A 53,455-nucleotide genomic window follows, 5' to 3' on the forward strand; every position below is an offset into this window, starting at 1 on the left:
TTTAAGGCTTTTTTGTTCTGTCTTATTTCATTCTTATCTTAATAAAACAAGCTATTTCAAAAATATTTTCCATATATTTGTACCAAACTAGTTCTTCTCATTTTTTCATAGCTCACTTTACACTACCAAATATTATTTTTGATTTCTTGAGTTTCTTTTATTTCTTCAGGTTCATTTTTACTTGCCATTTCAATTAAGAATGATACATTATCATTCTTAAATTCATTTTACTTCTCAATCCTGCCATGAATATCCTCCTATTTTTCTATTTGTGACTTTTTTTACTTATTTAAAACGTACTTCTAACCCTAACTTATTTAACGCTTCTAATTATTTTCTTTTTATAATTTACTTCATTAAGTAAATCGTCTTCAAAATAATCTAATATTTTTTTAAGTTTTAAGATAATTTTATAGGGTGGAGTAATTTTTCCATTTTCATATGAAGATAATGTACTTCTACTTTTCCCTATATAGGTTGCTAATTTTTCTTGTTTTAAATTTCTTTCGATTCTTAGCATTGTTAATTTCAGCATTTTATATTTATCTTCCCTCCCACCCTTCTTACATTAGCTATATCCTTATACTTATTTAGAATGACTGCTTGTACATTTTTTCTCTTAGTTTTGTTTAATTAGTTAAACTAACTTTATTTAATTATATGTTACTTTAACTAACATGTTAATAGACTTATTGGTTTTTAAAAATGATCTCATTTTTTGTTATGAAAAACCATATAAAAGTATAAATTAATATGCTTTAGAGCATAGTAATAATAAAAATATTATTATAAATTTTATAATGAAAATCAAAAAAGAAAGAAGGACTTATATGACAACAGAAGCAAAAATACAAATAAGCTCCTCAGAGCTAGGCACATTATGGATGGGTTATATCTCATTATCTGCAAGAATAATGTTTTATAACATCTTTAAGAATAAAACTATTGATAAAGAAGCACGAAACATAATAACTGATGTGATGAATGAAGCACAAAATGTAAAAAAAGAATTTGAGAATATATTTAATAATGAAAAAGTGGTTATTCCACTTGGGTTTAATGAAAATGATATTATAATTGACGCACCACCGTTATTTGATGATATTTTAAATATAATGTATGTTCGTCAATTGATGAAATTTAATCTAGGTCATAATGCTGTATCATCAACTATATCTTATATGGAAAGTGTTACTGATGTATTTAAGTTAGATTATAATATTTCTATTAAATATTATAAGATTACTACAAAATATTTATTAAAAAAAGGTGTATTAGCAAGACCCCCTTATGTTACTATGCCAAAACAAGTAGAATTTATTAATGATAAAAGTTATATGAGTGGAATAAATTTTTTTACTGATAAACGTTCATTAAATACAACTGAGGTTGGTTATATTTATGAAGCCGTAGAAGATAACATTTTTGCCAATCAGATGTTGACAGGATTTGCACAAGTTGCAAAAGAAAGTGAAATAAAAAAATACTTTCTAGAAGGTAAAGAATTGACAAGAAAAATTATTGATAATTTAAGTTCTGTACTATCAAAAAGTGATATTCATCCTCCGAGTACATGGGCAGGGAAAGCTACTGATTCAAAGATATCACCATTTTCTGATAAAATGATGATGTATAAAACAAATTTAATGTCCAGTACATCATTAGGTTTCACTGCGTTAGGTGCAGCTTATAGTATGAGAAATGATTTACCTATTAAACTTGGACTTATTTCTAAGGATGTATTTGATTATGCAAGAAAAGGTTCGAAGATAATGATTAAATATAATTGGTTGGAACAACCTCCACAAATGGAAGATAGAAATAGCCTTACAAAATAAAAGACTAAATATTAGTATTTCTATTCGAAAATGATCGATTCTCATTACTTATTAAAAAAATTATTAGTTTTGAATCAAACAAAATATTTGTGTGTATTAACTTTTGATTTATATATTTGAATACACAATATTTTTCAACCTGTCCTTAAACAGAGCAAAAAAATAAAGACACTCGAACTGGTCTAATCAGTTGAGTATCTTTATTTACTATATGAAGGCTGTTCTTTTACTACTCTACTTTTTTAAACTTTTAATATCACTTTTTTCTATATTAAGTTCATAGCAAAGAATATAATCAGTTGTAACATTGTATAATTTAGCTGATTTTATAATGTTTTGAGTAGTTGGCACTATCTCACCAGACTCATATGGGTCACAGTTGTTCTATGTACATCTAAATATTTAGATATATTATCTTGAGTTAGCTCGTTACTTTTTCTCAATAATTTTAATCTTTCAGCAATTGTACATTTTTTGTTGTTAAAAAATTCTAATGAAATTAAATATATTTTCTTGAATTTTAGTAGGTATTTCTTTCCCTGAATTTTTAACATAGAATATAATTTCTTTATTTTTTTTTATATGCCCCCAAAGTTATTATACGCTCTTCACTATCTACACTGGCTTCTATAGCATTAGTTAAAAGAATATTAAAAACTTGTACAAATGAATTAATACTTCCTTTAATTATTTCATCATAGCTAATATCTATCTTCTCCACTAATGTACAATTTGATTTTTTAAATTCATAACTCATAAACAATTTGATTTTATTTATAACGTCTTCTATAGAAAATTTATCATCATCAATCTGTTCAAATTCCTTTACTTGACCTTTAACCGTAGAAATTACGTCGGACATATATATCGCACCAAATACTTAGTTGCTTAAAATATAGCTTTAATTCATTTGGTGTTTTTAAGTAATTACTCATTACAGGGAAACTAATAAAGCAAATAATTGAAGGTATAAGCAGTATAATATATATTGTTTTTTTATTCTTTTTAATTATATTTACATAAGATAATCCATACAACAACATAAAGTATGGGCCTATAAAATGAGCCATGTTAGACAGTAAAGCGCTTATATAAGTGATTAATATAAAAGTTTCTTGACCAGCACCTCTAGTTACTAGATATGTCTTTACAGGTCCTTCGCAAACTACAGCAGTTGTACCTAGTCCCGCAAGAAAGCATATTGCTGCCATGAATTTTGTTGATTCTGTTTTATAATCTTTTATAAGAATAATAATTGCTATTAAAAATAAACCTATACTTGGTAATATCATAATGCTACACTCTCTTATATATAAATTTTAAAACATCACTTTTAATTTTGTTTTTGGAAAGTACAATTCCTGAATGGCCACAACTATAAATATATCTTTTTGGTTTCTCCCAGTTTTCCCATAGGGTATCTGTATCCTTATCTATAACATATTTATCATACTTACCTGATACAAGAATTATTTTGTTAAGGTCTATTACTGGTTTTCTTAAGCTCGGATTAATAACTTCCCAACTTTTTTTTAATAAGCTATAATTAAAATTGTTTTTCAAAAAATCTTTTTTTATATACTTACCAGCCTCGGTTTCAAATATTGTATATGACAAATCATTAGCATAAAACAAAGATATTAGCACATCAATGTTTTCTTCAACTTCACTTAATAAATTAGTAGTTATTCCACCTAAACTCAAACCAATAATTATAATCTTCCCTTTTTTTTCAGTTTTAATATAATTTATTAAAGCCCTAATATCGCTTACAGCTTGTTGTTCAGACTTTAAAGTTCTGTTTACGTCTGCACTTACAAAATACTCACCACTATATAAAGATGTATCTGTAGCTCTTTCCATATGAAAAGGTAAAACATAATTATAAATATTATAACTTTTTTCAATAAAACTATCTAAAAACACTTTCCCTAATCTATCTAGATTATCTGCTCTCCAGCCATGTACAAAAATAACATTTATATTATTATCCGCAACTAAATTTTTTCTGTAATGAAATATAGCCTCTTTATTACTATGTCCATTTTCAACTTCGCTTAAAAATTTTATTTTGCCTATTTCATAGTTGTTTTCAATTTTATCTTTTTCATAATGAATTTCTGGTAAAGTCGGTTTTTTATAAAATTTCGGAAAATCACTGTTAAGAGTAGTGACGTCTTCTTCCACATAATTAAACTGATCTTTTTTACTGTACTTTTTATGGAGAGTATATAAACCATAACTGTCTGCTATATCTGATATTATTTTCATTGTGGTATTACCCTCCTTGTTATATATATAAGTCTCTTAAATAATGAATAATTCGCATTGTTCACAAAGTAATTAAATTAACTTATTAGCATTATTATAGACGCAAACCATTCTCCCAATCAATATTTTGAGATACAGCATCGCTGTCTTCTATTTATATTCAGATTCTCTTTCAAATCCGCCTTTTGGAGGATTAATTAAACAACAATATTTTATATAATCACTTATAGTCATATTAAGAGCTGCCGCCTTTTCTAAAAATACTTTTTTTTCAACCTCATTTAATCTAACCCTTACAATCTCTGTTTTCATATTAACAACTTCCTTTCAATTAGCATCTAGTTTTAAGAGCCTTGTAACTCTTATACTGGCTGTGATTTTCTTTGAGTGCAAATATACTACTGCATTCCATATATGGCAAAAAACGCACCCTATACTCCATTTGGTGTTATTATAGGTACTTCAATTCTTAATATTATATTTTCTTAAATTTCTTGATATAGTTGTAATTATAATTGCTCCAGCTTATTATACATTTATAGTGTACCACATTAGTAGCTACAATATCCATTTAATTTTATTTTTGTGATACTTTTTTAGTTATATAGTGAATTTAACCGTAGATTATTAGAATCAACATAAATAAATGCATGCACACACTTATTTCATATTCAATAATAAGAATACAGTATATATGTTAATATTGTTTATATTAGCAATTAATGGTACTATATTATAAATGATTTGTGTCGAACTTGTATTTTAATACGAAGGTTTAAGAACAATTAAGGAGGTAACTATGGATTGTATATTTTGTAAAATTGTAAAAGGTGAATTACCATCTAACTTAGTATTTGAGGATGATTTAATTATGTGTTTCTTAACTAATGAGCCAATAAATGAAGGTCATGTACTTATAATTCCTAAAAATCACTATTTAGATATTGATGAAATTCCAACTGAGGTAGTAACGTCTATGATGGTATTATCTAAAAGAATTGTTAAGGTAATTAAAGAAAAGTATTCTCCAGATGGTTATAGTATAATGCAAAATGGTGGAGAATTTAATGATATTGGACATTATCATATGCATGTTTTTCCAAGATATAAGGGAGATGGATTTGGGTGGACATTTAGTGATAAAAAACATGATTTTTCACAAGAGATTGCCAAGGAATTAAAAGAGATGCTTGATAAAGAAATTTAAGATTATTAATTTTTGCATCGTAATATTAATTAAGTGCGTCACATTGGTAAAAAACTGTGGAATAAAAATTATTTATAGAACACGCAGCCAAATATTAATTTATAGAAAAAAGAAACAAAGGAGAGTGTATTATGCTTGAATACAAATTTGATATCCAATTACTAATCGAAGGACATAATCTTTCGGAAGATGCAATCAACGAATATATTACAAACAATATTGAAGGTGACTGTTTGCTTGCTGTTGGGGACTTTGAAATGATTAAAATTCATTTTCACACAAACATACCATGGAAGGTTATTGAGTATTGTGCTTCTTTGGGAGAAATCTATGATATCGTCTTAGAAAACATGGAACGTCAAACAAATGGTCTTAAAGGTTAAACTTATGCCTTTCTTAATTTTTTAATTAATTTTAAATCTACGATTGGTTCAAAGTTGTAGATCAGTGTGCTGCTAACAATTGTCTATATAATAACATTATTAAACAGGAATTTATTTAGGGGGGGGATGCTATGGTGGATTCTATATATAAATGGAGCATAGCTACTATTATTATATTCTACACTACCCTTTTTAATTCCGCTTTAAGCCCCTACTGCATCATGTTTCAATAAACCAACTGCATCAGCATAACATAACCAAGTTTGTACGCTAGCAATAACTATTCTTGTTTCAACTGCTAATAATTCCACAAGGTTTAAAGAATTTATACTAACATAAAAAATATCAGGAACAAATTCCTGATATTTTCTATGTTATTTACTATATTAATTGGTACGCTAATTGCTATTTTTGCACCTCTTAAACAAACCCGATGGATATTAATAGGGTAGTCCTTTTTTTACTTTGCCCCTGGTTACACGGATGCTGATACTACCCCAAGTTCCAGATAGACCTACAGATCAGTACAGTATAGTCCTTAAACCCCTATATCACTTACTTTAGTAGCAGCTACTTTAACTGATGGTATTAATGGCCCAACCGCAGGAACAGTAGTATATAGTCCAGCTAATGCTCCAAATCCGCTAGTATTCACTGAGAACCAAAATTCGAGGTAATCATCGCTTATATTAATATCCACTGTATATGCTGCTGCAGCAATTGTACTTTGAGCTAAAGTAGTAATGCTGGTCCTGTTACTAGACCGAGGTACATCCGCACCATTTTTTCTTAGCCAGAAATCTAGTAATGATGTTGAACTTGCATTAATTTGACGTATGATTGCTGTAATTGTTATCAAATAAATCCCTGTTGTTGGAAATATTATTCTTCCGGAATTTGCAGCGGTATCATGAATGACTCCAAAGATTATTTCGTTTGTATTCATAGTTATTACTGTTGGGGTATTCGCAGCAGTAGCCGTATGGTCTGTTGAATCAGTAAATTCTGCATAAGGAACAGTGCCTAACCCAGCTGGACCAGTAGGACCATTAGCACCATTAGTACCGTTAGCACCAGTAGCACCATTAGTACCGTTAGTTCCGTTAGCACCAGTAGCACCGTTATCACCAGTAGGTCCAGTAACACCTTGGATACCTTGCGACCCCGTTTCACCTGTAGTTCCAGTTATACCTTGAATACCTTGAATACCTTGAATACCCTGGATACCTTGTGGACCAGTTGGCCCTTGAATACCCGGTAATCCAATTTCACCTTGAGCTCCCGTAGCTCCTATAGCTCCTGTTACTCCTACCCCGGTTGGTCCTACGTCACCCGTTGCTCCTACTGGCCCTTCTATCCCTGGAGCACCTGTTGCTCCTGTTGGCCCCGTAACTCCTATTCCTCCGATTATTAAAGGTGGTATACTATAACCACAATTAGCTCCGTTCACTTTATTTCACCTCAATTAAAATTTTTATTGGTTACATATCTTAGCTGTCAAATATTATCTCAGTAGTATTATATGAATTTATATTATATAGTTCTACAATTTATTTATCTTTTACAAAAAAATTCATTTATAGCAACAAATCTTTATATAATTTCCAATTTATGGGGTTGTATACACTAATCATCCAAAAGTCTGGTAGATAATTTAGTATCCTAATTAAGTCATAAATTCGTTTAGTCTGTTACTTAATAGATATATTTCAATTGTTTCCCTCTGCCCGATTAGATTGAAACTTCTTTCTCTGGCCCTCATTGCTTCTAATCCTTCTTTTACTATGTCGTTTTTGATAATCCAAAAGCATCTATTAGTAATAGTAATTAATCATTGGTATGTAAGTTATTATTTTTTTTGCCATATCCATATTTCTCCTTCTTGAGGATAATTTTAAACCTATATCTATTAAATATTTATTATATTTTGTTAGTAAGTTAATTGACCATTTTTTACAAATGGTACTATCGAGATTAGAAGGTGATAAAAGAACATTTAAATGCTCTTGGTCACAGCAATTGTAACATTTTCTTTGCTTATTCCTGATTATACTTTCACTCAAACTAGTACAACAAATTATACATTTTCTCATATCAATCATTTATTCTTACCATTAAATCGGTGGAAGTCTGTTATCATTAGATGCTTTCGCTGACTTTGGTTGCATATTACTATCTATATTTTGAGTATAAGTAGAAGTATGTTTCCATAAATCCGCAGGAGAACAGTCTAATGCAGTACATAATGCATCCATAGTATTAGCTTTTACTTGCTTAGGGTTGCCATTCAATAAAGCACTCATTGATGTCGATGATAAGCTATACCCTTATTTTTTTTTCATTAATCGAGCCAATTCTGAACCTGACCATATTTCTTTGTCAGCCATAACCTTTCTTAATCTCCATTCTAAAGCCATAATTATTTTCCTTTCTTTTCATCCGATTCATCGGCTAATAATTGTTGTTTCCATTTTTCTTGTGACATTCTAATCTTCTTTTCCATAAAATCAGAACTAGGTGTTGAATATGTAAAAGTAGTTGATATATTTGAATGGCCTAACAATGTTTTTAACGTTAATAAATCAACACCTCTTTCTTTCTGAATAGTTGCAAATACGTGCCGAAGGAAATCCAAACGTTTGGATTTCCTTCGGCACACTCATGCTACTATAATGTTAAAAGCCAATATACATCCTAAAATAGTAGCTGAAAGACTAGGGCATAGTGATATTAGAATGACACTTAGCACCTATAGCCATGTGTTGCCAGATATGCAGGAACAGGCTATTAATGACTTGAATAATAAACTTAATTTTTAAAAAAAGAAAGTACGGATTTTCATTTTAAAATGAATCCCGTACTTTTTCTCTATTTTGCTCCGTACTTTTTCAATATTGAGATTTCTAAACCCTTATGTTTCAATGGTCTGAGTGACAAGAGTTGAACTTGCGACCTCATGAACCCCATTCATGCGCGCTACCAACTGCGCTACACCCAGTTAACAACTTATTATAGCATGAAATTTTGTACTAATTCAATATTAAATTTAGCTTTGAGTTATAAGAAATTTTTCCTATAACTCAAAACTACTATATAATAAAAAATATTATTATAATATAATGCAAATCAAGCTTCCATTACCTTCATTTATGATTCTTTGTAACGTCTTTTGAATTTTTACTTGAACGTCATCAGGCATCTTAAATAATTTGTTTTGAAGACCCTCTTTAACTAATACTTCTAAAGATTTACCAAACATATTACTCTGCCATATTTGGGACTTATCACTTTCAAACTGTTCTAAAATTGAATTATAGAAATCTTCACTTTGCTTTTCTGTACCCATAATAGGAGATATTTCTGTGGTTATATCTGCTTTAATAAAGTGTAAAGACGGTGCTGAAGCCTTTAATTTGACACCATATCTACCACCATGCTGTATCATTTCAGGTTCTTCTAAAGTCATTTCTGAAAGTTGTGGTGCAACTAGACCATATCCTTTTTCCTTAACATCTCTAAGAGCATCAGAAATTTTATCGTATTCCACTTTTGCTAAAGAGAATTCTCCCATTAATGTTAATAAATCATTCTCACCCGTTATTTCACGATTACAAGTTTCACCTAGTATTTTGTAAAATAATTCGTGTTTAGGAACAATATTGACTCTAGCAGTACCTTCTCCCATATTCACTTCATCTAGTGTTGCAAAATCTAAAAAATCAACGTCTTTAAAGCTTAACAGAGATTTATTTATATCCCTAACTTTAAAAATATCCTTGCACATATCTTTTAAGAATTTCATAAAGCTAATTTTAACCCAATGCTTAGAACTTAAATTTTCAATCCATTCTGGCATATCTATGTTAATTTCTTTAACTGGGAATTCTTTAAGAATCCTTTGGAATACATCTGCTATATCACCTTCAGTCATATTTAGAACATCCATAGCTTGAACTGGAACATCATATTTTTCTTCTAACTCTCTTGCCATAGCTTCTGTTTCAGGCGCCTCTGCATTTTTAGAATTTAAAACCATAATAAAAGGTTTATTGATGGATTTAAGTTCATCAACTACTCTTTTTTCAGCATCTAAATATTCTTCTCTTTCTATTCCTGTGATAGAACCATCTGTAGTAATTAACAGTCCAATAGTCGAATGCTCATTTATTACCTTTTTTGTTCCAAGTTCTGCTGCCTCCTCAAATGGAATCTCATAATCATACCAAGGAGTTGTTACCATTTTAGGTGTCTCCCCGTCTTCATATCCCAATGCTCCTTTGACAATATATCCAACACAATCAACCATTCTAACTTTGAATTTAGTGCCGCCGTCAAAATCAATCTCAACTGCCTCGTTGGGTACAAATTTAGGTTCAGTGGTATGAATTGATTTACCTGAACCACTTTGAGGAAGTTCATCTTTTGCTCTTTCTTTTTTGTGAGGATTGTCTATTCTAGGAATTACCATAAGCTCCATAAATCTTTTTATAAATGTAGATTTTCCTGTTCTTACGGGGCCTACAACACCTACATAAATATCCCCTTGAGTTCTCTCCGCTATATCTTTGTATATATCGAAATTATCCAAGATATTCCCTCCCAATACTTATTACTAACATTATAATTATATTTTAGAGAACAATAAATTATTACTACAGTTTGAAAATATATAAAAGCCCTGATTTTTCATTAATTTCACAATGAAAAATCAGGACTTTCTTACTAAAACTCGTCTTTTCTATTTCTTGACATCAATTCGTGTACTCCATATTTAGGGTCTTTACCTTTAAATAGTACTTTGTAAAGCACATCTGTAATAGGCATAGAAATCTGCTGTTTCTCTTTAAGTGCATAGAAGGCTCTTGTAGCTTTTATACCCTCAACTACCATTCCTATTTCCTGGCAAGCCACATCCATTGGAGTACCCTTCCCAATTAAAATACCGGCTCTTCTATTTCTACTGTGCATACTAGTGCAAGTTACTATAAGATCACCCATACCCGTTAATCCGTAGAAGGTTTCAGTTTTACCTCCGAGTTTTGTTCCTATTTTTATGATTTCACTCATTCCTCTTGTCATAAGTGCAGCTTTAGCATTATCACCATAGCCTATACCATCTGACACACCAGCAGCTAGCGCAATAATATTTTTAACTGCTCCGCCTATCTCTACTCCAATAATGTCTTCATTAGTATAAACTCTAAATTTATTGGTCATAAATACATCCTGCACAATCCTTGCATACTCCATTTTTTTAGATGTAACTACTACTGTTGTTGGTATATCTAAGGCAACCTCTTCTGCATGACTAGGACCTGATAATATTACTATAGGGTTACTAGGGATCTCTTCTTCTATAACCTGTGAAATTCTTTTTGATGAACCCTCTTCAATGCCTTTTGCAATGCTAACCACAATCTGATTTTCTTTTATAAGTGGTGCTATTATCTTACTTAAGTCTCTTATTGCATGGGAGGGCACAGCCAATACAATTATGTCACTATCACTTATAACTTTTTCTATATCAATGAATGCTGTTACTCCTGCTGGAACAATAACGTTTGATAAATATTTAATGTTTTCTCTTTTAATGTTAATATCATCAATAACGCTAAGTTTTCTATCCCAAATGTTAACTTTCAGTCCTTTTTTTGCAAGCATTATTGATAATGCAGTGCCAAAGCTTCCGCCACCTAAAAAAGCAACTGTTGCCATTCTATTCCTTCCTTTCCCTGAATATAAGTTTTATACCTGTTCCCTTAAATTCAAAAGCAAGTCTCAATTGATTCTCTAGGTATCTTTCATAAGAGAAATGCAATAAATTTTCATTATTTACAAAGAATACAAATGTTGGTGGTTTAGACGCTACTTGAGTCACATAGAATATTTTTAATCTCTTGTTTGCTACTGTTGGAGGTTCTTTCATTAATACAGCTTTATTTACAACCTCGTTAAGTATACCTGTAGAAATTCTCTTTGAATAATTTTCAAAACATTCTTTTACTGTTGCAAGTACCTTATGTACTCTTTGACCTGTTTTAGCAGATATAAATAAATAAGGTGCGTATGCCATAAAGTTTAATCCTGCTTGTAATTTCTTTTTATACTCAAGCATTGTCTTGTCATCCTTTTCAATAAGATCCCATTTGTTCACTATTACTAAAATAGCTTTTTTCATCTCATGAGCATACCCTATAATTTTCTCATCTTGATCACTTAATTCCTCTTGTGCATCAAGTATAAGTATAACTACGTCAGCTCTTTCCACTGCTGCTAAGGATCTAATAACGCTATATCTTTCAATTCCTTCTTCTACTTTACTTTTTCTTCTTATTCCTGCAGTATCTATAAGAATAAATTTACCCTCTGTAGTTTCTAATTTACTATCAATTGCATCTCTTGTTGTACCTGCAATATTCGTTACTATGTTTCTTTCTTCTCCAAGCATTCTATTTATAAGCGATGATTTACCAACATTTGGTTTACCTACCACTGCAACTTGGATATATTCTTCATCTTCTGTACTTGAATAAACACTATCAAAATGAGATACTACTTCATCTAACATGTCTCCAAGTCCTAACCCTTGTGTTGCAGAAATAGCTTGAGGATTCCCTATACCTAAATTATAGAATTCAAAAGCATTAGCCTCTAGTGCAAGATGATCTATTTTATTTACTACAAGTACTATTGGTTTTTTACTTTGTCTAAGCATTTGAGCAACTTCCTTATCTGCTCCTGTAAGCCCTTGTTTACCATCTACAATAAATATAATAACATCTGCTGTTTCTATAGCTATTTGAGCCTGTCTTCTCATTTGAGCTAAGATAATATCTTGGCTTTCAACCTCGATACCACCAGTATCAATTATTGTGAAATTGTGTCTAAGCCAATCTGCATCAGCATATACCCTATCTCTTGTTACACCCGGTTTATCATCAACTATTGATATTCTTTTACCTGCTAACTTATTAAATAATGTAGATTTTCCTACATTAGGTCTTCCTACTATTGCTACTATTGGTTTTGCCATTATTTTTCCTCCTGACTATTTTCGTTTATAATATGGATTAAATCTTCTCCTGAATAATCACATATTAAAACTTTTGTACCTAAACTTTTTTCTAAATCACTTACTGTAATATCATCTAAGAATATTTGCTCCTCGTAGTTTCCAAGTTCATATCCTTTTTTCAGCACATTACTAGGGAGAATTAAATATTCTCCTAGCTTTTCATCCTTAAGTTGCATGATTATGTCTTTTCCTGTTAAAAGACCTACTACTGTAATAGTCTCTCCAAAAAAATTATTTACTATCTTTTTAACCTGGATATTGATTTTGTTATTTGTTTCCATAATCTTGCCTGCTACCTTTAGTATTTCTGCATAAGCTAAAGAGCCTGTTATAAATGTGAAGCTTCCAGTATTATTTAGTTTTAGATTTGATACATCTTCAGCAATAACACTTCTGAGTAACCTTATCATACCAATGCCATCCTCTAACTGATCATAACCATCATAGAAAGATTCTTCTGGAACATCAACTTGTGCTGTAACATAGAATTCATCAGACAACCGTACAAAAGGTGAGCCAACTTCACTAATATATTTTTCTTGTAATTTATTTACACCTTCAATTTCCTCTGCTGCAGTGTTTTTGTCATATAAGGTTAAGTTGAATAATCCTTCTCGATACTTGGTTATTCCAACTGGCACAACCGCTAAATTTTCTATGTTTGGATATAGCTTATATAAATCTTCAATTGTTTTTAATAGTTCAGGTCCATTATTAATCCCCGGACAAGAAACCACTTGACAATTAATTTTAATTCCAGCCTCAGCTAGCCTCTTTAACCTACCATAAACATCCCCAGCAAATTTATTGTTAAGCATTAGTTTTCTAAGCTCTGGATTCGTAGTATGCACTGAAACGTTAATAGGACTTATCTTATAACTTATTATCCTGTCAATGTCAGCTTCCTTCATATTAGTTAAGGTTACAAAGTTACCTTGAAAAAACGATAATCTCGAATCATCATCTTTAAAATACAGAGTCTCTCTCATACCTTCTGGCAATTGGTCAATAAAACAGAATATACATTTATTATGACAGCTCTTTGGCTTATCTAAAATGGGATCAACAAATTGGATTCCTAAGTCTTCATCATATTCTTTTTCAACCTCAATATCCCAAACTTCGCCGTCTGCCTTTTCAATCTCAACATTAATAAGTTCATCCGTAATTAAAAATTTGTAATCTATAATGTCAATTACAACATTGCCGTTTATACTAATTAATCTATCTCCTAATTCTAGTTCAATTTCTTCTGCAATACTTCCTGGAAGTATCTTAGCAATTTGGTTTTTCATTTTTACCTCCTATTTAACAATAACCCTTCATATGAAAAGTTTAATGAGGAATTAGAAATATTATATCAAAATTAAATCCACTCTATATATAGTGTTAAATATATATTATTTAATTTACAATAATCAATTAGCTCAATAATAAATTATAGCATTCCATTAAGTAATATTACATGAATTAGGTATTTAAGTCAACGTTATTACTATTTAAAAGAAGAAACAATGCATACATTAGCAAATTTTGCGTTTTTTCACGTATTTTACGTGTAAAGCTTAAAAATATCACATAATTTACTACAGAATAAAAATACCTCCTAAGAAGGAGGTACTAAAATGCTTCTATACAATATTTTCTTATGATCTTCTTACCGTCTTCACTTTTGAAATATTGGAAAAGATCCTTTAAACTATCTTTTTTCTCTTTAGAATAATACATTTGTGTTGAAAATCTTAGAGCATATAGTTTGTTTTTTAAATTTGAAGTAGTAATTTCAATACCATTTAATTTTAAAAATTTACTTTCTTTATTATACCACTGTCCTGGTATAAATCCTATAGCATTTTGATTCTTAGCAACAAAATTTTTCATTTCTTCAATACCGGATACATACTTCATACTACTACTCATTTGTTCTTTTACTGGAGTATCCATTATTTTCTTATCAAATTCTTGCTGAACTGAATTCAAAATATTTTTATAAGCTACTGGTACTATTAGTTTTGATGGTTCTTTTAATTTATCCCAGTTTATTATATTTCCAGTATATATTTTTTTTAACTCTTCAATGGCTATACTACTTAATTTATTATTAATGTTAACAATAATTCCTATACCATCATAAGCTAATATTTCTGTCTCTATTTCCTTATTCTCAGGCTGAACATATCCAATTAATATATCCACTTCAGACTTATATAGTTTACTAAAAGCACTTTCTCTGTCTAGATATTCCACAGTAACTACAGGATCATTATTTAGATTATAATCCCGAACTAAATCATTTACCATGGGGAAAACTGTGTCTTCGCAAACTATTTTTATGGCCTTAGGTTGTTTTTCTTTAGTTTCTGTATCTTTTTTACAACCAATATTTAGCATTAGTATGCTAATGCTAAATATTATCCCAAAAGTTTTTAAATTTTTATTCCTCATAATCACTACTCCACTACAATATTTTAATATAAACTCGCTTGTTTATATTAATTGTAGTTTCTGTATTTCATCTAAAAACTATTCGTTTAAATTAACTTTTTCTCCAGTAACTAAATAAATTGTCCATTCACATATGTTTGTTGTATGATCAGCAATTCTTTCTAACCACTTGCAAATAAATAGAAATTGAGCAGCTTGATTTACTGTGGCTTGATTTTTAAACATTAGCTGAAGAAGTTCATCAAATACTTCCTTATATATGTCATCTACTTGATCATCTCTTTTACAAACTTCATATGCCTTTTCAACATCTCCAGCCACATAAGCATCCAAGGAATCTTTTATCATAAGTATTACTATTTCAGCCATTCTAGGTATGTCAATCAGCTCTTTTATATATTTTTCATCTTTTAATCTTACTGTAATTTTAGCAACATCCACAGCATAATCAGCCATTCTCTCAAGGTCCGTTACTATTTTTGTAGTTGTGAAGATGTTTCTTAAATCTATTGCTAATGGTTGTTGCATAGCGATGAGTCTTATTGCTTTATCTTCTATTTCTCGCTCCATTGCATCAACTATGTCATCATCGATCATAATTTTTTCAGCTTTCTCAACATTTTGAGTAACTAAGGCATCTATACAGTCATGAATTTGCTTTTCCACAATGCTTCCCATTCTAATTAAATCATTATGAAGTTCTTCAAGATTTGCTTCGAATACTTTTCTTGCCATACTATCACCTTCCCTATTATATTTTAACCAAATCTTCCTGTAATATAATCCTCAGTTCTTTTATCTTGAGGTTTATAAAATATATTTTCTGTTTTACCATTCTCTACAATTTCTCCGTTTAGGAAAAATGCTGTATAATCAGAAATCCTACCTGCTTGTTGCATATTATGCGTTACAATTATAACTGTGTACTTTTTTTTCAGCACATCCATTAATTCTTCAATCTTCAAGGTTGAAATAGGATCTAAGGCTGAAGTAGGCTCATCCATTAGCAAGACCTCAGGTTGCACAGCCAAGGTTCTAGCTATACATAGACGTTGTTGCTGTCCACCTGATAATCCCAGTGCACTTTTTTTAAGCCTATCTTTCACTTCGTCCCAAAGTGCGGCGCCCCTTAAGCTGTCTTCTACAATTTCATCAAGTTGTTTTTTATTACTTAGGCCGTGAATTTTAGGGCCGTAAGCTACATTTTCGTATATTGACATAGGAAAAGGATTAGCCTTTTGAAATACCATACCTACTTTTTTCCTCAGATCTATAACATCATAATCCGGACTGTATATGTTTTTATTTTCATATAAAACTTCTCCATCTATTTTAACAGAGTCTATCAAATCATTCATTCTGTTGATAGTACGTAAAAATGTTGATTTACCACACCCTGATGGTCCAATAAGTGCAGTAACTGAATTTTTCTCCACACTTATATTTACATTTTTAAGTGCTTGAACATTTCCATAATATAAATTTAAATTCTTTGCTATAACTATTCCCATATTGCTCGCCTCCCTATTTACTCCCTGTATGAGCTTCATATACTTTTTTCCCGATTATTCTAGCAGTTAAATTAAATATAAGCACTGCTATTATTAAAACTGCTGAAGCTCCGTTTGCTATCTTCGCAGCATCAGGCACCATTCCTTCAGAATTGAGTTTCCATATATAGACAGACAGTGTCTCAGCCGGCCTAAACAAACTATAAGCTGAAGCTTTACTAGTCAAGCTCAAATTAGTAAAATTCAGAGTTGGCGCGCTCATACCTGCAGTATACAGTAAAGCTGCTGCTTCTCCAAATATTCTTCCTGCTGCGAGTATTACACCAGTTAGAATTTGAGGCATTGCAGAGGGTAATACAACTCTTTTAATAGTCTGCCACCTTGTAGCACCCAGGCCCAAACTTGCTTCTTTAACACTGAAAGATGCAGATTTAATAGCATTTTCACAAACCCTAGTCATACCTGGTAGATTTATTATAGTTATAGCTAATGCTCCAGCTATAAGAGAATATCCCCATTGTGCCATGTTAACAAAAACTAATAATCCAAATAAGCCAACAACTATGGAAGGTAATGAAGCCATAGTTTCAATACTCAATCTAATAATATTTAATATCTTGCCTTCTTTGGCATATTCAGCTAAATATATTCCAGCCCCTATCCCTAGAGGTACTGTAATTATAAGAGTTACTATAAGTAAATGTATTGAATTGTACAATTGACGTCCAATTCCTCCACCAGCTTCAAGAATTTTTGGTTCACCAAATAAAAACTTTAAATTCAAGGATTGCCTTCCATTATATATTATATATCCTACGAGGCCTACAAGCAAAAGAATTACTAAAGCAGAAATTATATATAAAGCAATAGTTGCTATTTTATCTTTAGCCTTAGAAGTCATTATATTTCACCTCTTTTTCCAATTTTTCTAATTATAAGTATAAATACAAATGATATTATTAGAAGCAATAGTGCCATAGACCATAAAGCATCATTCCATGGAGTGCCATCAATGGTGTTTGACATATCCATAGTTAATATGCTTGTTAATGTAGCTGTAGTTCCAAGTAACCCCTTAGGGAAAGTAACTGAGTTTCCTATAACCATTTGTACTGCCAGTGCTTCACCAAAGGCTCTTGAAACTCCAAGAACTATTCCTGTTAATATTCCACTTTTAGCTGCAGGAATAATTACTTTAATTATAGTTTGCCATCTAGTTGCTCCAAGTCCATAGGATGCTTCTATATAATCTTTTGGTATAGTTTTTATAGCATCTGATGATATACTTGTGATTGTAGGTAAAATCATTATGCTAATAACTAATACTCCTGCAAGTAAACTAAACCCAATTCCTCCAAAGAAAACCTTAATAATAGGCACTAATACACTTACACCTATCCAGCCATAAACAACGGAGGGTATTCCCACGAATAGCTCAATGGCAGGTTGAAGAACTTTTGTACCAATCTTTGGTGAAATTACATTCATAAATACTGCCAAGGCTACCCCTATTGGTGCACTTACTACCACCGCAAGGAAAGATACTACTGTTGACCCAAGAATAAATATCAAAGTTCCAAATTGAGGAGTTAAAGAATCTCCACCACCCTCTGGTTTCCAATTTTCAGAGAATAAAAAATGAAATATTGAGTATCCATGTTTTATAAAGGTATTTAAACCCTTAGTAGTTAGGAATAATATGATTGAAAAAGTAAGTATTACTATAACCGCACCACAAAATATTGCAAAACCACGTCCTAAATATTCATTTTTAAGTTTTAAAAATATTGATTTCGTATCATTTTTTTTCATATTCTTTTACCTCAAAAAAATTATTTTAATGAAAAATAAAGGCTGGTTTCAGACAACCTTTAAAGAACATTAATCTCTTTTAGCCTTCATATCCGTCATTGGAATATATCCTAATTTTGTTATTATTGCATTCATTTTGTCACTCATCATATAATCTAAGTATGCTTTTGTTACTCCTATAGGTTCACCTTTAGTATACATATGCTCATATGCCCAAACTTTATATTTGTCTGTACTTATGTTTTCTACAGTTGCAGCAATACCGTCAATTTTTAATACATTTAAGCCTTCTTTATTAGCTGGATCAGAGAAATAAGCTAATGCTAAATAACTAATTGCTCCATCGGTTTGTTTCACTATTTGTTTAACAGCTCCACTTGAATCTTGAGTTAAACCCGCTACTTCGTCTGCACCATCTAATCCATATTTTTTAAATGTTGCTCTAGTTCCTGAGGATGATGGTCTGTTTATAACTGTAACCACAATGTCAGCTCCTCCAACTTCTTTCCAGTTTTTTATCTTTCCTGTAAATATATCTATTAATTGCTCTTTAGTTAAAGATTGCACTTTAACTTTTGGGTTTGTTACTGCTGCAATTCCTGTAACACATACCTTATGATCTTTGAGTGAATCTTCATCAATACCTGCTTTATCTTTGGCATAAATATCTGAATTTCCTATTTCTGCACTACCTTCTATTACAAGTTTAAGTCCAGTACCACTTCCACCACCTTGAACATTTACGGTTGCTCCTGGGTTTTCATCTAGGAAACTTTGAGCCCCTACTTCGGCTAGTGGTTGAAGTGCAGTTGATCCTGCCGCTGTTATTGAACCTGATAGCTCCGCACTATTACCTGTTTTGCCTGCTCCATCTTTACTTGAACAACCAGTGAAAATTCCTGCTATCATTGCAATCGATAGTGAAATAACCATTAGTTTCAAGCTTTTTCTCTTCATTGATAATTCCCCCGTCCATTTATTTCAACTTCTTTATTTACTACTCATCATTATAATACTATACCCCGAAAGTTAACTTTGTATTATGTATAAGTTAAGTAAAGTTTAACTAATGTTAATTAAACTTTACAATGGATTACACTGTTATTTTTTGTAATTATAGGGAATTTCGATTGTAAATTTACTACCTTTTCCTAACTCACTTTCCACATATATTTTTCCATTTAATTGAAGTACTATATGTTTAACAATAGCAAGGCCAAGGCCTGTGCCTCCGTTTGATCTAGAACGAGCCTTATCAACTCTATAGAACCTCTCAAAAATACGCGAAATTTGTTTTTTAGCTATTCCAACTCCAGTATCCTCAACCCATAAGATAAATTTATCATCGCTGTCCTGCATTCCAATACAAACACTGTCACCTGTTTCTGAATAATTTATTGCATTACCTACTAAGTTAATTAACATTTGTTTAAACTTATCAGCATCACCCAGAAATGGTTTTATATTCTGCTGCTCAATGGATAGCTGGATTCCTTTTACATCTGCTGTATTCTTCATTAAATTATAAACATCTCTTACAATTTCATTAACATCAATTAGTTCTTCTTTAAGTTCTTTTTGTTGTTCTATATGTGAAAGAGTTAAAATATCTGTAATTAATCTAGTTAATCTATCAGCTTCTTCATTAATTATATTTAAAAATTTTTCCTTTGTGTCAACATCATCAACATATTTCAAAGTTTCTGCAAACCCTTTAATAGATGTTAGCGGTGTTTTAAGTTCATGAGAGACATTAGCAACAAATTGTGTTCTCATTTGCTCTAATTTTTTTACCTCAGTAATGTCTTGAACTACAGCAACAGTACCAATATGTTCGCTTCTATTAATTATATCTGCAGTTTTTATTCTCAGTTGTCTTTCCTTTGGCCAAACTATCTTTATTTCTTTATAATCATCATCACTTTGATTAAAAATATCTTCTAATTGAAAATCTCTTATATTATCCAGAAGATTTTGTCCTATAATATCATTAGTGATTCCAAACATCTTTTTAGCATAGGGATTAATCATTATCACTTTATTTTTTCTGTCTACAGCAATGACTCCACTGTCCATACTTTGTAGAATGGCCTCTAATCTATTTTGTTTATCTGTAACTTCATTTAATGTAAACTCTAGTTTATCCGCCATCTCATTGAAATTCTTAGCTAACTTTCCTATTTCACCATCCGATAGAATCCTAGCCCTTCTGTGAAACTCGCCTTTACTAATTCTTGAAGTAATAAAAATCAAGTCTGTAATTGGTTTTATTATAATATAAGATAGCTTTAGGGAAAACCAAATCGATATTGCCGCGCAAAAAATTATGGCTAATATATAGAACTTAAAATATTTACTGCCTAGTCCATTTACAATTTTAAGAGGCATAGAGCTTCTAATAATGAGCCCATCATCAAAAGATGTGGCAAAATACATCATATTTTCTTCAGTCGATGCACTATATCTCACTGAAAATCCACCGCCACTTTTTCTTGATGCTATTATTTCTTGCCTATCATTGTGATTTCCCAAAGTCTCACTATTTACAAATGAATCATAAATAACTTTACCAGCCTTATCTATGTAGGTTACTCTTAACTCCGAATGAGCTAAGTTTTCCACGAAAAATTTCTCTTGGTCTCTTAAATTATTGCTTTGCAATAAACTAATTATCATATTATTATTATTTTGAAGTTTATCTTTTAGATTCTGTTGATATTCATAGTTAAAAATAGATACAAATAATGCAGTTACTACTGCAAATATAAAAATCACAGTACTTAACAGATATATAACTAATTTTTTTTTCATGGTTACTCTCCAAAATTAAATCTATATCCTATACCCCTAATAGTCTGGATATACACTGGATTTTTATCATCGTCTTCAATTTTTTGTCTTAGATGCCTGATATGAACATCAACAGTTCTTGTTTCCCCTAAGTATTCATAACCCCATATTTTATCTAGTAAGAAATCTCTAGTCATAACTCTACCTTTATTCTTTATTAAAATTTCTAATAACTCAAATTCCTTTAATGTTAAATCAACCCTATTTTCACTTTTAATAACCTCATGCTTACCAAAATCAATAGCCAAATTACCAATTTTAAAAGTCTTCTCAATTAGCTGCATATTAGTTCTTCTAAGTATAGCCTTTATCCTTGCAACCAATTCTCTTACTGAGAATGGTTTTGTAATGTAATCATCCGCACCTAACTCAAGTCCTATTATTTTATCTATTTCTTCTCCTTTTGCTGTTATCATTATTATAGGCATATTTGACATAGATGAATCTTTTCTGATTTCCTTACATACATCTAAGCCATCCATTCCAGGTAACATTAAATCTAGTAACATCAATTGTGGCAACTGTTCTTTAGCAAGTTTTACAGCCTCTATACCATTGCCCGAACATATAACCTTATACCCGTTCTTTTCTAAATTGAATTTAATTAACTCCTGTATATGTTCTTCATCATCCACCACTAATATTTTCTCTTCAGACATGTTAGCACCTCCATATTTTCATCGAATTTATTACTTTAAATAAACAAAGGAAAACATCCGCCCTTGTTTATCTTTACTATTTCTATAGGAATATAACTCATGTTGTTTATCACAAACAGTACAAATATTGGTAGTAATAATGTTTTCTTTTTTAACTCCCTTGTCTACAAGCTGTTTCAAAATGCATTTTTCTAAATCTAGTTTATTGTTATTACTGATTTTAATATTACTATAAATATCCTCACTAGTAAACTCCTCTATTAGCTCTTTACTAACCTCATAGCAACAGCCTCTAATATGTGGCCCAATATAAACTCTAACCTCATCAGCTACTGAGCCATAATTTTCTTTTAATTTCTCCATAGTTTTACTTACAATCAGTGCCTTTGTACCTTTCCACCCACTGTGAATTGCAGCTATTACTCCATTCTTAATATCTACCAAAATTACAGGAACGCAATCTGCTGTAAACACACCCACTGCCGTTTCGGCTCTATCTGTTATTAGTGCATCTCCATCTTTAACATTTCCATCAAAAGTGAAAATCCTATCACTATGAATTTGATTTAAATAACCAATAGATTGTAAATTATAATATTCTTTAATTTTTTCTAGATTTATTAACCCTTGCCCAGTATTTTTATTAAAATCGAGCCTATTCTTTGCTGTTGAAAACAAAATCACTGCATTATCCTGCTGGAACTTTATAAATTCATAATCGTTAATATTTTCAATCTCCATTATTTCACCTCATTTTTATGACATATTTAAAATTTTGTATTTTCTTAAGATACAAAAAAATGCCTAAAGGCATTTTTATTCCTTAGACATTAACTTTCTTATCTCTTCCATAAAGGTATTAATATCTTTAAATTGCCTATAAACTGAAGCAAATCTCACATAAGAAACCTCATCTACACTTTTTAAAATGCTCATAATAATTTCTCCAATATAGTCAGATTTTACTTCTGTAAGCATTTCATTATTTAATTGTTTTTCTACTTCATCACAAATATCTTCTATTTGCATTCTTGATACCGGTCTTTTTTGACAAGCCTTCATAAGTCCATTTATTATTTTTGTCCTATCAAAATATTCTCTATTGAAATCCTTTTTTATTACTAAAATTGGTATGTCTTCCACTTTTTCATATGTCGTATATCTTTTAAAACAACTTAAACACTCTCGTCTCCTTCTAGTTGCAATATTATCTTCTGTTGATCTAGAATCAACTACTTTACTTTCCTCACAGCTACAATATGGACACTTCAATGTTCTTCACGTCCTTTTCCTAATATAGTTAGCAAATATACTAACATTATACACTTTTTAATATAAATTAAAATAGTTTAATCCCATAAAAATAATAACAAGTATTAACCTGTTATTATTTTTATGCACTGAATTATTCATTTTCTATATTTATATCACTACCATCTATAAGAATAACATCCACACCAATTTTTTTCACCTTTTCCCAAGGCACTTCAATACTATTATTTTTATTAAACCAAGAGGATTTTTGAGTTGGAAGTATAATTGAAATAATTCTATACTCTTCGCAATCAATTTTTAAATCTTTAATATATCCCATTTTCGAACCTGAATTTATATCTATAATTTCCATCTGTCTTAAGTTATTTATTGCAAACATTAAGCTTTCTATTTTATTACCCCCCTTATGCTTATTCTTTAAAACAAGTACTCACCATACTAATTTTTTTAGTTTATTAATGCTATATACTATTTATATTCATCAGTTTATTAAAATATTATTTTAATCGTTAATATTTTGTGTTCTTTATAATAAAATAAATAAAATCCACTTCGAAAAAAAGGGACCCCTAAGGGACCCTAAACATATTTTCTCATATGCTTTAATGCAGTTTTTTCAAGCCGTGACACCTGTGCTTGTGAGATACCTATTTCATCAGCAACTTCCATTTGAGTTCGGCCATCGAAAAACCTTAAATTCAATATTAATTTTTCTCTACCATCTAATTTTTTCATTGCCTCATTAATAGATATATTTTCAAGCCAACTATCATCTAAATTTTTAGTATCACTTATTTGGTCCATTACATAAATCGCATCTCCGCCATCATGATAAATTGGCTCAAACAAAGATACTGGGTCTTGCAACGCATCTAATGCAAATACAACCTCTTCTCTTGGCAATTCTAGTTCTTTTGCTATTTGAGATATAGTGGGTTCTTTATTATCTTGATTTACCAATCTATCTCTAACTTGCAATGCTCTATATGCAATATCCCTAAGTGACCTGCTAACTCTTATAGAGTTGTTATCTCTTAAGTATCTTCTAATTTCTCCAATAATCATGGGGACTGCATATGTTGAAAACCTGACATTTAAACTTAAATCGAAATTATCAATGGACTTCATTAAACCAATACAGCCTACTTGAAATAAATCATCTACATTTTCTCCTCGGTTATTGAAGTGCTGTATCACACTTAAAACCAATCTTAAATTTCCGTTAATAAATGTGTCTCTACACCCATGCTCACCATTTTGTATCCTATACAACAATTCTTTCATTTGCTTTTCTTTTAATACTGGTAATTTTGATGTGTTTACTCCACATATTTCTACTTTGTTGATCATCATAAGGTCATCATTCCCTTCTGAGTAATTGCATTTAAATTATGCCCTTATGATTTATTTTTTATACCAAAGACAACCCTATACCATTTTATTTATTTCTTTTTTCAATCTTTTTATAATTCTTTTTTCAAGTCTTGAGATATAAGATTGCGATATTCCAAGTATATCTGCCACTTCCTTTTGCGTTTTTTCTGTAGTCCCATTTAAACCAAATCTTAACTGTACAATTTCTTTTTCTCTAGCATTTAGACGTTGCATAGCCAGCCAAAGCAATTGTTTATCTACATCATCTTCAATGATATTATAAACCACATCATTATCAGTACCAAGAATATCAGAAAGTAGCAGTTCATTGCCATCCCAATCAACATTTAAGGGCTCGTAAAAAGAAATTTCTGTTTTAATCTTACTGTTCCGCCTAAGATACATTAAAATTTCATTTTCAATGCATCTTGAAGCATATGTAGCTAACTTAATTTTTTTACTAGGATCAAAAGTATTAACTGCTTTTATAAGTCCTATAGTCCCTACTGAAATTAAGTCTTCAACATTTACACCTGTATTTTCAAACTTCCTAGCTATATAAACTACCAGTCTCAAATTTCTTTCAATTAAGGTGGCTCTAACTTTTTTATCTCCAGTATCTAATCTAACTACTAATTCTTCCTCTTCTTCCCTAGTTAAAGGAGGTGGTAGTGCATCATTCCCCCCTATATAAAACAAATTTTTTGAAAACATTTTTAATTTAACAAACAACTTGTTTAACACTACTTTATAATCAAACATAATTTCCCCCTTATCTCTATTGTTATCATATAATAATTATTGATGTTTTAGCTGATTAGCTTAATAATCCTCTAGACATAAGCCCATTATAGTCATTATCTTTACTTAATTTATACTCACAAAAGGCTATAATTACATCCCTTGTTTCAATGGTTTTTTTATCAACATGAATATTAATATACTCTGGTTTAAAACCAGTGAGTCTACCAGCAGTTCCATTTACTACAGTGTAAGGAATCTGATAAGTATTGTTCTTTTCGAGCATTATCTCACTTAACATATTCCTTTCAACAATTAATACTGGTAAATTAGTAGCAGGCTCCCGAAGCTCATTTCCTGTATCTAAAAATGCTCTAATAGTTTTTTTATAATTTTTATTTATTATATCAACAGTGTATATAAGTGTGGATATTTTTTTTCTATCCCCCACAAAAATCATTATCCTATATATCAAGATATAAATTATCATCACTGAGAGCAATAATTTTTCATATGGAAAATTTATTATAATTACATTAAATGACACATCTTTACTGTTACTTATTTGAATAAACATACACATTCCAGCTAAAAGAATTGAATATAATAGATAAATTAAAGAAGCTTTAATATTGAATAGAATGTTTTTTTCTCTAAAGACAATTAGAATCATTGTAACAACTACCAGTATTTTAAAAGGTGTATATGTCAAATACTTAAGCTTTGGGTAAACTACTGTTAAAACATATAAGCTTCCTAAAAAACTTGAAAGGCACAACCACATAAGCTTTACTCTTTTTCTTAATGTTTGAACAGTAACATGTAATATGAATAGATTAACTATAAAATTTACTAATATTAGAACATCTACATATACTATCACCGGCCCTTCCTCCTTTTAATTATTATATAACTTATGCAATCAAAATTTTGTCATTTTTTACCACAATTTTTTAATTTTATTCTTCTATAAATCGTCACTAATTTCTATATTCTTTTAAATGCACAGGTCAAAGTAATAAAAAAAGACCTACCACCTACAAATTCACCACCATAATAAAGCCCTTTATAAGGTCTCTAGTCAAAGTAATGTTGTTTTAAAGGTAATAGGTCCTATTAATAATCAAAATCGTTTTAAACGCAAATAAAGTGCCTATAAGGCACTTTATTTGCTAAACACATTCAAATAAATAATAAGTCAGCATGTTTGTCTTCTTATCTGAAATGAATTATTTACTTTGTCTTCTTAAAAAAGCTGGAATTTCTAAATCGGAATCTTCATAGCTTTTAGTATAAGCCGCTTCTTCAATAGGTTTCACAAATTCTTTTTCTTTAGACTTTGGAGTAGCTTTATTTTTTAATATATTTTCATTCTCAAATCCAGTAGCAATAACAGTTATTCTTATCTCATCTTTTAGACTTTCATCTATAACTGCACCAAATATAATATTAGCATCTGGGTCAGCTGCTCCTTGAACAATCTCTGCAGCTTCATTTATTTCAAGAAGACCTAAATCTGTCCCACCTGTAATATTTAAAAGAACACCGGTAGCACCAACTATAGAGGTCTCCAGCAATGGACTTGAAATAGCTTGTTTTGCTGCTTCTTGAGCTCTATTATCACCTGAAGCTCTACCAACACCCATATGTGCAAGGCCTTTAGCAAGCATAATTGTTCTCACATCTGCAAAATCTAGGTTTACGAGACCTGGTATAGTAATTAAATCAGATATACCTTGTATACCTTGTCTTAAAACATCATCTGCCATCTTAAAAGAATCCATTAAAGTAGTTTTCTTATCTACCATAGTTAATAATCTTTCATTTGGAATTGTTACTAATGTGTCTACTGTTTCTTTAAGTGTTTTTATTCCTATTTCAGCATTAATCATTCTTTTTCTGCCCTCAAAAGGAAATGGTTTTGTTACAACACCTACAGTAAGTATTCCCATTGACTTAGCAATTTCTGCAACCACAGGTGCAGCACCAGTTCCTGTACCGCCGCCCATACCAGCAGTAATAAAAACCATATCGGCTCCTTTTATAGCTGCTGAAATTTCGTCTTTGCTCTCTTCCGCTGCTTTCATACCAATTTCTGGATTAGCACCAGCTCCTAACCCTTTAGTTAATTTATCACCGATTTGAATTTTTTGAACAGCATGAGATTGAATTAAAGCCTGTTTATCTGTATTTATAGCTATAAACTCCACATTTTTAAGTCCCTCAATAATCATTCTGTTTATAGCATTGTTTCCTCCACCACCACAACCAATTACTTTAATCTGAGCAAATTCTTGAACATCAACATCAAAATCTAGCACAACACTGCCTCCTTTTTAGAAAAAATCTGCAAAGAACCCTTTGATTTTAGATGCAAATCCATCTTTTCTATTTTTATTTTGGTTTTTTGACCATTTGTTTTCATATGAATTTTCATCTAATTCTTCTGATAAACTACTACTTACCTTAAGATTATTAACAGCTTGTATAACTATTCCTACCGCTGTAACATATATAGGGCTAGCTGCTCCTACATAATCCGGAGAACCTATTCTTACTGGCTTGTCCAGTATTCTTTTGCTAAGTTCTGTGGTACCTCTAAATAATGATATCCCTCCACCAACTATAACTGCACCAGAAATTTCTTTGTAGTATCCACTATTTAATAAATTTCTTTTAATTAAATTTAATAATTCTTCTACCCTAGCCTCAATTATATCAACTAATAAATTACTATCAATTTCCATAAAATTATCATATGAATCTTTAACTCTGATTTTCTCTGTATCCGTTTCTTTTCCTTTAACTAAACTTCCATACTTAAGCTTTAGCTTTTCACCTTCACTAAATGGAATTTTAAGACAAACTGATATATCGTTGGTTATATTATTTCCACCTAGTTGAACAATAGACGTATATTTTAGTTTTGCACCCTTGTAAATAGAGATATCAATGGTCTCTGCTCCAACATCTACAATTGCTATACCCATGTCCTTCTCTTCTTTTCTTATTACTGCCTCTGCTATAGCTGATGGCTGAAGTACTATACCATTAACTTTAATTCCAGCATGCCTTACACTTTTCAATAAATTACTAACTACTGTGGTTTGTGCCATGACTACTTGTGCTTCAACTTCCAGTCTTTCTGCACTCATGCCTCTAGGATCTTTGATATTGTCATATCCATCAACAATATATTGCTCAGGTTCAACACCAACTATTTCTTTGTCCGGTGGAACTGATATAAGTTTAGCAGCTTCAATTACCCTGTCCACATCAACTTGTTTGATTTCTCTGTCTTCAGAAGATATTGCAATCATTCCCGTATTTCTTACTAGTTCACAAATTCCTCCAGGTAAAGATATATATCCCTCGGTGATTTGTGTATCTGTCATACGCTCCAGTTGTATGACACATTGCTTTATAGCTTCAGCTGTGCTATCTATATCTATTACAACTGATTTATTTAAACCACTACATACCACTGATGTAATGCCTATAATCTGAAGTTTTCCATTACTACTAATCTTACCAACTGCTCCGCATATTTTTGATGATCCTAAGTCAATTCCTACTATATTTTCTTTCATTAAGTTTATCCCCCCTCATAAGAGAAACCTCAAATGTATATATTCAACAAAAAAATAAATTTTCCTCTTATTTAAATCGATTTTTTATAATATTTATTATAAATTTAAATACAATTAAAAACAATTATAGTTTAATTGTATTTTTACGGAATATTTATAAACTTAATTTTAAATTTTTAAACCACATTATATTAATAATGTTAAAAAAAATAACTTTTTCGTCTAGACTTAGTATAATAGCAATATGTAAAAAAAGCAATATTATATTACCTAGGCAATTATGCCCAAATTAATATTAAATAAATAATTTATAACAAAAAATATAAAGCTAAAAGTTATAAATCAAGCATTCTTTTAGCTTCATTTAATTATTCACTAAAGTGAAAGCATTCTTATCATCATTTCTGTATCAACTGAGTAAGTCATTGCATCTTCTTTAGATATAATGTTTTTTTTGTACAACTCCGCAATTGACATATCCATTGTTTTCATTCCATATTTTCCTCCAGTTTGAACACAGGACTGCAGTTGATGAGTTTTACCTTCCCGAATAAGATTCTGAATTGCTGGAGTTGATATCATAATTTCAAGGGCAGCCACTCTTCCTTTTTCATTAACTTTAGGTATTAATTGTTGAGAAACTATTCCTTGCATTACTGCAGCTAATTGAACTTTAATTTGTTGCTGCTGATGTGGAGGAAAAACATCCACTATTCTATCTACTGTCTTAGCTGCACCTATAGTATGTAAAGTAGAGAAAACTAGATGCCCAGTTTCAGCTGCAGTAATAGCAATGGAAATTGTCTCAAGGTCCCTCATTTCTCCAACTAATATAACATCAGGGTCTTCTCTAAGGATTGCTCTTAAAGCATTTTTATAATTTTTACTGTCTTTCCCAATTTCTCTTTGATTGATAATCGACTTGTTATGTTTATGCAAATACTCAATAGGATCCTCTAAAGTAATAATATTACATGCCCTAGTAGAATTAATTTCATTAACCATAGCAGCTAGTGTAGTACTTTTACCACTACCTGTAGGTCCTGTTACTAAAACTAACCCTCTTTGTTTTGTAGTAAGTTCCCTAGCAACCTCCGGAAACTCAAGTTGTTTAAGTGTAGGTATTTTTAGCGCAACTACTCTAATAGCTATAGTGTCGCTTCCCCGTTGCTTATAAACATTGACTCTAAATCTTCCAAGTCCACCAATAGAGTAAGAAGTGTCAATTTCTCCAGTTTCATAATATTCTTCATAAGAATCTTCTAAAATTTCTCTTGAATACCTTTCAGTATCCCCCGGAGTTAATTTGTCTTTACCAATTTGCATTAAATGACCATTAACTCTAATAATTGGTACAGATCCAACTGTCAGGTGTAAATCTGACGCATTCTGTTCTGTGGTTTTTTCTAGCAATTCACTAAGTGATATCATTATTTATCCTCCTGTTCTTCTAATGAGGCTTCCCAAATATCTATGGCAAAATGAGCTTGAAATTTCAACATATTCTTGCCATTTATAATTTTTGCTCCACTTTCCTCACCTTGATGCAGAAACTTTGTTTTCTCGGGTATATAAATTAAATCGTATAATATATTTTTTTCTGAAGTATTTTCTAGTTTTAATGGAAATTCTTTAAGATTATTTACTCCGCCTAAGGGTGTACAATTCACAATTATGTCGTAGTTTCTGCAATTTATTATGGAATTAAATTGCACGAATTTATCTATTTCAGAAAACTGATCCAAGACCTTTTGTTTGTTTCTTCCTGCAATGTCTATGAACTGTATCCCTAAATGTTTAAGTGCAAAAAATATGCTCTTAGCTGCACCTCCATTTCCAATAATTAATGCTCTACCCTTTAGGGATTTAACCCCCTCTACCTCAAGGCTTTTTATGAAACCTAAGTAATCTGTATTGTATCCCACAAGCTTACCATTTGTTACAGCAACTGTATTCACAGCACCTATAACATCTGCTGGGTATATTATCTTGTTTAAATAGTTAATAATATGCTCTTTATAGGGTATAGTTACATTAAAGCCAATTATATTGTTTCTATCTAAATTCTCAATAAAATAAGGTATTTCATTTTCTTGTAAATCGAATAACTTATAATTAAAATCAATTCCGTTTAATTTGTAATACTCCTTGTGAATAGATGGTGATTGAGAATATTGTATATTGTTTCCAAGTAGTCCAGTAGTCTTCACTTTATCATCTCCAGGTTATAAACTTAGATAAAATTATAATATTCGACAAAATTATAGTATTTCCCTCTTTTATTTTTTTCTTATCTATATCATAATTTATTAGGACCATTTAATTTAGTTTTACTGGTGCAATTTAATTCTCTATAAAGCTTCTTTAATGCTCTTTTTTCAATTCTAGAAACATATGACCTAGAAATTCCTAGAATTAATGCGATTTCTCTTTGAGTTCTAGGATTACCATCAAGTAAACCATAGCGCATTTGAATTATTATTTTTTCTCTATCCATCAAAGCTACATTAATTTTATTATAAAGTTTCTTTATTTGTATTTTATTTTCTACTATTTCAATAATAGAATCTTCATCGCTACTTAATACATCCATTAAAGATATCTCATTTCCCTCTTTATCAATGCCAATAGGGTCTTGCAAATACACTTCCCCTTTTGTTTTCTTATTATTGCGAATAAGCATAAGTATTTCATTTTCAATACATCTTGCTGCATAGGTGGCAAGCCTTGTTCCTTTAGTTGTATCAAAAGAATCAATAGCTTTAATTAGACCTACAGTACCAATGGATATAAGATCATCTACATCTTTTCCTGGGTAGGAATATTTTTTTACTATATGAGCAACTAATCTTAAATTTCGCTCAACTAATGTACTTTTAGCTAGTAAATCACCTTCTTTTAACTTTGTTAAATAACATTTCTCTTCTTCTTCACTTAGAGGTTGTGGAAATGAACTACTACCAGTTATATAAGCGGTTAAGAATGTAACATTTCCAATCATATCTAATAAACAATTCATGAAAAACACAGATGTTCCTCCTAATAGTGCTTATTAATATAATATGATTTATTTTATTAATAGTGCTTGTATATAAAAAAAAATATTTTGTAAATTTATTTAGTCTATATCTTTAATTGCATTGACTATTTCTTTAAATATTGGAGCAGCTGTACTACCACCAGCTTCATTTTTATCAATATTATTCACACAAACAACCATAGAATAATTTTTCCCCCGCAAATTGAAAAAGCCAACAAACCACCCATCATAATACTTTGTTCCCCCTTCAAGATACATACTAGTTCCTGTTTTACCACCTATATCCATGCCTTTAATAATAGCTTCTTTCCCTGTGCCATTTTTTACTACATCCAGCATATCAAGTTTAACTTCTCTTGCAGTTTGTTTTTTTAACACCTGATAAGTTTTAGAAGTAATTCTCTCTAAAACTCTATTGTCATCGTTTACATATGCATCTATTATGCTTGGCTGAACATATATCCCATTGTTCATAATAGTATTAGGGATACTAATTGCTTGCAGTGGTGTTATTCTAATCTTTTGCCCAATAGCTGTTTGACTTATATCTTCCTTAGGACTTGATAAATCCACTTCAAATTTACCACTTTGCTCCTGCTCCAAATTTAGCACTTTGTCTAACATACCTTGATTTTCTGCATAATTATATATATTTTGAAAACCTACCTTCCAACCTAATTGAGCAAAGATGTTATTAGAAGAATCCCGAAAAGCCTCACCAACTGTAAATTTATTTTTATTGTTGTAATTATGTAAGTCTTCCGGGAATAAGCCTGGAATTATTGTATATATTTCATTCTTGCTTATTAAATTCATATCTAGACCAGCTTCTTCCACGATAGATTTAAATATTGACCCAGGATAAGCGCCATAAGTACTTGGGTATCCTAAATTAGCATTAGATAAATTATCATCCTTTTGTGCCATTGCTCTTATTTTACCAGTGCTGCTCTCCATTAGTACAACACCAATTTGACCATATTTTTCATATTTTTTCACATGAAGAATACCTTCAGCAATATCTTGGATATCTTTGTCTAAGGTAAGTCTCACATTAACATTGTTTACTGGCTCAATAATTTTACCTTCAGATATTTCACCATCAACCCCTTTATCAAACCTTACTTTTGCAAACTCATTATTTTTAGTTTTATTATATATTTGCATTTCTAAAGAGGTAGCACTTTTAGGAACCAGTTTGCTAAAAGTTTTTTTAGTTACTGGATCAATACTATTTTTATTATAATTTGTTTCTATCAACACATTATCAATTTTCCAATATTTACTTTTATCTTTTATTACTTCATTAGCTGCATAAGTATAAAAGCCTTTCACTTCTTTAATATCCTTAAGCTTATCAAAAGTAACTTCATCAATTTTATATCTTATTTTTCCACTACTACCAGTACTTTTTATTTTATCTAAATCATAATTGCTATTGAAATTTCTTAAAGTAAATGTTAATGCCTGCATGTCATATTTACTGGTATATTCATTAAATCTAAAATAGTCTATTGGATCAATAACTGCATAATAATTCACAGCATACTCTAAAAGAGGTACATTGTTACAATCAAGTAAATTATACTGAAGACCATATTTTTCATCTATTGTATATTGCGCATTAAACATTGCTTTTAAGGGTTCAGCCTTAAAATACATGTAATTAACTATTTTCCAAATTAAAAAACAAAATAATAATATAAATATAATCAATAAAGTCCAAGTTCTTTTTTGAATTTCTCTCCTTTGGTTTGATGATCCAAAGATATTATTTCTACTATACATAAAAACACCTCACTTAGACTAATTCTAGCCTGGAATGAGATGTTTTATACTTTATAATTGTTATTTTTGGTTTTGTTGGTTTTGTTGATTTTGATGTTTTTGAAGTGTTTGCCTTATATTTGATGTAATTATATCTATAGCCACTTTATTATGTCCACCTTCTGGTATAATAATGTCTGCATATCTTTTGGTATGTTCAGTAAATTGTTCGTGCATTGGTTTAACAACATTTAAATACTGTTTTATAACAGAATCTGTTGTTCTACCCCTCTCATTAATATCTCTAACAAGTCTTCTTATAAATCTCACGTCTGCATCAGTATCTACATATATTTTAATATCTAGCATATCGCGAAGAATCTTTTCTTGAAGTACAAGAATTCCTTCGACTATAATAATTTCCTTTGGCTCCACAGCAACGGTTTCTTCCATACGGTTATGTATCTCAAAATTATATATAGGTTTCTTAATAGATTGTCCTTCTAAAAGGAGATTTAGATGCTCAACTAAAAGCGAAGTATCAAAAGCATCTGGATGATCATAGTTTGTCTTTACCCTTTCTTCAAAAGAAAGGTGACTTTGATCCTTATAATAAGAGTCCTGTTCAAGCATTGCAATACATGAGTCATCAAACTGCTTATAGATTTCTCTTGCAATGGTACTTTTTCCAGAACCAGTTCCTCCAGTTATCCCTATTGAAATCGGACGATGCATTATTTTTCCTCCTTGGATTTTATAAGTATATCATTCTCATGAAGTTTTTCCATAACATTTACAGTAAATAACATCTGAGCCCTTGGAGCGGAATCTATAATTTCTCCCTTAGAATCTCTCATATCCACAAGCACAATTAATACATTATCTCCCACAGGTCTTAATACTTCAACAGTATCACCCCTATATACCTTATTTCTTTGCTCTATTGTTGCAATATTACTTTCTTTACTATATTCCCTTACAATTCCAACAATATCATAATCTCTAATATATGAAGATGACTCATATATCTGTTTGTCAGGATCTCCAAAGTAAAATCCAGTATAATATTGTCTATGGCTAGGTTTTAAAAGATTATCCATCCATTTTTGCTCGAATTTGTAGTTTTCAGGATCTTCTAAATAGCTATCCACAGCTTCTCTATAGGATTTACATACAGAGGCAACATAATATGAGCTTTTCATTCTTCCTTCTATTTTAAAAGACATTATCCCTGATTCCATAAGTTCTGGTATATGTTCTATCATATTTAAGTCCTTTGAATTCATTATGTAAGTGCCTTTATCATCTTCAATTATAGGAAAGTATTCGCCGTCCCTTTTTTCTTCCATTAAGAAATATTTATATCTACATGGCTGAGCACATTGTCCTCTATTAGCATCTCTACCCGTCATGTAATTTGACATAAGGCATCTTCCTGAGTAGGACATACACATAGACCCATGGACAAAAGCTTCAAGTTCACAAGTATTAGGTAATTTTGCTCTAATTTCTTTGATTTCTTCTAGGGATAATTCTCTTGCAAGAACAATTCTTTTTACTCCTTGTTTATGCCAAAAGATAGCCGATTTATAGTTTACATTGTTAGCCTGAGTGCTTAAGTGGATTTCTAAATTTGGTACAACTTCTCTCGCTACCATGATAATCCCTGGATCAGATACAATAATAGCATCTGCACCTATTTCATATACCTCTTTTAGGTAATCTTCAAGACCTTCTAAATCCTCATTATGAGGAAATACATTTAATGTAACATATACTTTTTTATCTTTTGAATGTGCAAATTCTATACCTTCTTTTAATTCTTCAGTACTAAAATTGTCTGCAAAAGCTCTTAAATTTAATTTGCTCCCACCTAAATAAACTGCATCTGCTCCAAAATTTATAGCTGCTTTTAATTTCTCTAAATTACCTGCAGGTGCTAATATTTCTGGTTTCATTAGTTTCATTCCTCCTTGCTACTCTCTGAACATTTTCTTACTGTAACTGAAATGCCATCTCCCATTGGTATTACAGAAGTAATAAGTTCATCGTTACTAGATACTAATTCTAAGTAACTTTTCATGCGTTTTATTATAGTTACTTTTCTACGTGTTGCAAGTTCTTTTGATGCAACCATTCCTCTAAATAAGACATTATCAGCAATAAGAATTCCTTGCTTTTTTAAAAGTCTTAAACAGTGGGGAAGAAAATGATTATAGTGCCCTTTACCTGCATCTATAAAAATCATATCATATTCACCGTGAAGATTCTCTAAAACTTCTAGGCACTCTCCTTGTAGAATAGTGATTTTATTTTGCAATCCATATTTTTCTATATTAGTTTTTGCAAGATCTATCATTTTTTCGTCTCTTTCTATAGTGGTAATTTCACAGTTTCCACCCATAGCTTGATTCATTAAAATAGCAGAATATCCTATGGCAGTACCAAGTTCTAATATTCTACTTGGTCTATTCATAGTTACCATTAATTCTAAAAACTTTGCAGTTTCCTTTTGAACTATAGGTACTCTATTCTCTAATGCAAAATTTTCCAACTCTTCTAAAATACCAGTATTACTTGGAATCAATTTTCTTAAATATTGTTCCATATAATCATATGTTATCCCACTCATTAAATTTCCTCCAAAAATTGATTTAGGCACATGAAAATAAATAACAAGTCAAAGCTGTTAGTATATTTTCATGTGCCTAACACAGTTAACTAAAATCCTTGTGTTACACCTTTAACTTTTAAGAATTTACCGTAGTCATCTGTAAAAAAATGCTTCCCATCATTAGTGGAAACAAAGTATAAATAATTTGTCTTAGCAGGAGATAAAGCTGCTTTAATAGATTCTGTTCCTGGGCTACATATTGGTCCTACTGGTAACCCTTTAACCAAATAGGTATTATAAGGTGATTTAAATTTTAAATCTTTATCATATAGTTTTTCTCTATGTTCACCTAGTGAATATATAACAGTTGCACAAGATTGCAACTTAATGTTTTTTGCTAATCTATTATAAAAAACTGATGCTACTTTATCTCGTTCCTCTTTATCACTAGCTTCTCTTTCAACAATTGATGCCATTATTATTATATTGTCCAATTGCTTCATATCTATAGTCTTTTCTTTGTTTATTTCATTTATAGTTGTGTAAAATTTATCCACCATCAATTTAATTATTTCATTGCCACTCATACCAACATTAAGCTGGTACGTGGCAGGAAAAAGAAAACCTTCCAAATTAAATTTTCGAGATTCTTTGTTTTGTACATAACTTGGCAGCTTATAAGTTTTACAGCTATCTATAAATTTTTCACTTTTTATTATGCCTTTTTCTTGAAGAATTTTTGCGATATCATTTACATCAAATCCTTCTGGCACAGTTACTTTAACAATATCTTCCTCATTCCCTACAGTTGATAAAATATTTACAAACTCAGTAACTGAAGAATCCTTCGGTATAAAGAACTTTCCTGTATGTATATTGGATTTAATAGCATTTTTCTTAATAAAAAGTTTTATAATATTTGAATTTTTCATAGCCCCATTTTGGTTTAAATCATCTAGTATACTATATAAAGTGTCTCCATTTTTTACAACAACATGGATATCTTTCCCGGCTTTAATAGGATGCAGTGTTATTTTCTTATACTGGAAAATTCCAGCTAACACGCAAACTATTAAAATTCCAACTAATAGCCCTATCTTTTTCAATAAACCACCCCATAATTAAAACTATTTACTTTTTCTAGTAGTTGCCCTTTTTCTTTCTCCTGAATCTAATATTCTTTTTCTCATTCTAATATTTAATGGTGTAATTTCAACTAGTTCATCTACAGCTATAAATTCTAAACATTGTTCTAGTGTCATTTGTTTTACTGGAACTAGTTTCGGTGATTCATCTGCTCCTGAAGATCTAGTATTTGTTAATTGTTTCTTTCTACAAATATTTATCTCCATATCTCCAGCTCTTGCACATTCTCCTGCAATCATTCCTGCATATACAGGTACTCCTGGTACTATGAAAAGAGTACCACGATCTTGAGCATTAAATAATCCGTAAGTAATTGATTCTCCTGTTTCAAATACTATTAAAGAACCTCTGCTTCTATCTGGAATTTCACCTTTATATTTATCATAACCATCTAAAACGTGATTCATTATACCATTACCCTTAGTATCAGTCATAAGTTCACTTCTGAATCCAATTAATCCTCTTGATGGTATTTTAAATTCTAATCTAGTGTAACCATTTATAGCTGAAGTCATATTTACCATTTCTGCTTTTCTAGGTCCCATTTTTTCCATTACTACGCCCATAAATTCTTCTGGTACGTCAATTGTAAGGTATTCAATTGGCTCTGTTTTATGTCCATTTTCCTCTTTAAATATAACATTTGCTTTTGACACTTGGAATTCATATCCTTCACGTCTCATTGTTTCAATTAGAACTGAAAGATGAAGTTCTCCTCTTCCACTTACTTCAAAACCATCCTCAATTTCTTCTACTCTCAAACTAACATTGGTTTCAAGTTCTTTCATAAGTCTATCTCTTATGTGTCTTGATGTAACAAAAGTTCCTTCTTGTCCTGCAAAGGGAGAATTATTAACCATGAAATTCATATTTAGTGTAGGCTCATCAATTTCAATGAATGGAAGAGCTTCTGGCTCATTAATATCAGCTATTGTCTCTCCAATGTTAATGTCTGGAATACCAGAAACTGCTACGATATCACCAAGCATTGCTTCTTCAGTTTCTTCTCTTTTAAGACCATTGTAAACGTAAAGGCTTGAAACTTTAACATTGTTTATTGTTCCATCTTTTCTTATAAGTGCTATTTGTTGATTCTTTTTGATTGATCCTCTTTCAATTTTTCCTATTCCAATTTTTCCAACATACTCATTATAATCAATTGTTGAAATAAGCAATTGAAGAGGTTGATCTAAATATCCTTCTGGTGCTTCTACATTTTTGATTATAGAATCAAATAATGGTTCCATGTTGTCACTTACATCTTCAACATTTAATTTAGCAAACCCTTCTCTAGCAGAAGCATATACCACTGCAAAGTCTAATTGTTCATCGTCTGCTCCAAGTTCAACAAATAGATCAAAGACTTCATCAAGTACTTCTGTAGGACGAGCATCTTTTCTATCAATTTTATTTATAACAACTATTGGTCTAAGGTTTAATTCTAATGCTTTTTTCAAAACAAATTTAGTTTGTGGCATTGGGCCTTCATATGCATCAACTACAAGAAGTACACTATCAACCATCTTAAGTACTCGTTCAACTTCTCCACCAAAATCTGCATGGCCAGGAGTATCAACTATGTTAATTTTAATTCCATTATGCATTACTGCTGTATTTTTAGAAAGAATTGTAATCCCTCTCTCTTTTTCTAAATCATTAGAGTCCATTACTCTTTCTTGTACTTTTTCATTTTCTCTAAAAACATGGCTTTGCTTAAGTAGACAATCCACTAGGGTAGTCTTGCCGTGATCTACGTGGGCAATTATTGCTATATTTCTAACATCATTTCTTGTAAATAAATTCATATTAATCCTCCAATTTTTTTTTCGTAAGTAGTTTACACATTTTACACAAACAAAAATTGGATACGTCTTGAAGTATCCAATTTTCGCATTTACTATACTTATTCTAATATTATCTTGCAAAAAAGTCAACTAGGTCTAGTATACATTATTGCCAAATGATTAAAAAAGTCTAATTATTTATCTAAACACTTGTCACAAATACCATAGAATTTCAAACTATGATCTTCAACCTTAAAATTATATTTTTTTTCAACAATTATCTCTAATTCATCCAGCAAATCTCCCTGTACCTCCAACACTTTCCCACAGCGATTGCATATCAAGTGATGGTGTTGATGGTTTTCATCTTCATGGATTAGTTCGTATCTACTACAACCGTCATCTAAATCTAGCTTTCGAATTACATTCATTTCTTCTAAAAGTTGAATTGTTCTATAAACTGTGGCAAGACCTATCTCTGGGCAGTCAGATTTAACCAAGTCATATAGTTCTTCCGCAGTAAGATGGCTACCTTCACTCTTAATTATTCCATTTAAAATAGCTCTTCTCTGCGGAGTAAGCTTATATCCCTCTTGTTTTAAGGTTTCTTTTAAACTCTCAATAGTCTCTGGAGATAAATTTGACATATATGTACCCTTCTTCCACAATTATTATTTGACTCACCAATAAAATTACATTTAGTATTCTCTCATTCTAATACTCTTTTGAGGTTTTGTCAATTGATAATCATTTAGTTTTAAGAAAATAAGTTAATTAGGTTAATTGCCCACTAAAAGAAGTTAATCTTCTTCAGAAAAAACAGTCTCATAGGCTTCTGAAATCATTTCGAATTCTTCATCGTCTTCTATTGTTACTAGAATATCGTTGCCCTCTGCATCCTTATCAATTCTTAATGCAATGGCATCAATATCCTCTTCTCCAGTTGGTGCAACTATAATATATTCTTTATCTTCAATGTCTAATTTAGTTAGTACATCAAATTCTATTTCTTTACCCTCTTCATCGTTTAATAGTATAGTTTCAACATTGTTTTCCATCTTATTATCTCCTTTCAGCTTATACATTTAATAATATTTAAATTTCAATTGCATATTTTGTAAACGTATTTTTTATAGACGTGTGCCTAAACTGTCTAAGTACCCTTGCAAAATAAATGTAGCCGCAATTTTATCTACAATTTTTTTTCTTTTGTTTCTAGATAAATCTCCCTCTAGCATAACTCTATTAGCTGCAACTGTTGTTAATCTTTCATCCCACATTTTCACTTCTAGATTCAAAGTTTCTTTTAACTGTTGACAAAACCTTTGAACCTTTTCTCCTTGTGGTCCTATAGTCCCATTCATGTTTTTAGGAAGTCCAGAGACAAAACTTTCTACATCATACTGCTTACAAATTTTTGCAATTTCCTCAATATCTAAAACTATGCTTTTTCGTTTAATTGTTGTTATTCCTTGTGCAGTCAATCCCAAGGGATCACATACTGCTATTCCAATTGTTCTGTCTCCAATGTCTAGTCCTAAAATCCTCATTCACATACTCCTTTTGTAACAGCATAATTAATCCATAGCAACATCATTAAAAAATAAAATGCCCACAAGGGCATCTTATTTTTTAATGTCTAGATAAGATTTCAAAACTTCTTCTAAGATTTCATCCCTCTCTAGCTTTCTTACTAATGCTCTTGCTCCATTGTAATTCGTTATATATGTCGGATCCCCTGAAATTAAATAACCTACCATTTGATTTACTGGGTTATATCCCTTTTTTATAAGTGAATTATATACATCAGTCAAAATAGTTTTTGTTAAATCTTTTTTATCTTTTACAAAATCAAATTGGACTGTATTTTCATTATCCATTATATATACTCCTTTCCTCATTATAAACTAATTTTTGTAAATTATACAATTAAATTATTTAAAATAAAAATTTTGTATATGTTACAGTTTTTTAGCTATACTAAGTCTCATAATTACATGTTAACGATAATTAATTTACTTATCACTAATTATATTATAAAACAACTGTCGCAAAAAGTATACTATTTTACAAATGTTTCTATTATAGATGGTACTTTATCTATTGCGTCATCTAATTTCTCCGGAAGTTTTCCACCTGCTTGAGCCATATCAGCTCTTCCACCGCCACCGCCACCAGCAATTTTAGCAACTTCTTTAACAATTTTTCCACAGTGTACTCCACTATCTATTGCAGATTTAGAGGCCATTGCAACAAATTCTACTTTATCCTCTACACGGCTTCCAATTACCACCACACCATCGCCAAGTTTATCTCGAAGTTTATCTGCTAAGTCTCTTAGTGCATCACCGTCTATACCTTTTACAACTCCACAAATAACCTTAACACCTTTAACATCTTTAACATTATCTAAAATTTCATCTACTGAAGAAGTAGCTAATTTGCCTTTTAATAATGCTATCTCTTTCTCTTTGTCTTTTAATTCTGCTAATTGAATTTCTAATCTATTTGTTATGTCTTTTTCTGAGCATTTCATAGTACTAGCAATTTCTTTTAATAAAATGTTTTTATCTTCTAAATATTTAATTGAATTACTACCTGTTATAGCTTCAATTCGTCTAACTCCTGCAGCCACTCCTGCTTCAGACAATATTTTAAACATTCCAATTTCCCCTGAGTTTCTTACATGAGTACCTCCACAAAGTTCCTTGCTATATCCTCCTACTGACACTACTCTAACATCCTCTTGATATTTTTCATCAAATAATGCTATAGCTCCACTTTTTTTAGCTTTTTCTATTGTCATAACATTAGTATCAACATTAAACACTTGCATAATATTATCATTCACAATTTTCTCAACTTTAATAATTTCTTCTTCGGTTAATGCAGAAAAGTGTGTAAAGTCAAATCTTAGTCTATCTTCATCTACATAAGAACCTGATTGATGAACATGATCACCTAACACTCTTTTTAATGCTTCTTGCAGCATATGAGTTGCAGTATGATTTCTACAAATTTCAGTTCGTCTAATCTTGTCAACTTTAAGTGTTACTAATTCATCCTTTTTTAGTGTCCCTTCTAGAACCGTAACAAAGTGTACCACCTTACCAGAGGCATTTTTTTGACAATCGTAAACTTCTGCCTTGAAATTGTCATTATATATTATTCCCTTATCTCCAATTTGACCCCCCATTTCAGCATAAAAAGGAGTAACTTCTGTTACAATAATACCTTTTTCACCCTTTGAAATCTCGTTTACAAGTTCTTCTCCACTAATTAAAACTTTAGCTACAGCTTGTAACTTAGTTTTATCATATCCATCAAATTTTGTTTCTATATTTTTAGGAATTAAGTTTAGTTGGTTTTCTCCGTTGCCCATATAATTCGAATGTCCTCTAGCAGCTCTTGCTCTTTGCCTTTGGCTCTGCATTTCACTATTAAAACCTTCCGAATCGATTCCCATACCTTTTTCTTCCAATATTTCTTCTGTAAGCTCAAATGGAAAACCAAAAGTATCGTATAATTTAAAAGCTTTATCCCCACTCAAAATTTTATTGTTATTGTTCTCAAGCTCTTCTATATAAATTTTTAAAATATCCATACCAGAGTCTAAAGTTTCTGAAAATCTTTCCTCTTCTAATTTTATAACCTTCTTAATGTATGCTGCTTTCTCTTTTAATTCTGGGTAAGCTTTAAAGGAATTTTCAATAACCGTGTTACAAAGTTTATTTAAGAAAGTGTTTTTAACTCCAAGTAATCTACCATGCCTTGCTGCACGCCTAAGTAAACGCCTAAGAACATAACCTCTTCCTTCATTAGATGGAAGTACTCCATCACTTATCATAAATGTTGTACTTCTAACATGATCTGTTATAATTCGTAGCGATATATCATCTTTATGATTTTCTCCATATTTCACTTTTGAAACTCTTGAAACTTCCTCTAAAATACTTTTTATAGTGTCTACTTCAAATATGCTTTTAGTCCCTTGCATTGTAGCAGCAATTCTCTCAAGACCCATACCTGTATCTATGTTAGGATTCTTTAATTTATTGTAGTTGCCACTCTCGTCTTTATCAAATTGAGTGAATACTAAATTCCAAAGTTCTATTACCCTATCTTCATTCCCTGCTTTTACAAATTCCTCAGCAGTTTTTATTTGACCCAGTTCTACATTTCTATCAAAATGTATTTCAGAACTTGGTCCACAAGGTCCTTGACCTATCTCCCAAAAATTATCTTCTTTTCCTAATCTAAAAATACGTGAAGAATCAATATCTGTATTTTTACTCCATATATCAAAAGCTTCATCATCCTCTAAGTATACTGTTACATATAAATTTTCTTTTGGTATCTTTAAAACCTCTGTCATATACTCCCAAGCCCATGGAATAATTTCTTTTTTAAAATAATCTCCAAAAGAAAAATTCCCAAGCATTTCAAAAAAAGTACCATGTCTTGAAGTCTTTCCTACATTTTCAATATCCCCTGTTCTAATACATTTTTGACAAGTAGTTATTCTAACACTGGGTGGTGTTTGTATTCCCGTAAAATATGGTTTAAGTGGTTGCATGCCTGCATTTACAAGTAATAAACTAGCATCATTTTTAGGCACTAGAGGAAAACTCCCCAGTCTAAGATGCTCCTTGCCTTCAAAAAATTTCAAAAAGGATTCTCTGATTTCATTAAGTCCTAATTTTTCCATAATATCTCCTCCGTTTATTTAATATATTTTTATGTAGAATTCAAAAATTAATAATTTTTTATAATAAAAAAAAACTTTACTCCCCCAAAACAAGGGACGAAAGTTTTCCGCGTTACCACCCTAATTATACTGCCATGTAATTAACAAAAATTAGTTACACTGCAATATCTCTCAAGAAACATGGTTCAAAGATAGCTTCAATATATCTAGCAAGAAGTTTTCACCAACCACTCCCTCTCTAAATGCACAAATATATTTATTAATTCTTATCATTACCAAGTATTAAATTCTATTACTATATTATAGCATATTTTCCCTTAACACATCAATATATACATCATATAAAAAAATAAATCTGTAATGCTATAATTTTTAAAACAAATAATAGTTTATATCCTCATATAGGACTTTAATCACTACTCCCAGTGGCACTGCAAGTATCATGCCTAAAATTCCTCCAACATTCCCACCTAAGATTAATAATAATATTACTGTTAAGGGATGCATACTTATACTATCTCCAATTATTTTGGGTGATAATATGTCCCCTTCAATTTGTTGAAGTACAAAAAAACATACAGCCACATATAAAGCTGTTTTAGGGGAAATTAAAAGCCCTATTAAAATAGCAGGTATTACCCCAAATATAGGTCCGAAATAAGGTATTATATTAAAAATCCCATTTATTAAGGAAAGTATTAATGGAAAATCAATTTTCAAAAACATCAAAATTAAAAAGCTAGCAATAGTAATGAATCCACATAAAATAAGTTGGCTTATAATATATTTCCCCAGTATCTTATCAATATCCTCTATAATTTTCTTTATCACATTTCTACTCTCTGGTGGGAAAATTATTAATGACTTATTAATCATATTTTCACTGTCCCATAAAAAATAATATATTATTAAAGGAGCTACTGTGTAAGTTATTATATTTTCACCAAGGTTCATAATAGAATTTAATATTTTATCAAATATCACGGCTATTTGACCATTTGCTTTGTGGTTTATGATGTTTAGAATATTACTCATAACTTTATTTTTGTTTAATACCTTTATCCTCATATTTAAATTAGTCAAATAATTTCCTAAATCATTAATTGACTTATCCATATTTAAGCTTTCACTAAATAAGGCCGGAATAAGTAGCATAAATAATAATACTACAAAACCTACTAACCCAAATATTATTAAAGAAGAAGCTAATTTTTTATTTATACCTTTTCCAATTAAAAGCATATACAAAGGTCTTAGTATATAAGAGAGAATGAAGGAAATAAATACTAAATTTATTAATTGTTTAATAATAGGTACTCTCATTGCCATAATGATGATTATTGAAAAAATAATAGTACACACAATAGTAATAACAAGTTTTCTTTTATTAATTTTTTTCATTAGCTTTAGCCTCAACAAAGAAGTTATGTGGCACACTTTTAAAAGAGTACTCACTACAATTAGGAATGTATAATATATTTTCTTCACCAAGAATTAGTTCATTTATTAGCATTATTCTTTTACCTCTAAGTAAATTTATAATAAACCCTGAAGATACTATAATACCCTTTATATCATAGGTATCACCAGTAAAAGTAATATCCTCCACCATACCAAATATATTATTACATTTGTCTATTACGTCCATATTAATAAAGCTATGCAAACATAAATATTTGTTTTTATCCACTTTCTTAACTATCATTCGCTTATTTGAATATATAATATCTTGTTTTAATATGCTTACATTTTTGTGAAAGAGTTTATAGGGCGATACTAAAAACCCAATTACTTTTCCAGCATTAAAATCTATTAACAAATCTTTTATAAACCCAATTTTTTTCCCCTCTACAGTCACCACATCCATAAATATAAAGTCCTTACTTCTAAACATAATATCTCCTATATGAAAACCACCCATTTACTTTATAGTTATGTTTTCCAATTAGTCTAAGAATTATTACATAAACTAAAACTAAATTCACAAACAAGAAACTCAAATTTATTAAGCACATAAATTTGAGTCTCTCTGTTATCATTATCAGCTATTTAAACGCAAGGTAAATCTCTGAAATAAGCTTTTTTTCTTAGAGGATGCTAACAAAAGTATATATCGCGTAGAATGCGTTTGAGCAAGCTTTAGTAATTCACAACTTATATTATCTTCAGATGCGTAAAGAAACCCGCATGTCTGAGCGAAGCGAGTTTGCGGGTTTTAGCAGCTGAAGATAATATAAGTTGTAGAATTACTTAGCAAAGCGAACGCATTCCTAGCGATATATGCTTTTCGTTACAACATCCCTTAAGAAAAATTTCTCAACCTTATTTTAAATCATCTTTCCAAAGCTCAAGATTTTGTGCCTCTCTATAATTATTAATTGCATTATGAATAGTTTGTTCAGCAAGCACTGAACAATGCACCTTTGATGTAGGTAGCCCTTCCAAAGCCTCGATAACTGATTTGTTAGTTAGTTTCCATGCCTCCTCTGTGGTTTTTCCCTTTACAAGTTCTGTAGCTATGCTAGAAGATGCTATGGCTGACCCGCAACCAAATGCTTTAAACTTAACACTCTTGATTATATTATTTTCGACTTTTATATATATTTTCATTATGTCCCCGCAATTAGGATCTCCGGCTTCCCCAATACCATTAGCATCACCTAATATTCCCACATTTCTTGGACTATAAAAATGTTCCATAACCTTATCACTATACACCATAATTTTTCTCCTTTTCTTATATCAAAAATAGTTTTTTTGTCTTTTTTTAACTATCATAGTTTCTCCTATTATCTCCTATAAACACAGAGGGATACCTAGTTTCCTAACTAGATACCCCTCTGTATTTATTATCCACCAAAATAGTTTTAATCATATTAGTCACATTCAAATAAATAACAAGTCATTATGCTATAATTTACAACTTTTTTTATTTAAATGTGTATTGCACTTATAAAACTTCTTCTATTATGCCCCCACCTACTACTAAATCTTCTAAATAGAAAACTACTGATTGGCCTTTGGTTATAGCCCTTTGCTTGTCGTCAAACACAAGTTTTATTCTATTGTTTTCTAATGGAATTAAAGTAGCAAGTTCTGGTTTTGCAGAATACCTAATTTTAGCTGTAACTCTTAAGTTTAATTCAAGTTTATCAAACAAAATAAAGTTTAAATCCTTTGCTATAAGCTCTGTTTTAAAAATATCCTCTTCGTCTCCTATTACCACTTGGTTAGTTAGTGGATTTATATCAGTGACAAAAACAGGCTTACCTAGTGCTATACCTAGTCCTTTTCGTTGTCCTATAGTATAATACACTATACCTTTATGTGTTCCTAAAACTTTGCCCTTCTTATCAACAAAATTACCTGACTTAATTTCCCTACCACTATACTTTTTAATATAAGCTCCGTGATCATTATCAGGTATAAAGCAAATTTCTTGACTATCCTTTTTTCTAAAAACCTCTAGACCAATTTTCTCTGCAATATCGCGTATTTCAGGTTTAGTATAATCTCCACAAGGCATTAAAGTGTGACTTAATTGATCTTGAGTTAAACTATATAAAGCATAGGTTTGATCCTTATGATTATCATCAGCTTTTTTAAGCACATATCTAGCATCACGTTTTTCAATTTTAGCATAGTGACCTGTAGCTATATAATCAGCTCCAAGAGCTTCTGCTTTTCTTAAAAATTCTTTGAACTTGATATCCTTATTACATACTATACATGGATTAGGGGTTCTACCTTCCATGTATTCATCTATAAAGTTATCAATAACATTTTTTTTAAAGACATCCTTAAAATTCATAACATAAAAGGGTATGTCTAATACATCTGCAACACGTCTTGCATCATTTGCAGCAGAAATAGAACAACATCCACCTTCATTTTCCTCATAATCAGGATTATCTGCAGAGAGCTTCATCATAATTCCAATAACTTCATATCCTTGCTGTTTCAAAAGATAGGCAGCTACGGAGCTATCAACACCTCCGCTCATTCCAATAACTACTTTTTTTTTCATCTAATATCCCCTATTCTCCGTGTGCCTCGGCATGTATATCATCATGTGATTTATAAGCCCATTCTTCAAGTCCAACTTTACTTCTATAATCATTAATTGCTTTGTGTATAGCCTCTTCAGCAAGTACTGAGCAATGCATTTTTATTGGTGGGAGTCCATCTAATGCTTCAGCTACAGCTTGATTTGTTAGTGTCCATGCATCATCTACAGATTTACCTTTAATAAGTTCTGTAGCCATACTAGAAGATGCTATAGCAGATCCACAACCAAAAGTTTTAAACTTTGCATCTACTACTATATTATCTTCTACTTTTAAATAAACCTTCATAATGTCTCCACATTTAGCATTACCAACTTCACCAATTCCATCTGCATCTAAAATTTCTCCTACATTTCTTGGATTTCTAAAATGGTCCATAACTTTTTCACTGTATATCATATTATTTTTCCCCTTTCTTTAAGAAGTCATCATATAACGGTGACATATATCTTAGTCTTTCAATAATTTTTGGTACTGTTGCTATTACAAAATCTACTTCTTCTTCAGTAGTTTCATCACCTAAAGTTAATCTTAGAGATCCATGAGCTATTTCATGTTCAAGACCTATTGCAAGTAAAACGTGAGACGGATCTAAAGAACCAGATGTACATGCACTTCCGCTAGAAGCTGCAATGCCATTTGCATCTAACATTAATAGGATGGATTCGCCTTCTATAAATCTAAAACAAATATTTGAATTACCTGGAAGTCTCTTTTCTCCTCTTGGCCCATTTAATCTTGTATATGGTACTTCTAATAATCCATTCATAAGTTTATCTCTTAAATAAACCATTTTTTTATTGTTTTCTTCCATGTTTTGAGTTGCAAGTTCAATAGCTTTACCAAAGCCAACTATTCCAGCAACATTTTCAGTACCAGCTCTTCTATTTCTTTCTTGTCCACCACCATGTATTAAATTATCTATTTTAATACCTTTTTTTATATACAGTGCGCCAACACCTTTAGGGCCATAAAATTTATGAGCAGCTATTGATAGTAAATCTATATTCATTTCTTTTACATCTACTGGAATATGACCTACAGCTTGAACTGCATCTGTATGGAAAAGTATTTTCTTACTTCTGCATAATGCTCCTATTTCTTTTATTGGCTCTATTGTTCCAATTTCATTGTTAGCAAACATTACCGATACTAAAATAGTTTTATCTGTAATAGCATTTTCTAAATCTTTTATATTTATAAAGCCATATTCATCTACTGGTAAATATGTGATGTCAAATCCATTCTTAGCTAAATATTCACAAGTATGTAATACAGCATGATGCTCAATTACTGTTGTTATAATATGATTTCCCTTTTGCTTGTAAGCAGACGCTATTCCCTTTATTGCCCAATTATCTGCTTCTGATCCTCCACCAGTAAAGAAAATTTCATTTTCATTAGCATTTATGGCTTTTGAAATCTTATCTCTTGCAACATCAATGGCTTTTTTAGTTTCTCTTGCCAAAGTATAAATTGAAGATGGATTACCAAAGTATGTTGTGAAATAAGGCATCATCTCTTCTAAAACCTCTGGTTTAGTATAAGTGGTTGCAGCATGGTCCATATAAATTGATTTATTCATTATGTTTCACTCCTTTATTTAATGTAATTTCATTATAATCGTCTACAATATCTTTTAAAGTTATTGATGTAGTAACACTATCTATACTATTTTTAATTTTCTTCCATAATAATCTTGTAGCACAACAGTCAATATTATTACACGAACCGTCTTCAAGGCAATCTGAAACCTCGATGGGTCCTTCAAGTACATTAATAACATCGTATATAGTTATTTTCTCGGGCGGCCTATTAAGTATATAGCCACCTTGCGCTCCCCTTACACTTTTAATAAGTTTAGCCCGCCTTAGAGAAGAAAATAATTGTTCTAAATAGTACTCAGAAATACTTTGTCTTTCGGAAATACTTTTTATAGATACAGGTTGGTCTCCATAATTAATTGCTAAATCTACCATGGCTTTAACCCCATATCTTCCCTTAGTAGATAATTTCATTTAATCACTCCTTCAAAGTAGAGTGTTTTACTATACTTTCTAAGTTCATAATATCAAACCCTAGTAATCTTGTCAACTATAAATGATCGTATTTTTCATTATTTTTTTCAACTATAATCTAAATTAATAAATTGTTCACTAATAACCCATCTATATATCAATAATGCACAAGTTTATATGTTAAAAAAATCATTTAACTTTAAATTTATATCCAATCTTGAAGAATTCTATTATTTATAGTATAATTTAAAAAATGCTCGGAAGGACTATCACCCTTATATCTACAGACTTACATGGGGTTTTTATATTAAACAGGAGGTATTAAAAATGATAAATCAAATAGTAAAACCATCAATTTTGCCTGGCTTTATGGAATTACTACCAGGAGATCAAATTCAGTTTAACAAATTAGGGGACACAATACGTAAAACTTATGAAAGCTATGGATTTATGCCCATAGATACACCAATAATAGAGAAATCAGAAATTCTACTGGCAAAGGGAGGCGGAGAAACTGAAAAACAAATCTATAGATTTTTAAAGGGCAGCACTGATTTATCCCTTAGATTTGATTTAACAGTACCATTAGCTAGATACGTGGCTCAAAATTACAGTTCACTGACTTTTCCTTTTAGAAGGTACCAAATTGGCAAAGTATATAGAGGAGAGAGAAATCAAAAGGGTCGCTTCCGTGAATTTTACCAATGTGATATTGATATTGTTGGAAACAATAATTTAAATATTTTGAATGATGCTGAAATACCTAGTATTATTTATTCAGTATTCAATAACCTTGGTTTCAAGGACTTTACAATAAAAATCAACAATAGAAAACTGTTAAATGGATTTTTTGAAGCATTAGAAATTCAAGATGGTGAGATAGTTTTAAGGATTATCGATAAAATAGATAAAATTGGAGTAGAAGCAGCCACTGAGGAACTATTGGGTAATGGCTTAAAAAGTGAAGTTGTAGAAAAAATTCTTAAGTTTATTAATATTAGTGGAAGCAACCAAGATATTTTATTATTATTAAGTAATTTAAACATTTCAAATGCTAGCTTTAAAAAAGGTATTGAAGAGCTTTCAATAGTTACTAAATACGTTAAATTATTTGGAGTTCCTGATGATAATCTTAAAATAGATTTAAAAATAACTAGAGGTCTTGATTATTATACAGGTACAGTTTATGAAACATTTTTAAATGAGTACCCATCCATTGGTTCTGTGTGTTCAGGTGGACGCTATGATAATTTAGCTGAGTACTATACCAAGCAAAAACTACCAGGAGTAGGTATTTCAATTGGTCTTACTCGATTATTTTATCAATTAAATGAAGCTGGTTTCTTTAAAAAGGATACTAATAAATCTATAACAAAAGTTCTAATAATACCACTTGATAATAATCTTGATTATGGAATTTCTCTTGCAACTTTTTTAAGGGATAAAGGAGTCATCACAGAAATATACACAGAGGAAACTAAACTAGTAAAGAAGCTTGGTTATGCAGATAAATTAGGTATTCCTTTTGTAATTTTAATAGGCGATAAAGAAGCTGAAAATAAAACTGTTACTATAAAAACTATGTCAACAGGGCAACAAGAAAGTGTTGATTTTAATGCCGCTTATGAACTAGTTAATTCTTAAATCAATATCTTTCAAAAATACTATTATCTCACAAATATATTCTTTTGTGGGATAATAATATTTATTAACCTTTTTTTAATCACCTTTCCCTCATAAAACTAATACTATATACTGTGAATAATTTTATGAGGAGGATTATTATGTCTTATAAAGATAATAGTCCAAGCTACAGAGATTTGATCCTTGGTGTAAACCAAAAGGTCCCTCTTATATCTGGAAAAAGTATTACTGCAATTAATTTTGATAATGCAGCAACTACACCACCCTTTAAATCTGTTATGAAAGATATCGCTAACTTTGCTCCATGGTATTCTTCAATTCATAGGGGTGAGGGATTTAAGTCTCAACTTACTACTAGGTTATATGAGGATTCTAGAAATAATGTTAGCAAATTTGTTAATTCTGATTCTAATAATACAGTTATTTACGTTAAAAATTCAACTGAAGCCTTTAACAAGCTTTCCAATCTATTGTACGATCCCCATAAAAAAAATGTTATTCTTACAACAGACATGGAGCATCATTCTAACGATCTACCTTGGAGAGATAAATTTATTGTAGACTATATATCCATAGATGCATCTGGTAGGTTGTCCTTAGATGATTTAGAAGCTAAGTTAAATAAATATGAAAATTATGTAAAACTAGTTACAATTACCGGTGCTTCAAATATAACCGGCTATAAAAACCCCATTTATGATGTAGCCAAATTAGTTCATAGATTCGGCTGCAAACTACTTGTGGACGGAGCACAATTAATACCCCACGCACCTTTTATTATGAATAGTGAGAATACAGAATATAATATAGACTTTTTAATTTTTTCTGCCCATAAAATGTATGCCCCATTTGGCACAGGTGTATTAATTGGTCCTAAAAACATTTTAGATAATTGTGACCCTGATTTAGTAGGTGGTGGAACAGTAGATATTGTAACTCATGATTTTATAAAATGGAATGATTCCCCAGAAAGACATGAGGCTGGCTCCCCAAATGTTATAGGCGCTATAGCTCTATCGTCAGCTATAAAAACATTGAATAAGATTGGTATGACTAATGTAGATCATATAGAAAAGAATTTGACCACCTATGCCATTTCTCAGATGAAAAACATTCCTAATTTAAAAATATATTGTGACATTTCTAAAGAAATCGACAGAGTTAGTATAATTCCCTTTAATATTAATGGAATTGACCATGCTACAGTTGCAAAAATACTCTCCTATGAATGGGGAATTTCAGTAAGAAGTGGATGCTTTTGTGCTCAGCCCTACCTGGCTAAACTATTAAATATTTCTAGTGAATTTGCACAAAATCGCATAGCAAATCCTGATTTATACCGCCCTGGAATGGTTAGAATAAGTTTTGGACTATATAATAGTTACTCAGAAATTGATATATTAGTTTATGCTCTAACTAAAATCTCATTAAAGAAAAATTATTATATTTTGAAATATCAAAATATGAAAAAAACTCTTTTTGATTAATAGTTTCTACTATTATTTAGCATCAATCGAGTAGGAGCTAAATAATTAATTTATTTAGCGACCTCTCACACCACCATGCATACCGTTCGGTACACGGCGGTTCAATAGAAATTAATGTTTTAATAAATATGTCTCAGATATAGAAACTA

General features: G+C 30.6%; 54 protein-coding genes, 1 tRNA gene, 1 pseudogene and 1 other annotated feature. Of the genes and pseudogenes, 6 read left to right on the forward strand and 50 right to left on the reverse strand.

What is annotated here, in order from left to right; all coding sequences use genetic code 11:
* Positions 1-313 precede the first annotated feature (313 nt).
* A complete protein-coding gene (locus ACREVU_RS00355; RefSeq protein ID WP_431549651.1) occupies positions 314-520 on the reverse strand; it encodes a helix-turn-helix transcriptional regulator in 207 nt (68 codons plus the stop codon).
* 280 nt (positions 521-800) lie between these two features.
* On the opposite strand from ACREVU_RS00355, the gene ACREVU_RS00360 reads away from it, so the two are divergent.
* The gene (locus tag ACREVU_RS00360; protein WP_431549652.1) at positions 801-1,838 is read left to right on the forward strand and encodes a DUF3231 family protein; all 1,038 of its coding nucleotides are present in this window, start codon (positions 801-803) and stop codon (positions 1,836-1,838) included.
* A 568-nt stretch (positions 1,839-2,406) separates the two neighbouring features.
* Here ACREVU_RS00360 and ACREVU_RS00365 read toward each other — a convergent pair.
* From ACREVU_RS00365 to ACREVU_RS00380, 4 genes are all read right to left on the reverse strand, one after another.
* Complete coding sequence (locus ACREVU_RS00365) at positions 2,407-2,700, reverse strand: sensor histidine kinase (protein ID WP_431549653.1); 294 nt, start codon at positions 2,698-2,700, stop codon at positions 2,407-2,409.
* A complete protein-coding gene (locus ACREVU_RS00370) occupies positions 2,675-3,130 on the reverse strand; it encodes a hypothetical protein (RefSeq protein ID WP_431549654.1) in 456 nt (151 codons plus the stop codon). Before ACREVU_RS00370 ends, ACREVU_RS00365 begins: the two co-directional genes overlap by 26 nt.
* Positions 3,131-3,134: 4 nt before the next feature.
* Positions 3,135-4,109: an alpha/beta fold hydrolase gene (locus ACREVU_RS00375; RefSeq protein WP_431549655.1), complete on the reverse strand. Its 975-nt coding sequence runs from the start codon at positions 4,107-4,109 to the stop codon at positions 3,135-3,137.
* A 150-nt stretch (positions 4,110-4,259) separates the two neighbouring features.
* Entirely contained in the window at positions 4,260-4,421 is a 162-nt protein-coding gene (locus ACREVU_RS00380; protein ID WP_431549656.1) for a plasmid mobilization protein, read from the reverse strand.
* 487 nt (positions 4,422-4,908) lie between these two features.
* Between ACREVU_RS00380 and ACREVU_RS00385 the strand changes: the two genes are divergently transcribed.
* Both ACREVU_RS00385 and ACREVU_RS00390 read left to right on the forward strand, forming a co-directional pair.
* Positions 4,909-5,316 carry an HIT family protein gene (locus ACREVU_RS00385; RefSeq protein WP_503417254.1) on the forward strand — a complete coding sequence of 136 codons (408 nt, stop codon included), beginning with the start codon at positions 4,909-4,911 and terminating at the stop codon, positions 5,314-5,316.
* Positions 5,317-5,447: 131 nt separating this feature from the next.
* Positions 5,448-5,699, forward strand: coding sequence for a fatty acid kinase subunit FakA-related protein (locus ACREVU_RS00390; protein ID WP_431549657.1), 252 nt, complete (start codon positions 5,448-5,450; stop codon positions 5,697-5,699).
* Between the two features lie 538 nt (positions 5,700-6,237).
* Here ACREVU_RS00390 and ACREVU_RS00395 read toward each other — a convergent pair.
* The 3 genes and pseudogenes from ACREVU_RS00395 to ACREVU_RS00405 all read right to left on the reverse strand — a co-directional run bounded on the left by ACREVU_RS00395 (position 6,238) and on the right by ACREVU_RS00405 (position 8,334).
* Positions 6,238-7,149, reverse strand: a complete 912-nt coding sequence (locus ACREVU_RS00395; RefSeq protein WP_431549658.1) for a collagen-like domain-containing protein — start codon at positions 7,147-7,149, stop codon at positions 6,238-6,240.
* A gap of 664 nt (positions 7,150-7,813) precedes the next feature.
* Positions 7,814-8,005, reverse strand: a pseudogene (locus ACREVU_RS00400) (helix-turn-helix domain-containing protein); the annotation flags it as partial.
* Positions 8,006-8,118: 113 nt separating this feature from the next.
* Entirely contained in the window at positions 8,119-8,334 is a 216-nt protein-coding gene (locus ACREVU_RS00405; protein WP_431549659.1) for a tyrosine-type recombinase/integrase, read from the reverse strand.
* A gap of 4 nt (positions 8,335-8,338) precedes the next feature.
* On the opposite strand from ACREVU_RS00405, the gene ACREVU_RS00410 reads away from it, so the two are divergent.
* Positions 8,339-8,518 carry a tyrosine-type recombinase/integrase gene (locus ACREVU_RS00410; RefSeq protein ID WP_431549660.1) on the forward strand — a complete coding sequence of 60 codons (180 nt, stop codon included), beginning with the start codon at positions 8,339-8,341 and terminating at the stop codon, positions 8,516-8,518.
* A gap of 103 nt (positions 8,519-8,621) precedes the next feature.
* On the opposite strand, the gene ACREVU_RS00415 is transcribed toward ACREVU_RS00410, so the two are convergent.
* From ACREVU_RS00415 to ACREVU_RS00620, 42 genes are all read right to left on the reverse strand, one after another.
* Positions 8,622-8,697 (reverse strand) — tRNA-Pro (locus tag ACREVU_RS00415).
* 111 nt (positions 8,698-8,808) lie between these two features.
* Positions 8,809-10,287, reverse strand: a complete 1,479-nt coding sequence (spoIVA, locus tag ACREVU_RS00420; protein ID WP_431549661.1) for a stage IV sporulation protein A — start codon at positions 10,285-10,287, stop codon at positions 8,809-8,811.
* Between the two features lie 134 nt (positions 10,288-10,421).
* Positions 10,422-11,414: an NAD(P)H-dependent glycerol-3-phosphate dehydrogenase gene (locus ACREVU_RS00425; RefSeq protein ID WP_431549662.1), complete on the reverse strand. Its 993-nt coding sequence runs from the start codon at positions 11,412-11,414 to the stop codon at positions 10,422-10,424.
* A 1-nt stretch (position 11,415) separates the two neighbouring features.
* Positions 11,416-12,732 (reverse strand): ribosome biogenesis GTPase Der, encoded by a 1,317-nt coding sequence (gene der / locus ACREVU_RS00430; RefSeq protein WP_431549663.1) that lies wholly within the window; start codon positions 12,730-12,732, stop codon positions 11,416-11,418.
* Positions 12,732-14,069, reverse strand: coding sequence for a DUF512 domain-containing protein (locus tag ACREVU_RS00435; protein ID WP_431549664.1), 1,338 nt, complete (start codon positions 14,067-14,069; stop codon positions 12,732-12,734). Before ACREVU_RS00435 ends, der begins: the two co-directional genes overlap by 1 nt.
* Before the next feature lie 325 nt (positions 14,070-14,394).
* A complete protein-coding gene (locus ACREVU_RS00440; RefSeq protein WP_431549665.1) occupies positions 14,395-15,219 on the reverse strand; it encodes a substrate-binding domain-containing protein in 825 nt (274 codons plus the stop codon).
* Between the two features lie 78 nt (positions 15,220-15,297).
* Positions 15,298-15,954, reverse strand: coding sequence for a phosphate signaling complex protein PhoU (phoU, locus tag ACREVU_RS00445; protein ID WP_431549666.1), 657 nt, complete (start codon positions 15,952-15,954; stop codon positions 15,298-15,300).
* A gap of 23 nt (positions 15,955-15,977) precedes the next feature.
* Positions 15,978-16,730, reverse strand: coding sequence for a phosphate ABC transporter ATP-binding protein PstB (gene pstB / locus ACREVU_RS00450; RefSeq protein WP_431549667.1), 753 nt, complete (start codon positions 16,728-16,730; stop codon positions 15,978-15,980).
* A gap of 13 nt (positions 16,731-16,743) precedes the next feature.
* A complete protein-coding gene (pstA, locus tag ACREVU_RS00455; RefSeq protein WP_431549668.1) occupies positions 16,744-17,631 on the reverse strand; it encodes a phosphate ABC transporter permease PstA in 888 nt (295 codons plus the stop codon).
* Positions 17,631-18,542, reverse strand: a complete 912-nt coding sequence (gene pstC, locus ACREVU_RS00460; protein ID WP_431549669.1) for a phosphate ABC transporter permease subunit PstC — start codon at positions 18,540-18,542, stop codon at positions 17,631-17,633. Before pstC ends, pstA begins: the two co-directional genes overlap by 1 nt.
* Before the next feature lie 69 nt (positions 18,543-18,611).
* Complete coding sequence (locus ACREVU_RS00465) at positions 18,612-19,499, reverse strand: phosphate ABC transporter substrate-binding protein (RefSeq protein ID WP_431549670.1); 888 nt, start codon at positions 19,497-19,499, stop codon at positions 18,612-18,614.
* Positions 19,500-19,643: 144 nt separating this feature from the next.
* Positions 19,644-21,353 (reverse strand): two-component system histidine kinase PnpS, encoded by a 1,710-nt coding sequence (gene pnpS, locus ACREVU_RS00470; RefSeq protein ID WP_431549671.1) that lies wholly within the window; start codon positions 21,351-21,353, stop codon positions 19,644-19,646.
* A gap of 2 nt (positions 21,354-21,355) precedes the next feature.
* The gene (locus tag ACREVU_RS00475; RefSeq protein WP_431549672.1) at positions 21,356-22,051 is read right to left on the reverse strand and encodes a response regulator; all 696 of its coding nucleotides are present in this window, start codon (positions 22,049-22,051) and stop codon (positions 21,356-21,358) included.
* Positions 22,052-22,081: 30 nt separating this feature from the next.
* Positions 22,082-22,792 (reverse strand): peptidoglycan editing factor PgeF, encoded by a 711-nt coding sequence (gene pgeF / locus ACREVU_RS00480; RefSeq protein ID WP_431549673.1) that lies wholly within the window; start codon positions 22,790-22,792, stop codon positions 22,082-22,084.
* Positions 22,793-22,867: 75 nt separating this feature from the next.
* Positions 22,868-23,323, reverse strand: a complete 456-nt coding sequence (gene nrdR, locus ACREVU_RS00485) for a transcriptional regulator NrdR (protein ID WP_431549674.1) — start codon at positions 23,321-23,323, stop codon at positions 22,868-22,870.
* 133 nt (positions 23,324-23,456) lie between these two features.
* The gene (locus tag ACREVU_RS00490; protein WP_431549703.1) at positions 23,457-23,717 is read right to left on the reverse strand and encodes a YlmC/YmxH family sporulation protein; all 261 of its coding nucleotides are present in this window, start codon (positions 23,715-23,717) and stop codon (positions 23,457-23,459) included.
* A gap of 188 nt (positions 23,718-23,905) precedes the next feature.
* A complete protein-coding gene (gene sigG / locus ACREVU_RS00495) occupies positions 23,906-24,679 on the reverse strand; it encodes an RNA polymerase sporulation sigma factor SigG (RefSeq protein WP_431549675.1) in 774 nt (257 codons plus the stop codon).
* 75 nt (positions 24,680-24,754) lie between these two features.
* Positions 24,755-25,462, reverse strand: coding sequence for an RNA polymerase sporulation sigma factor SigE (gene sigE, locus ACREVU_RS00500; protein WP_431549676.1), 708 nt, complete (start codon positions 25,460-25,462; stop codon positions 24,755-24,757).
* Between the two features lie 55 nt (positions 25,463-25,517).
* The gene (spoIIGA, locus tag ACREVU_RS00505) at positions 25,518-26,324 is read right to left on the reverse strand and encodes a sigma-E processing peptidase SpoIIGA (protein ID WP_431549677.1); all 807 of its coding nucleotides are present in this window, start codon (positions 26,322-26,324) and stop codon (positions 25,518-25,520) included.
* 346 nt (positions 26,325-26,670) lie between these two features.
* Positions 26,671-27,762: a cell division protein FtsZ gene (gene ftsZ, locus ACREVU_RS00510; protein WP_431549678.1), complete on the reverse strand. Its 1,092-nt coding sequence runs from the start codon at positions 27,760-27,762 to the stop codon at positions 26,671-26,673.
* A gap of 15 nt (positions 27,763-27,777) precedes the next feature.
* Positions 27,778-29,031, reverse strand: a complete 1,254-nt coding sequence (gene ftsA, locus ACREVU_RS00515; protein ID WP_431549679.1) for a cell division protein FtsA — start codon at positions 29,029-29,031, stop codon at positions 27,778-27,780.
* Between the two features lie 375 nt (positions 29,032-29,406).
* Positions 29,407-30,462 (reverse strand): type IV pilus twitching motility protein PilT, encoded by a 1,056-nt coding sequence (locus tag ACREVU_RS00520; protein WP_431549680.1) that lies wholly within the window; start codon positions 30,460-30,462, stop codon positions 29,407-29,409.
* Positions 30,462-31,241, reverse strand: coding sequence for a shikimate dehydrogenase (gene aroE, locus ACREVU_RS00525; RefSeq protein WP_431549681.1), 780 nt, complete (start codon positions 31,239-31,241; stop codon positions 30,462-30,464). The genes ACREVU_RS00520 and aroE overlap by 1 nt, the downstream gene beginning before the upstream one ends.
* An 89-nt stretch (positions 31,242-31,330) precedes the next feature.
* Positions 31,331-32,059, reverse strand: coding sequence for an RNA polymerase sporulation sigma factor SigK (gene sigK, locus ACREVU_RS00530; RefSeq protein WP_431549682.1), 729 nt, complete (start codon positions 32,057-32,059; stop codon positions 31,331-31,333).
* A 90-nt stretch (positions 32,060-32,149) separates the two neighbouring features.
* Positions 32,150-33,859: a penicillin-binding transpeptidase domain-containing protein gene (locus ACREVU_RS00535; protein ID WP_431549683.1), complete on the reverse strand. Its 1,710-nt coding sequence runs from the start codon at positions 33,857-33,859 to the stop codon at positions 32,150-32,152.
* Positions 33,860-33,919: 60 nt separating this feature from the next.
* Positions 33,920-34,573: a uridine kinase gene (udk, locus tag ACREVU_RS00540; RefSeq protein ID WP_431549684.1), complete on the reverse strand. Its 654-nt coding sequence runs from the start codon at positions 34,571-34,573 to the stop codon at positions 33,920-33,922.
* Positions 34,573-35,805 (reverse strand): peptidase U32 family protein, encoded by a 1,233-nt coding sequence (locus ACREVU_RS00545; protein WP_431549685.1) that lies wholly within the window; start codon positions 35,803-35,805, stop codon positions 34,573-34,575. The genes udk and ACREVU_RS00545 overlap by 1 nt, the downstream gene beginning before the upstream one ends.
* Positions 35,802-36,470 (reverse strand): O-methyltransferase, encoded by a 669-nt coding sequence (locus ACREVU_RS00550; protein ID WP_431549686.1) that lies wholly within the window; start codon positions 36,468-36,470, stop codon positions 35,802-35,804. The genes ACREVU_RS00545 and ACREVU_RS00550 overlap by 4 nt, the downstream gene beginning before the upstream one ends.
* A gap of 89 nt (positions 36,471-36,559) precedes the next feature.
* Complete coding sequence (mltG, locus tag ACREVU_RS00555) at positions 36,560-37,558, reverse strand: endolytic transglycosylase MltG (protein ID WP_431549687.1); 999 nt, start codon at positions 37,556-37,558, stop codon at positions 36,560-36,562.
* 21 nt (positions 37,559-37,579) lie between these two features.
* The gene (gene typA / locus ACREVU_RS00560) at positions 37,580-39,403 is read right to left on the reverse strand and encodes a translational GTPase TypA (protein WP_431549688.1); all 1,824 of its coding nucleotides are present in this window, start codon (positions 39,401-39,403) and stop codon (positions 37,580-37,582) included.
* A gap of 173 nt (positions 39,404-39,576) precedes the next feature.
* Complete coding sequence (locus ACREVU_RS00565; protein WP_431549689.1) at positions 39,577-40,029, reverse strand: Fur family transcriptional regulator; 453 nt, start codon at positions 40,027-40,029, stop codon at positions 39,577-39,579.
* Positions 40,030-40,182: 153 nt separating this feature from the next.
* Positions 40,183-40,440: a DUF1292 domain-containing protein gene (locus ACREVU_RS00570; RefSeq protein ID WP_431549690.1), complete on the reverse strand. Its 258-nt coding sequence runs from the start codon at positions 40,438-40,440 to the stop codon at positions 40,183-40,185.
* Positions 40,441-40,512: 72 nt separating this feature from the next.
* The gene (gene ruvX, locus ACREVU_RS00575; RefSeq protein ID WP_431549691.1) at positions 40,513-40,932 is read right to left on the reverse strand and encodes a Holliday junction resolvase RuvX; all 420 of its coding nucleotides are present in this window, start codon (positions 40,930-40,932) and stop codon (positions 40,513-40,515) included.
* Positions 40,933-41,007: 75 nt separating this feature from the next.
* Positions 41,008-41,262, reverse strand: coding sequence for an IreB family regulatory phosphoprotein (locus ACREVU_RS00580; RefSeq protein WP_216164024.1), 255 nt, complete (start codon positions 41,260-41,262; stop codon positions 41,008-41,010).
* Between the two features lie 182 nt (positions 41,263-41,444).
* Positions 41,445-44,090, reverse strand: coding sequence for an alanine--tRNA ligase (gene alaS / locus ACREVU_RS00585; RefSeq protein ID WP_431549692.1), 2,646 nt, complete (start codon positions 44,088-44,090; stop codon positions 41,445-41,447).
* A gap of 89 nt (positions 44,091-44,179) precedes the next feature.
* Positions 44,180-44,372: a binding site (T-box leader), on the reverse strand.
* A gap of 90 nt (positions 44,373-44,462) precedes the next feature.
* Positions 44,463-45,491, reverse strand: coding sequence for an AI-2E family transporter (locus ACREVU_RS00590; protein ID WP_431549693.1), 1,029 nt, complete (start codon positions 45,489-45,491; stop codon positions 44,463-44,465).
* Positions 45,478-45,984: a PRC-barrel domain-containing protein gene (locus ACREVU_RS00595; protein ID WP_431549694.1), complete on the reverse strand. Its 507-nt coding sequence runs from the start codon at positions 45,982-45,984 to the stop codon at positions 45,478-45,480. The genes ACREVU_RS00590 and ACREVU_RS00595 overlap by 14 nt, the downstream gene beginning before the upstream one ends.
* A 428-nt stretch (positions 45,985-46,412) precedes the next feature.
* The gene (gene nifU, locus ACREVU_RS00600) at positions 46,413-46,811 is read right to left on the reverse strand and encodes a Fe-S cluster assembly scaffold protein NifU (RefSeq protein WP_431549695.1); all 399 of its coding nucleotides are present in this window, start codon (positions 46,809-46,811) and stop codon (positions 46,413-46,415) included.
* A 229-nt stretch (positions 46,812-47,040) separates the two neighbouring features.
* Positions 47,041-48,117, reverse strand: coding sequence for a tRNA 2-thiouridine(34) synthase MnmA (mnmA, locus tag ACREVU_RS00605; RefSeq protein ID WP_431549696.1), 1,077 nt, complete (start codon positions 48,115-48,117; stop codon positions 47,041-47,043).
* 10 nt (positions 48,118-48,127) lie between these two features.
* The gene (nifU, locus tag ACREVU_RS00610; protein WP_431549697.1) at positions 48,128-48,556 is read right to left on the reverse strand and encodes a Fe-S cluster assembly scaffold protein NifU; all 429 of its coding nucleotides are present in this window, start codon (positions 48,554-48,556) and stop codon (positions 48,128-48,130) included.
* Between the two features lies 1 nt (position 48,557).
* Complete coding sequence (nifS, locus tag ACREVU_RS00615) at positions 48,558-49,742, reverse strand: cysteine desulfurase NifS (RefSeq protein WP_431549698.1); 1,185 nt, start codon at positions 49,740-49,742, stop codon at positions 48,558-48,560.
* Positions 49,735-50,175, reverse strand: a complete 441-nt coding sequence (locus ACREVU_RS00620) for an RrF2 family transcriptional regulator (RefSeq protein WP_431549699.1) — start codon at positions 50,173-50,175, stop codon at positions 49,735-49,737. Before ACREVU_RS00620 ends, nifS begins: the two co-directional genes overlap by 8 nt.
* A gap of 327 nt (positions 50,176-50,502) precedes the next feature.
* Between ACREVU_RS00620 and hisS the strand changes: the two genes are divergently transcribed.
* On the forward strand, positions 50,503-51,819 hold the full coding sequence (gene hisS, locus ACREVU_RS00625; protein ID WP_431549700.1) for a histidine--tRNA ligase: 1,317 nt from the start codon (positions 50,503-50,505) through the stop codon (positions 51,817-51,819).
* 140 nt (positions 51,820-51,959) lie between these two features.
* Complete coding sequence (locus tag ACREVU_RS00630) at positions 51,960-53,306, forward strand: aminotransferase class V-fold PLP-dependent enzyme (RefSeq protein ID WP_431549701.1); 1,347 nt, start codon at positions 51,960-51,962, stop codon at positions 53,304-53,306.
* Positions 53,307-53,455 lie beyond the last annotated feature (149 nt).

The sequence above is a fragment of the Clostridium sp. genome (assembly GCF_050717535.1).
GTDB lineage: Bacteria > Bacillota > Clostridia > Clostridiales > Clostridiaceae > Clostridium_AD.

What these genes read in the sequence shown, in the direction of transcription:
- ACREVU_RS00535 (WP_431549683.1), bottom strand. Translation starts at nt 33,859, where the DNA reads ATGTATAGTAGAAATAATATCTTTGGATCATCAAACCAAAGGAGAGAA.
- nifS (WP_431549698.1), bottom strand. Translation starts at nt 49,742, where the DNA reads ATGAATAAATCAATTTATATGGACCATGCTGCAACCACTTATACTAAA.
- ACREVU_RS00590 (WP_431549693.1), bottom strand. Translation starts at nt 45,491, where the DNA reads ATGAAAAAAATTAATAAAAGAAAACTTGTTATTACTATTGTGTGTACT.
- ACREVU_RS00435 (WP_431549664.1), bottom strand. Translation starts at nt 14,069, where the DNA reads ATGAAAAACCAAATTGCTAAGATACTTCCAGGAAGTATTGCAGAAGAA.
- ACREVU_RS00465 (WP_431549670.1), bottom strand. Translation starts at nt 19,499, where the DNA reads ATGAAGAGAAAAAGCTTGAAACTAATGGTTATTTCACTATCGATTGCA.
- pgeF (WP_431549673.1), bottom strand. Translation starts at nt 22,792, where the DNA reads ATGGAGATTGAAAATATTAACGATTATGAATTTATAAAGTTCCAGCAG.
- hisS (WP_431549700.1), top strand. Translation starts at nt 50,503, where the DNA reads ATGATAAATCAAATAGTAAAACCATCAATTTTGCCTGGCTTTATGGAA.
- ACREVU_RS00580 (WP_216164024.1), bottom strand. Translation starts at nt 41,262, where the DNA reads ATGGATAATGAAAATACAGTCCAATTTGATTTTGTAAAAGATAAAAAA.
- phoU (WP_431549666.1), bottom strand. Translation starts at nt 15,954, where the DNA reads ATGGCAAGAAAAGTATTCGAAGCAAATCTTGAAGAACTTCATAATGAT.
- ACREVU_RS00365 (WP_431549653.1), bottom strand. Translation starts at nt 2,700, where the DNA reads ATGTCCGACGTAATTTCTACGGTTAAAGGTCAAGTAAAGGAATTTGAA.
- ACREVU_RS00380 (WP_431549656.1), bottom strand. Translation starts at nt 4,421, where the DNA reads ATGAAAACAGAGATTGTAAGGGTTAGATTAAATGAGGTTGAAAAAAAA.
- sigE (WP_431549676.1), bottom strand. Translation starts at nt 25,462, where the DNA reads ATGTTTGATTATAAAGTAGTGTTAAACAAGTTGTTTGTTAAATTAAAA.
- ACREVU_RS00355 (WP_431549651.1), bottom strand. Translation starts at nt 520, where the DNA reads ATGCTAAGAATCGAAAGAAATTTAAAACAAGAAAAATTAGCAACCTAT.
- ruvX (WP_431549691.1), bottom strand. Translation starts at nt 40,932, where the DNA reads ATGAGGATTTTAGGACTAGACATTGGAGACAGAACAATTGGAATAGCA.
- ACREVU_RS00425 (WP_431549662.1), bottom strand. Translation starts at nt 11,414, where the DNA reads ATGGCAACAGTTGCTTTTTTAGGTGGCGGAAGCTTTGGCACTGCATTA.
- der (WP_431549663.1), bottom strand. Translation starts at nt 12,732, where the DNA reads ATGGCAAAACCAATAGTAGCAATAGTAGGAAGACCTAATGTAGGAAAA.
- ACREVU_RS00360 (WP_431549652.1), top strand. Translation starts at nt 801, where the DNA reads ATGAAAATCAAAAAAGAAAGAAGGACTTATATGACAACAGAAGCAAAA.
- ftsA (WP_431549679.1), bottom strand. Translation starts at nt 29,031, where the DNA reads ATGAAAGAAAATATAGTAGGAATTGACTTAGGATCATCAAAAATATGC.
- ACREVU_RS00630 (WP_431549701.1), top strand. Translation starts at nt 51,960, where the DNA reads ATGTCTTATAAAGATAATAGTCCAAGCTACAGAGATTTGATCCTTGGT.
- ACREVU_RS00390 (WP_431549657.1), top strand. Translation starts at nt 5,448, where the DNA reads ATGCTTGAATACAAATTTGATATCCAATTACTAATCGAAGGACATAAT.
- ACREVU_RS00475 (WP_431549672.1), bottom strand. Translation starts at nt 22,051, where the DNA reads ATGTCTGAAGAGAAAATATTAGTGGTGGATGATGAAGAACATATACAG.
- pnpS (WP_431549671.1), bottom strand. Translation starts at nt 21,353, where the DNA reads ATGAAAAAAAAATTAGTTATATATCTGTTAAGTACTGTGATTTTTATA.
- ACREVU_RS00550 (WP_431549686.1), bottom strand. Translation starts at nt 36,470, where the DNA reads ATGAGTGGGATAACATATGATTATATGGAACAATATTTAAGAAAATTG.
- nifU (WP_431549695.1), bottom strand. Translation starts at nt 46,811, where the DNA reads ATGGTGTATAGTGATAAGGTTATGGAACATTTTTATAGTCCAAGAAAT.
- ACREVU_RS00620 (WP_431549699.1), bottom strand. Translation starts at nt 50,175, where the DNA reads ATGAAATTATCTACTAAGGGAAGATATGGGGTTAAAGCCATGGTAGAT.
- ACREVU_RS00370 (WP_431549654.1), bottom strand. Translation starts at nt 3,130, where the DNA reads ATGATATTACCAAGTATAGGTTTATTTTTAATAGCAATTATTATTCTT.
- alaS (WP_431549692.1), bottom strand. Translation starts at nt 44,090, where the DNA reads ATGGAAAAATTAGGACTTAATGAAATCAGAGAATCCTTTTTGAAATTT.
- ACREVU_RS00565 (WP_431549689.1), bottom strand. Translation starts at nt 40,029, where the DNA reads ATGTCAAATTTATCTCCAGAGACTATTGAGAGTTTAAAAGAAACCTTA.
- pstC (WP_431549669.1), bottom strand. Translation starts at nt 18,542, where the DNA reads ATGAAAAAAAATGATACGAAATCAATATTTTTAAAACTTAAAAATGAA.
- pstA (WP_431549668.1), bottom strand. Translation starts at nt 17,631, where the DNA reads ATGACTTCTAAGGCTAAAGATAAAATAGCAACTATTGCTTTATATATA.
- ACREVU_RS00385 (WP_503417254.1), top strand. Translation starts at nt 4,909, where the DNA reads ATGGATTGTATATTTTGTAAAATTGTAAAAGGTGAATTACCATCTAAC.
- mnmA (WP_431549696.1), bottom strand. Translation starts at nt 48,117, where the DNA reads ATGAAAAAAAAAGTAGTTATTGGAATGAGCGGAGGTGTTGATAGCTCC.
- ACREVU_RS00570 (WP_431549690.1), bottom strand. Translation starts at nt 40,440, where the DNA reads ATGGAAAACAATGTTGAAACTATACTATTAAACGATGAAGAGGGTAAA.
- ACREVU_RS00440 (WP_431549665.1), bottom strand. Translation starts at nt 15,219, where the DNA reads ATGAGGAATAAAAATTTAAAAACTTTTGGGATAATATTTAGCATTAGC.
- ACREVU_RS00595 (WP_431549694.1), bottom strand. Translation starts at nt 45,984, where the DNA reads ATGTTTAGAAGTAAGGACTTTATATTTATGGATGTGGTGACTGTAGAG.
- nifU (WP_431549697.1), bottom strand. Translation starts at nt 48,556, where the DNA reads ATGATATACAGTGAAAAAGTTATGGACCATTTTAGAAATCCAAGAAAT.
- ACREVU_RS00375 (WP_431549655.1), bottom strand. Translation starts at nt 4,109, where the DNA reads ATGAAAATAATATCAGATATAGCAGACAGTTATGGTTTATATACTCTC.
- udk (WP_431549684.1), bottom strand. Translation starts at nt 34,573, where the DNA reads ATGCATCGTCCGATTTCAATAGGGATAACTGGAGGAACTGGTTCTGGA.
- sigG (WP_431549675.1), bottom strand. Translation starts at nt 24,679, where the DNA reads ATGATGATCAACAAAGTAGAAATATGTGGAGTAAACACATCAAAATTA.
- ACREVU_RS00520 (WP_431549680.1), bottom strand. Translation starts at nt 30,462, where the DNA reads ATGATATCACTTAGTGAATTGCTAGAAAAAACCACAGAACAGAATGCG.
- pstB (WP_431549667.1), bottom strand. Translation starts at nt 16,730, where the DNA reads ATGGGAATAGTTATAGCAAAGAATTTAAATTTATATTATGGAAATGTT.
- ACREVU_RS00545 (WP_431549685.1), bottom strand. Translation starts at nt 35,805, where the DNA reads ATGAAACTAATGAAACCAGAAATATTAGCACCTGCAGGTAATTTAGAG.
- typA (WP_431549688.1), bottom strand. Translation starts at nt 39,403, where the DNA reads ATGAATTTATTTACAAGAAATGATGTTAGAAATATAGCAATAATTGCC.